Here is a 57671-nt window from a genome sequence, read left to right on the forward strand (position 1 = left end):
ACCCGGAGATTTCCGAATGGGGCAACCCAGCAGTTTCGACTGTTATCATACACTGAACACATAGGTGTATGAAGCGATACCCGCCGAAGTGAAACATCTCAGTAAGCGGAGGAAAAGAAAGAGAATTCGATTCCGTAAGTAGTGGCGAGCGAAAGCGGAACAGGCCAAACCTGGAGGATTTATCCTCTGGGGGTATGGAGCCCGTCGTGGTACTAACAATGTTAGCAGAAGCTTCTGGAAAGCTGCATCATAGAGGGTGACAATCCCGTATGCGAAAACTGCGTTAGACCTAGGGAATTCCTGAGTAGCACCGGACACGTGAAACCCGGTGTGAATGTGTGCAGACCACTGCATAAGCCTAAATACTAGGTATCGACCGATAGTGAACCAGTACCGTGAGGGAAAGGTGAAAAGCACCCCTGTTAGGGGAGTGAAAGAGTACCTGAAACTTATTGCTGACAAGCGGTCGGAGCTCTCTTGTAGAGTGACGGCGTACCTCTTGCATAATGGGTCTGGGAGTTCATGTTCGTAGCAAGCTTAAGTCATTACGTGACGTAGGCGCAGGGAAACCGAGTCTGAATAGGGCGATGAGTTGCGGGCATGATACCCGAAGCGGAGGCGATCTACCCTTGGCCAGGTTGAAGCTTTGGTAACACAAAGTGGAGGACCGAACACACACACCTTGAGAAGTGTGGTGATGAGCTGAGGGTCGGAGTGAAAGGCTAATCAAGCCCCGTGATAGCTGGTTCTCGCCGAAATATATTTAGGTATAGCGTCTCGTGCTGACTCTTGGGGGTAGAGCACTGAAAAGGCTAGGGCCCCATACCGGGGTACCAACCCTTATCAAACTCCGAATACCAAGAGGTGTAACGAGGCAGTCAGACTGCGGGGGATAAGCTCCGTAGTCGAGAGGGAAACAGCCCAGACCGCCGATTAAGGCCCCTAAATAGTAGCTAAGTGGATGGAAGGATGTGAATCTTCACAGACAATAGGGATGTTGGCTTAGAGGCAGCCACCATTTAAACAGTGCGTAATAGCTGACCTATCGAGAGGATTTGCGCCGAAGATGATCGGGACTAAGCTACTTGCCGAAATCGCGGGATCAATATGATCAGTAGGCGAGCGTTCTAACAGCATCGAAGTCATCTGGTAATGGATGGTGGAGCGGTTAGAAGTGAGAATCCAGACATGAGTAACGATAAACACGGTTAGAATCCGTGTCGCCGTAAGGATAAGGTTTCCTGGGCAACGTTCGTCGCCCCAGGGTTAGTCGGCTCCTAACACGAGGCCGTAAGGAGTAGTGGATGGAAAGCAGGTTAATATTCCTGCACCGAGTAGAAAGGACGGATTGGAAAGACCCCCTATCTTATTGAATTGGGAGTTGATAGCTACGGCTTGATACGCAGGGGTTGGACCGGTTCCAAGAAAAGCTTCTACATTTAGGCCGTACCGCAAACCGACACAGGTATCCGGGATGAGTATTCTCAGGCGCGTGGGTTAACCCTCCTTAAGGAACTCGGCAAATTGGCCCCGTATCTTCGGTATAAGGGGTGCCCGCTTCGGCGGGCCGCAGTGAAGAGGTGCAACCAACTGTTTAGCAAAAACACAGCTCTCTGCCAACACGCAAGTGGACGTATAGGGAGTGACACGTGACCAATGCGGAAAGGTGAACACTTGTTGTTAACGCTTCGAGTCTAAGCCCCCGTGAATGTCGGCCGTAACTATAACGGTCCTAAGGTAGCGAAATTCCTTGTCGGGTAAGTTCCGACCTGCACGAATCGTGAAATGAGTTGCACGCTGTCTCAAGGAGGTGCCCAGTGAAATTGTAGTCGCTGTGAAGATGCAGCGTACCCGCAGCAGGACGGAAAGACCCTATGAACCTTAACTGTAAGCAGGTATTGGTATTTGATTTTCGATGCGTAGGATAGGCGGGAGGCTTTGAAGCCGCACTCCAGGGTGTGGTGGAGCCAATGGTGAAATACCGCTCTTCGTTTGTTAGATATCTAACCCCGATCCCGTTAGCCGGGCGGGGAACAGTGCTTGCGGGTCAGTTTGACTGGGGCGGTCTCCTCCTAAAGTGTAACGGAGGATTACGAAGGTCTACTCAGGGCGGTTGGCAATCGCCCATAGAGCACATGGGTATAAGTAGGCTTTACTGTGAGACCTACAAGTCGAGCAGTTGCGAAAGCAGGTCCAAGTGATCCGGCGGTCCAGTGTGGGACGGCCGTCGCTTAAAGGATAAAAGGTACTCTAGGGATAACAGGCTGATTCCACCCAAGCGTTCACAGCGACGGTGGAGTTTGGCACCTCGATGTCGGCTCATCACATCCTGGGGCTGGAGAAGGTCCCAAGGGTTAGGCTGTTCGCCTATTAAAGTGGTACGCGAGCTGGGTTCAGAACGTCGTGAGACAGTTCGGTCCTCTATCCGCTGTGGGCGTTGGAGATTTGAGGGGTTCATTCATCAGTACGAGAGGACCGTGAATGACGTGCCTCTGGTGTTCCGGTTATTGCGTCAGCAGTAGCGCCGGGTAGCTAAGCACGGAACCGATAAGCGCTGAAAGCATCTAAGCGCCAAGCGATTCCCAAGATAAGATCTCCCTAAGGATCCTGGTAGACTACCAGGTTGATAGGTCGGGTGTGTAAGTGCAGTAATGCATTGAGCTAACCGATACTAATGATCCAATTGGTTTAGTCTATCGACTTACCAATCTTTACAACAACTCAAAATGCTGGATCGGGCTTTGGCCCGGGTCCCATATATCAGACTTCACTTTTATAAGTAGTAAAACCAAGCAATCATGCTGGTCACCTATACTACACTAGGAAATACCTAGCCGAATTCCGAGGAATTCAACATGGCTCGCGGTAGACTCCCAGAACTGGTGACCACAGGTGAGGTGAAACACACGTTCCCATCCCGAACACGCTCGTTAAGCCCTCAACCGCCGATGGTAGTGCCGCCCCGATGTGGTGTGAGAGTAGGTTATTGCCAGGTTATGACCCGCTTTTCCGAATAGGAGAAGCGGGTCTTTTTTTGCCCAAATTCCAAGCGGCGGGAGCATTGAGTGGGTCAACTAAACGCCGTTGTAGGATTCAAACAGCTTCAAGTACATACGAGTTGTGAATTTTTTATAATTCTTTTGCCTTTCAGGTATGTCTATTTGCCTTTGATTTACGTTTTAAATAATTCGTTAGTTTGTTTACTGCTCCGCTGATTATCTCTGCTGATTTTCATAAGCTAAAGATTGCCTAACCTTTTAGTTCGCAACATCTTGGCACAGTATATTCATGAAGTCACCCGATGTCACAATCGTTATTCCAACCTTTAATGAGGCGGACAATGTGCGCGCGATGTATGATAAAATCAGCGTCGCTTTAGCAGATTGGAACTGGGAAATTATCTATGTGGATGACGATTCACCTGACAATACGGCAGATTTGGTCGCGAAATTGGCAGAAAATGAGCCACGTGTTCGCTTGATTCGCCGAATTGGCCGGCGTGGATTATCCTCAGCAAGCATTGAAGGTTTCATGGCGAGCACCGCGGAATACATCGGACTGATCGATGCCGATGGCCAGCATGATGAGCGTATTTTGCCTCAAATGCTAAGGACTTTGCGGAGTGAATCGCTGGATTTGGTCATAGGCAGTCGTTATGTTGGTGATGGTAGCGCCGATGGTCTCGCCAATGCCGGGCGTGTTTGGGCCAGTCGATTTGCCACACGACTCAGTTCGCTGGTCATGAAAGAGTCCGTGACCGATCCGATGAGCGGCTATTTTGTCATGAATCGACAGTACTTAGAAAAATCAGTCCGAAATGTGTCCGGTAAAGGCTACAAAATTTTACTCGATTTAATCACCTCCAACTCTGAACCGCTGCGATTCAAAGAGATTCCCTATAATTTTCGCGAACGTATGGCCGGCGACAGTAAACTTGACACCAATGTAGCGGCGGAATACGTGCTTATGCTGCTCGATAAGGCGATTGGAGAGATCATTCCAGCCCGCTTCATCATGTTTATTTTAAGCGGATGTTTGGGGGCAGTCATGCACTTGTGTGTGCTGGGTATTACGCTACTAACTCTTGATTGGCCTTTTGTTTATGGACAATTGTTAGCTTCAGGTATGGCAATGATTCTCAATTTTGGAGTGAATAATAAGTTCACTTACCACGATAAAAAGCTGAAGGGTTCGGCTTTATTTCCTGCCTTAGTTAAATTTATGCTTATCTGTAGTGTAGGCGCTGTCACGAATCTCGCTGTTGCTACAACGATGTTTGATCACAATGTCGTCTGGTGGTTGTCTGGTCTGGTCGGCGCAGGAATTGGTGCGGTCTGGAACTACGCTGTAAGTAGCACCTTGACTTGGAGAGTCCTGAAATGAACGAGCACCAGAAGCGGTCAGTATATACGCTCTGTGCATTGATCTCCGCGTTAGTTGTTTTGCCTGTCTTTGCGATTTACTTCCCAATGTTAGGCCACGATCCGTTGCTTGATGATCCTGTTCAAATTAGATATATACAGGGACTAGATTCTGTCTGGGATTGCTTTAAGCCAGATAGTAATAACTGGTTCCGACCGTTTAAAAATTTTGTTTTTTATCTCACCTACAGCGAGGAGTCAGGTACTAAGTGGACTTCAGCAGCATGCTTGAGCATTTTCGTGTTAAATACCTATCTGGTAGGACTACTGTTGTTTTATATTTTCGATAATCGGAATTGGTCATTGGTGGGCACCGCACTCTTTGCCTACAATCCGACGATGGTTTCTAGTGTTCAGTTTCTGAGTGCTTGTAATAACCAAATCTCGCTGTCGTTCATCTGTGTAACACTGATTTTGAGCCTAGTATATGCCAGAAGCACGATTGATTTAGATTCAAAGCGACCAGCCAGACTCGTCTTTGCCGGCGTTTTACTTTCGCTGATGCTTAGCATGGTTGCATATGAGGCAGCACTGCCTGCCTTGGGAATGGTCGTGGTGATCATTTGGGCAAAGTATGGGGGGCGATACCTCGTTTCCCGAGCCGGAATTCAGTTGTGGGGCGGTGGACTCTTTGTAGTGGCTGCTTATCTGCTTATTCGGATGGATGCCGCCAAAATGGATTTCGTAAGCCCATCCTTGCCGCATGGCGTAACGAGGATCGAGCTAATTTTGCGGGCACCATATTATGCCCTGACCCATTTTCTCTTATGGGTGGAACCCTGGGGGCGTGGTGGAGTGTTTTTGGACGATGACCCGCGCGGTAAGCTGATACTAGGGGTGATCAGTTGGATTATCCTACTGCTTGTTTCAGGAGTACTGTTGCGTTTGCTAAACACGCGTTTCCGCTTTTTGGCGGCTGGTTTATTGATCTTTCTTGGGGGAATGACGACCTTGGCGAATTTCCTGGGGTTGGGGAATGGCCCGATCTGTAATTACTATTTGTTGATTCCCGGAATTGGGTTAGTGATCGCTTATGTCGCTCTGTTTAAAGAGCTTGGGAAATTGACTCATAGCAAATTGAAGGGCGGGCTTTTGCTGGTATTGGGACTTCTACTCATGTGCCTGGCTTGGAATAGCCGCGAGCGAGTCTTGGCATGGCGCAACCAGTTGGCGTTAATTGACTTCACTGTTGAGAATTACCCGGATAATTACCACGGACTTTCACTGCAGGCTGAACGCGCCATAGCTGAAGGTAAATACGATGAGGCTCAGGGATTGCTATTCCGCGCGCGGGATATCGCTCCATGGGCCATGCCTGGATACCTATATTCTGCATACGCGTATCGTTTGGACGGTGAGAACCTTGCCGCACAAGGAGTTTTGGAAAGCTACGAGCAGATGAATGGACGCACGACATGGTCGATCACAGAGCGCTTGGCCGAGCTGGCTTTGCAGCGTCGTGATTGGCAGAATGTGGATTATCTGATGAACAAACTGCTCAGCACTGAGCCGCATCCGTTAGATCATTGTCGCTTCTATGTGCAGGTGGTCATTCCTTATTTCATTGTGCAAGGTCGACTTGAGGAAGCTCGTTATTTGGTTCAGGAATTGGAGGGTATGTGTTCCACTAGCGATTACGATCAATGGGAAAAATTACAGCAGCATCGTGAGTTCCTGAGTCGTCACTGATGCAGTCCGGAACGGAGACTTGACACTCCATTCGAAATCCAGATGGCTATTGGGTTTTTTATGAAGTTGCTCCATCGATTCAAGCAATCGGACTCTGTAGTCGTCGAAGCCAATACCATTGGCTCGATCGATTGGGCAGAAGTATGGAAGTTTCGGGAGCTTTTTTTGTCTCTGGCTTGGCGCGATTTGCTAGTTCGCTATAAGCAAACTTTCATCGGAGTCGTATGGGCAGTGTTGGATCCTTTGCTCAGCATGATTGTGTTGGTGCTGATTTTCGGGGTGATCGCGAAAATGAAGGACAGTACGCCCGTAGTCGTTTTTGCGGGTATGCTTCCTTGGCAGATGTTTGGCCTCAGCCTGAACTCTGCATCTAATTCGCTCATGAATAATGCCTCGATTCTGTCGAAAATTTACTTTCCTCGGATCATTTTGCCGACGAGTTCGGTGGCGGTGAATCTTGTTGATCTTGTTATTAATTACGTGATTTTGGCGATTTTGATGCTGATCTACGGCTACCAGTTCACCTGGAAATTCCTCCTAGTCGTGCCGATTTCGATGATGGGCATCGCGATTGCATTGGGGATTAGCTTTTTTGTGTCGTGCTTGTATGTGAAATACCGCGACTTCAAAATCCTGCTGCCGTTTGTGCTCAAAATTGGTTTGCTGGTGACGCCGGTAGGCTATCAGTTGGCGAACAAGGAAGAGATTATCCAGATCTTACTTTCTCTGAATCCGCTGACCGGCGTGGTGGAGTGCTGTCGTTGGGCGGTGCTCCCCAATTACGACTTTTTCTTACCCAGCCTCTACGTAACCTTCGCGTGCATCCTGTTGTTGTGGTACACGGGTGAACGCTATTTCCGTCGCTCCGAGCAGTGGCTCAACGATGTTATTTAAGCCCCATGAGTGACACGGTCGTCTCCATTGAGAATTTAGGTAAGTGTTATCGCTTGCAGCACCAGGGCACCGGCCTCAATGCCGCTGCGTATAGTCGTATTAATGAAGAGCTTGCGCGGATGGTGCTGAATCCGTTGCGCAAGATTGTGGGTAAAGAGCCAATGGGCTCGCACACGACGACCGAAGAATTTTGGGCCCTGAAAAATGTTTCCTTGGAAATTAAACGTGGCGAGCGATTGGGGCTGATCGGGCGCAATGGCGCTGGCAAATCGACCTTCCTTAAATTGCTTAGCCGGATCATCACGCCAACCACCGGCAGATTTAGTATGGAGGGCAAGATTGCCAGCTTGCTTGAGGTGGGCACGGGCTTTCACCCGGAGCTTACCGGGCGCGAAAATATTTTCCTCAATGGCTCAGTTTTCGGGCTGAAACGCTACCAAATTCAAGAGAAATATGACGAGATTGTCGAGTTCTCAGGCGTGGAGCGCTTTTTGGATACGCCGGTTAAGCGCTACTCCTCGGGCATGCAGGTGCGCTTGGCCTTTTCGGTGGCAGCGCACTTGGATCCAGAGATCATGATCATCGACGAGGTGCTGGCTGTTGGGGATGCGCGTTTCCAGAAAAAGTGCATCGGTAAGATGAACGAAGTCGCGAACACCGCGAACCGCACGATCATTTTCGTCACCCACTCCATGGGTTTTGTGGAGGCACTGTGTAATCGGGCAATCTTGCTGGAAGGTGGTGAAATGACGGCAGACAGCGAGGATGTGCAAATGGTCGTGCACAACTACCTGGAGTCCACAATCGACCAAACCCTGGTGAAAGCCGAGTGGCGTAACCCTGGCGGCCAAGTCGAAAACGAGTTCTTCGACCTGCTCTACATGGGGATGGAGGGCGCGGCGACGCGCTTTGCGAATAATCGACCGATTCGCGTCCAGTTCGAGATCGACTTGAAGAAAACTGACCCGCGGCTCATGCTCGGCATTGCGATTTTCAACGATGAAAATTCGCTGATTGCGGTTTCTTTTTGCACAGATGTGGATCCGGAGTTGCCGTCGCGCATGCAACCGGGATTACAGACGGTGGTGTGTGAAATTCCGCCGCATTTGCTCAATGAGCGTACGCACCGTCTGGAATTCGCCGCCCGGGTGCACCAAGGACCGAATATTACCGAAATTGGCACCTGCCCGGCATCGATAAAGTTCGAGGTGGCTGGCGGGCTTTCGGATTCTCCCTACTGGACAGAGCGTCGCGCAGGTTTCTGTGCTCCTCACCTAAAGTGGGGCGTGCAGTGAAGATTGGCCTGCTAATTTGAGCGTTGCCATGCTCTGAGTAGATGTAGAAGTTTGAGTTTTTTCTAAGAATAACCCCCCTATCTACTATCTATGGTATTACTGCTGGGAGCCACAGGCTACGTCGGGACTGCTTTTTCCCATTTTCTGCGCGTCAAGGGAATTGATTTTGAGGCGGTGTCCCGGGCGGATTGTAACTACTACATCCCCGGTGAGTTAGCCAAGTTGATCAAGCAGAAGAAGCCGGAGTTCCTCATCAACTGTGCCGGTTTTACGGGCAAGCCGAATGTCGATGCTTGTGAGCTGGCGAAGGCGGACACGCTCTTGGGCAATGCCGTTTTGCCGGGTCTCATCGCCAAGGAATGTGCGGAGTCTGGATTGCCTTGGGGGCATGTTTCCAGCGGTTGCATCTACTCTGGCCGGAATGCGGATGGGGAAGGCTTCAAGGAAAGCGACGTGCCGAATTTTTCATTCCGCGATGGGCCTTGCAGCTTTTACAGCGGTACGAAGGCCTTGGGTGAGGAGGCCTTGGGTTGTGTGGAAACCGTCGATGAGTCGGGCAAGCCGTTTTGGGCATTTGAGTCGAACGAGCCGGTGTATATCTGGCGCTTGCGAATTCCGTTCAGCAACGTTGATAGCCCGCGCAACTACCTGACCAAGCTTCAACGCTACGCCTGTTTGCTGGAAGCCGAGAATTCGATTTCGCACCTGGGTGATTTCGTTGCTGGTTGTTTTGCCTGTTGGGAAAAACGTGTTCCCTACGGCGTTTACAACGTGACGAACCCTGGCTCGGTCACCACGCGCGAGGTCGTTGAGATGATCCTTGAAGTAGCCCGCTCTCGTGAAGACTCCGGACTACAAGATCGTGACTATCAATTTTTTGCCAACGAATCCGACTTCATGCAGAAGGCGGCGAAAACCCCTCGTTCCAATTGTGTCATGGACTCCGGTAAGCTGACTTCGGTCGGCATCGAATTGCGACCGGTGCGCGAAGCCGTCCGCGATTGTTTGGAGAATTGGAGCACCGAATGTCTAGTATGAGTGATAATCTTTCCAACGGCCGAACCCCGGCGGCAATCCTGGTTACTGGTGGTTGCGGTTTTATCGGCTCGGCGCTGATCTATCAGCTGTTTCAGGCCTTTCCGGGCGTCCGCGTTGTCAACCTCGACGCGCTGACTTACGCAGGCAACCCCCAGAATCTGGAAGGCTTGCCCGCTGACGCAAACTATTCATTCGTCCAAGGCGATATTGGTGATTCGGTGCTGGTCGCTGATCTGTTGGCCAAGGAGTCCTTTGACTGGGTTTTGAATCTGGCGGCGGAGTCTCACGTGGACCGCTCGATCGATTCGGCCTTGCCGTTTGTCGATGCCAATGTGCGCGGCACGGTGGCATTGCTGGAAGCGGTGCGGAACCATCTGCGCGCGAATCCAGATGCTGTGGCTAATGGCTTTCGCTTTGTGCATATTTCGACGGACGAAGTGTTTGGCACGCTGGATTGGGAGTCGCCTAAATTCTGCGAAACGACGCCTTACGCTCCGAATAGCCCGTACGCCGCTTCCAAGGCCGCGTCGGATATGTTTGTTCGCGCATTCATCGAGACGTTTAAGCTACCGGCGATTATTACAAATTGCTCAAACAATTACGGCCCGCGGCAGTTCCCCGAGAAGCTGATCCCACTCATGCTGCTCAATGCGCTCGAGGGCAAACCACTGCCGGTTTATGGGGATGGTGCGAACATCCGCGATTGGCTTTACGTCGATGACCACGCGCGCGGCATCATTGCGGCGGCCCAAAAGGGTAAGCCGGGCGAAAGCTACTTGTTTGGCGGGCGCAGCGAAAAGCGCAATCTAGAGCTCGTGCACACCATTTGTGATAGCCTCGACCAACTGCGTCCCCGAGCCGATGGCAAATCCTACCGCGAGCAAATCACGTTCGTGAAAGACCGGCCCGGACATGATCTGCGTTACGCGATTGAATGCGCCAAGGCGGAAAAAGAGCTCGGGTGGCGTGCGGAGGTAGATTTCGAGCAAGGCATTCTCTCCACGATGGACTGGTATCTCAACAACCGTAACTGGTGCGATGCGATTTCCAGTGGCAACTACCAGCGCCAGCGTCTGGGCTTGGAAACCATTTAAGCATGAAGCGAAAAGGAATCATTCTAGCCGGCGGCAGCGGCACCCGGCTCTACCCGCTAACGATTTCAGTGAGCAAGCAGCTCATGCCGGTTTACGACAAGCCGATGATTTACTATCCGCTGTCAGTGCTGATGCTGGCGGGGATCCGGGAAGTTCTGATCATCACGACACCGCAGGATCAAGCCGCGTTTCAGAAGCTGCTCGGTGATGGTTCGCAATTTGGCATCGAGCTTCAGTATGCGATTCAGGATGCGCCTCGTGGCTTGGCGGAAGCATTTATTATTGCGGAAGAATTCCTCGAAGGGGGGCCTTCCGCGTTAATCCTCGGCGATAATTTATTCTACGGTCATAGCTTGCCACAGAACTTGCGGCGCGCGTTTGCGCAAGAGTCCGGAGGCACGGTCTTTGGCTACGAAGTCAGTAACCCCGAGGAATACGGCGTCGTAGAATTCGATGCGGACGGCAACGTGGTTTCGATCGAAGAAAAACCGGTGGAGCCGAAGAGCAACTACGCGATACCGGGCATCTACTTCTTTGATGGTCGCGCGTCGGCGTTCGCCCGTGAGCAAGAGCCATCCAGGCGCGGTGAGCTCGAAATAACGGATTTGATTAGCCGCTACCAAACCTTGGGCGAGCTGAAGGTGGAGCTGATGGGCCGCGGCGTTGCGTGGCTCGATACGGGCAACCCCGACGCTCTCTTGGAAGCCGCTCAATTTGTTAAGGTGATTCAAGCCCGTCAGGGTTTGCAGATCGCCTGTTTGGAAGAGATTGCTTTCCGCAGTGGCTGGATCTCGAAAGATCTGCTGGGAGAGCGGGCAAATGCTTTATCAAAGACATCTTACGGACAGTATCTTAGTCGCTTAGCGCAATGAATTTGGACCCAATTTTATTTTTGCAGCCAGCCCGTGTCGTCGATCCGGACTCGTGGGTAGGGCACATTGCTTTTGCTCACTATTTGGTTAAGTTGATTCGGCCGCGTCTTATCGTCGAGCTTGGCGCTCACTCAGGCAATTCCGCTAGCGCCTTTGCCCACGCCCAAACTTATTTGGATATCGAAGGGCAGACGCATGCAATCGATTCCTGGGAAGGTGATTCTCAGGCCACGTTCTACGGCGGGCATATTTACGAAGATTTTCTGGAATTTAGCCGACTTAATTTCAATGGACGCCTGATTTTAAAGAAGGGATATTTTCAGGATAAGTTGGCTGACTATGATGATGAGTCGATCAACCTGGTGCACATTGATGGCTGCCACAGTTACGACAACGTTAAGGCAGATTACGAGAGTTGGCTGCCAAAGTTGGCACCAAATGGCGTCATGCTGTTTCATGATACCACCGTGACGCAGAATGCATTCGGTGTTCATCGATATTGGAGCGAAATTGCCCCCGAATTTCCACATTTTGAACTGCCTGATAGCCACGGGTTGGGCGTGCTCATGCCGAAGGGAGTGGCTAACGCTCAATTGCAGGAGTTCGCCGATAATGGGCTACCCTCAGAGCTGCTATATTTCCTCTCGATGCGTCGAACCGAACTGATGAATTACATTGCCACTAATCGGCAGGCAGAAATTATTTTGAAGAAGTTGGGTCCGGATCTTGAACGTCCTCTTTCCGGGCAAATTGACAAGGCATCTGATCGACTGTTTGACATGATTAAAGCACATGGTGAAAACAAAAATTGGATCCAGAAATTGCTGAAGCTATAGCGCGCCTTGTAGCCAGTTGATGAGACCTTAAAAAAATATAAATGGTGAATCTGTGTTGGTTAGTATTCGGGCTCGTTTCGTTCGCCAGTCTGTTGATATGATGAATAATGGGATTAGTTAGACAGTATTTGAAGGGGCGAAAATACGCCTTTACGTTTAGCGCGGATCGCCGAAGCGTGAGCGTGAAAGGTGCTTTCGAGGAAAATGTTGAAAAGCCATCCCGAATGGTTGTGCGGGTTGGTAATACTCAGCATTACCTGCGTACCCGAGCCGGTACCTCAGGGGTAACTAAGTTTGATGGGGTGTTTCGTATTGGCTTTGGTGTAAAGATACTGCGCTTTGTCGCAATTTCCAGAGATGGCCAAAAGACTGAGGAGACGGTTGCCTTTGTCCTGTTAAGTAATTCAAAGTCCGCGATCACGAAGCAGTCCTCATTCGTACGTAAGCCGATTATCCTGCCCACGCGCATGCAGCCCAAGCCGGATTTGAAGTTTCCTCAAGTGGCTGCGCCTGAGGTCAGCATCATCATTCCTGTTTTCAATCAGCTGAACTACACGATCAAGTGTTTGGAGTCTATTTGGAAGCAAACCGATTTGAGCCGTTGTGAAGTCATCATTGGCGATGATAATTCGGAAGAAGCAAACACGAACGTGCTACGTGGCATTGAAGGCTTAAAAGTTTTTATTAATACCACCGAAGCGGGCTTTATTAATAATTGCAATCAAGCGGCCGCGCAGGCGAAGGGGAAGTTTCTGTTCTTCTTGAACAATGATACCGAGGTCACTGATGACTGGCTGGAGCCTTTGCTTGAGGTATTTCAGAAAAAACCCGACGCTGGTGTTGTTGGCTCGAAATTAGTTTTTCCAGATGGCTCTTTGCAGGAAGCCGGAGGTATTTTATGGAAGGATGGATCGGCTTGGAACTATGGGCGGGATAGCAACCCGATAGATCCCGCATTTAATTACTTCCGCGAAGCCGACTATTGCTCCGGCGCAGCGATGCTTATTCCGCGTGCGTTGTTTGAGGCCTTGAACGGTTTTGATACCCACTACTGCCCGGCATACTGCGAGGATGCGGATTTGGCGTTCCGGGTGCGTCAGGCTGGCAAGAAAGTTTACTATCAGCCTCTATCTGAGGTGGTGCATTATGAAGGAGTTTCCAATGGGCGCGATGTCGCAGGAACGGGCTTGAAGCAATATCAAGTGCGGAATCAGCAGCTGTTTCTTGAGCGTTGGAAAGATGAGCTGACCAAGAACCATTTCGAGAATGGGCAGCACGTTTTACGAGCTTCTGAGCGCAGTGGCGGTCGCAGGGTGATTCTGATCCTGGATCATTATATCCCGGAATGGGATCGCGATGCGGGCTCCCGGACGATGTTTGAATACATCAAACTCTGTTTGGAGGAGGGGGCTGTGGTTAAGTTTTTTGCCGATGACCATAATGTGCAGCGTGAACCGTATGCGGGCATTCTACAGCAAATGGGCGTTGAGCTGGTGGGCTTCCCGCTTGATGGGTGGTTGGCGAAGCATGGCGCAGATTTGGATGCGGTTTGGATTTCCCGCCCGACCGTCGCTACAGCTCACATAGATGACATTAAGGCATTCACTAATTGTCGTGTTTTGTTTTACGGTCATGACTTGCACTTTAAGCGCCTCGAAATGGAGATGGAGCCATCGATGAAAGCTGAGGCTGCAAAGTACCGTGAGTTGGAAACCAGCGTCTGGAAAGATGTGGATGTTATCTACTATCCTGCTAAGGAAGAGTGTGAGTTGGTCAGTGAATTGGAACCGACCAAGATCGTTCGCCCATTTCCCATCTACATGTTTGAGGAGAATCCTCAGGAGCCTGCTCGGCCGAGCCGAGCCGAGACTTCGGGCATTCTCTTTGTTGCTGGCTTTGCCCATCGTCCGAACCGCGATGCGCTGATATGGTTTCTGGAGGAAATATACCCCCATGCTCGTGCTCAAGTGCCTGAGATTCACTTGCGGGTATGTGGATCGTTTATGCCTATGGACCTCAAGGATCGTTTATCGGAAGATGATTCGATTGAGTTCTTTGAGAACTTAAGCAACGAGGATTTGCACGAACAGTATCTCCATGCCAGGGTGGCAGCGGCTCCTCTGCGAGTGGGGGCCGGGGTTAAAGGCAAAGTACTGGATGCCATGTTCAAGCGGTGCCCACTGGTTACGACAACTGTTGGTGCACAGGGTCTGGCCGGGATCGAAGACATCGCCGCAGTTTTTGATGACCCTAAGCAGCAGGCGGCCGCGCTAGTGAAGTTCTACACTGATCCAAATGCTTGGGAACAATATGTTGCCCAATCACGCCAGTTTATTTTGGATAGGTTTTCACGGGAGCATGCGCGCTCTCTCGTTCGCTCAGACTTTCTCGATTACACCAATGCCAATCATCCATAACGACTGTCGTCATTACTTTACTGACCGGCCCTGCAAGCCGCATAAACAGCGTGGGCGACGCTGTGGCGATTGCTCGGAATATGATAAAATACTGCAAGAGATATTAATCGTCAAACTGGATGCGATTGGTGATGTGTTGAGAGCAACCAGTCTGCTACGGCCATTGCGCGAGAAATATCCGCAAGCCCGTGTCACCTGGCTGACTCGGCCGAATGCCACGGATCTGCTGAAGCATAACAGCCTGGTTGATGAGATTTTACCTTTCAATCATGAGGCTCTGTTGGTTTTGCAGACAAAACGATTTGATGTCGTGATCAACCCGGATGCTTCGGAAACAAGCTGTCGCCTGGCTTCACTGGCTAATGGTAAGGAACGCGTAGGTTACTGGATCGATGAAGCCGGTGAGTTCTTCTGTGGTAATGAGGCGGCCGAGCACTGGCGCTACATGGGGCTCGATGATGATCTGAAAAAGGCGAACCAACGTAGCTATCAGGATCTGTTGTTGGATATTTGCGATCTGCCACACGTTCCCAATCCGATCATCTGGACGCTGTCGGAGGACGAAAAACGCTTGGCCAGTGAGTTTGCCCAGCAGCATAATCTCGTGCCCGGAAAAACCCCGATTTTGGGGTTGAATACTGGCGCTGGTAGCCGATGGGTTTGGAAGAAGTGGACACTTGAAGGATTCCGCGCGCTTGTTAAAGGTACTTTGAGCGAGCAGCCGGATACGCGTATCTTACTCTATGGCGGCCCTGAAGAGGTAGAGCGAAACACCATCCTGAAGGCGGATTTTCCGGATGCAGTGGTGGATACCGGCTGCGATAATTCGCTGCGTCAATTTGGGGCTTTGCTCAGTCTCTGTGATGTGTTGGTCACCGGGGATACGATGGGTTTACATTTGGCTTGTGCATTAGAAAAGAGGATTGTGGCCCTGTTCGGCCCCACGAGTCTGCCTGAAATCGAGATCTACGGGCGTGGTGCTAAAATTGCTCCGGAGATGGATTGCCTCGGTTGTTATCTCAGTGACTGTGATGTCCGGCCAGCGTGCATGGAGCGAATTCCGGTTGATACGGTGTTGGAGTCCGTGTTGCGCGAGTTTACTGAACTGGCGTAAGGAATTTTTAAATTCAGTTACGCTTCCATGAGTGCTAAGTTATTCAAGTTTATTGGGGTTTATATCCTTTTCCTGATACTGACGGTTTTCGTTTTTCACCGCGTTGCGCTACAGGGAACTCATAGCTTCTTGAATCACTGGGATGCGACTGCGCAGAGCTATGCTTGGTCGAATCTCAATGCCAAGGCTGCTCAGAATGGGACAGTGGCCCTGTGGGATTTTTCCATGAATTCGGGTGGCAGCCATGCCGGAGAAATGCAACCCGCGCCAATGTATCCCATCAATTGGCTTTGGGCATTCGCTGAGTATCCGCTTGCTCCTTGGCTCATTGATCTGCGTCTACTTTTTCATTTCGCTTTGGCAGGCTTTGGGATGTATTTTTTCCTGCGTGGGAATCAATTGCATGGCGTTGCCTGTTTGGTTGGAGCAACAATCTTTACCTTTGTCGGCTCGGTGGCAATTCGGGCAGGAGCTCAACCCAACATTTACGAAAGCCTGGCCTACATGCCGTTGGTCCTGGCGGTCTATCAAGCGGCATTGAGGCGAGGCGGGCCAGTGTGGCGGAATCATTTACTCTGGTGGTCGGGAATTTTGCTCGGGTTCATGATCATCGCCGGGCACATGCAGCCATACATTCATACTGCTTATGCGCTGGGGATTATTACGCTGGCAATGGGGATTCAGTCGGATCGCATCAGTTTCTTTAAAGCGATTGGCATGTTGTTGATGGCTGGGTTGATCTCCGCCTTGTTTTCGCTGCCGCAAATGCTGCTTAGTATGCAATATTTGGGCGATGCGTTTCGCTGGCTGGGCGGCGATGTCATGACTAAGCCGCCTCACATTGTTCCGTTCGAAGTTTACGCCTACTCTCAGATTCTTGAACCGTGGGAGCTCGGTAGTCTCTTCTTTAATTTAGAGGGCGGGCATGGCGAGGGCACTTTGTTTTTTACTCAGACTGGCTTGGTCCTGGCGGTGCTCTGTCTCCTGCAGCGTCGCAACCGCCTTTTCTGGTTTGGTGCCGGCATGATGATATTCGCCGTGCTGGTTTCGCTCGGCCATTACACGGTGGTTGGTTGGATTAGTTATGTGATGCCGCTGATGGGGCAAGTGCGTGAGCCGGTACGCGCAATGTGCATGTTTACATTAGGTGCGGCAACGATCGCCGCAATGGGCTGTCACTTACTCTTGGTTCGGGAGACGCTGAAACGTTGGCGCTTGGTCATTGCAACTGGCGTGTTTGCACTCGTGCTGTTTGAATCATACATTTTCGAAAACAATCGCACGATGCCTTTGGCTGAGGGCATGCACCCCTCAACGTATTACGCCAAGGAAGGGGTGATCGAAGAATTGGAGTTGCTGACGAATCTCCCAAGCGGCAACCGCTACCGTTACCAGGCTTTTCCCAATGACTTGATTCCACCCAATTCCGGCAATGTTTACGAGCTGATGGGAACGCGCGGGCATCGAGCGACGATGGGGCGTCCGATCTTTAATTACTTCGCTCGCGATTGGGATCCACATTCGGCAAACTACGATGTGTTGGGCTTGCGATATTTGGTTAGCAATGAGCGCATGGAAGGCTTCAAGGAAGTCCGGAAATTTGACGATGTTTACCTGTATGAACGCGAGGGGGCATTGCCGGTTCTCTGGCTGCTGAATGAGCAAGGTGAGAAACTTGCTGCCCCCGTTGAGTCAGTGGACTGGGGAGTCAACAGCGTGCGCATTACCTTGGAAGCAGAGGTGAGTGGCCTTTTGGTGTTCGCTCAGCCGGACTATCCTGGTTGGGTTGTGAGCGTGGATGGCCTGCCTCGCGATATCGAAGTTTGGGATATTTTTCAGGCGGTTATGGTTTCGCCAGGAGATTCAATCGTCGAGTTTGCCTACCGGCCCAAGCGATTTTTCGCGGGTTTGTTGGTTGCGCTGGGGGTGCTCTTGTTCGCTATGTTGCTGTCTTGGCGTAGTTTCAAGGAAGGGCTGAATCATGCCTCCGCAGCATCTTGACGAAAGGCTCGCGCATCGACCTATTCATGTTTATCTAATTTTTTCGCAGCAGTGCCGAAGCTTTCCATCATTGTCCCCACCTACATGTGCCCCGTTGAAACGGGGGCTATGCTCGCGACGCTAGACACCGTGTCCGCGCCGTATGAGCTGATTTTGGTAGACGACAATAGCAATACCGAAACTCTGGAGATGCTGCGCAACTACGTTGCCGCGCATCCCGAAGCTCAGCTGTTTGAAAACGAGATAAACCGCGGTTTTGCGGTTAACTGTAATGCCGGTGCCAAACGAGCAACTGGTGATGTGCTGCTTTTCCTGAACAACGACCTCGTCTTAAAGCCTGGGTGGTTTGAGCCGATGTGGCAGGCAGTGCAATCGGCAGAGGATGTAGGAATTGTTGGTAATGTGCAATTTGGTGTGCGCACTGGGCTGATCGATCATGCGGGCATGTTTTTCCACCTCGACGGCGTGCCGCGGCAAGCGCGCAAGGGCTGTTCCCGGGCACCAGCAGAAGACGTCACGCAATGGCGTTGTGTGAGCGCAGCGTGCATTATGGTGCGTCGCAGTGTGTTCAATGAAGTGGGTGGGTTCGACGAAGGATACCGCAACGGTTGCGAGGATGCAGATTTATGCGTGCGGCTGACGCTGGCTGGCTATCGCCACTTGGTATGCAATCGCAGCGTGATCCAGCACCATGTGAGTGTTTCTCCCGGCAGGCACAAACATAACGACGCAAACCTACAGCGTTTTATTGGTCTGTGGTCGGAGCAAACCAAGCAGTGGGGAGCCGAAGAATGGGCACCGGAGTTTTGGAAAATTTACCAACGCAAGCCTTGGAAAATCCCGCCATCACTTTGGCCTAAGCTGGTTGTCGGTTTATTGAAGGATGGTTAGTGCGCGTCTGGGTTGCGAGGTGTAACTGTATAAACTTCATAGAGTGCCTCATCGCCATCGTGGATGATGTCGATCGTGTAGTCGACGTCGATGGAGTTCAACGCGTCGATGAAGCCACTGCGTGTGGCGCTGAATGATGCGTGCTCCTCGGCGAATAGGATGCCGATAAAGGGGGCCATTTCGTAGATGCGCTGATCGTCTTCTGCACGGATGGCCGCACTCTTTTCCATGCGCATGCTAAACGTAGGCCAGTAGTCTAGCATTTTACGCCGACTTGGCGCACTGACCATGCCGATCAGCTGGGTCGCGAGCCCCCAGTCACCCAGCACAATATTATTATAGCTATTCGTCGCCTCTTTTTCGTTTACCAGATCGCCCAGCTCATAAATAGCTGTGCTCCATTTTGCCTTAAATTTCTCGGTTTGGCTAATTTGCCGTTGGAAGTAAACAGTGGCTTGGGCATCCGCCAGCAGGACGACGACTATGGCAAAGGCTGTCAGTACTACACCTGCATTGCGAACGGGCTTGCTGATTTTTGTTGGCAGGTTGGCCCAACATGCGCAGGCCGCGACTAAAATTAGTTGGGGGTAGGGAAATATCATCATGGCGTGGTGTGGCCCGCCAGCTTGAGGCGTAATGACGATTTCGAGAAAGATGATAGTTCCGACAATGGCGCTGAAAGAGCTCAGTTTGAGTGCCCAGTCGAGAGGGGGGTATTGCGTTATGGTTTTGACTGATAGATTTCTTCGCTGCCAACTGCGCCATATGTTGCAGGCCAGTAATAGCATGCCGGCGACCAGACAGGCAAGGAGGATGAAACTCCAGCGATAATACAACGGAACCTCTTCTTCCAGAAACAGGGCTTGTATTGAATTACCATCAAAGGTCGCATTAATCAGTGTTGTAATCTGATTGAGCCGCGGGAGCATGGTTGCTAGGTCGGGCAATTCGAGAAGTGGCAAAATGAAGATCGCGGCTGCGACACCAAACACTGCTGCAATCGCCAGTGCCTTGCCCGCATGCTTGTTGAGCAATATTCGAAACGCTGAGGGAAAACAAAGGGGCGTAGCCGCAGCAAAAGCTGCGATGTACCAAATGAAGTTTAGCTTGTCGAAGAGGCCTAACGCAAACGTGAGAGTGAGCGCGGCTAGCCACTTCTTACGACCAGATTGAATCCAGCGAACCAAACAGTACAGCGATATCGCTTTGAAAAGCAGCATCAGGGAGTCTGGGCCCCAGTCGTGTCGGGTAACCAGAAAGAAGCCAGGCGATGCAGCGCACAGTCCAGTGAAGATCAGTGCCCAACGGGCACCAAGCGTGCGCCTAACCGTCAAGAAACCGATCCATAGGCCGGCCGCGCCAATGATCAGAGAGGGGAGGCGGATGGTTAATGGCGTTACGCCGAATACTGCAAAAATAGGCGCAAACAACCACGCTTTTAGCGCGCCGATGTAGGGCATGAGTTGGACGGGAGTATCGAACAGCCGGGAGTGCACGAAGAGCCCCGGAACCGCTTCACCCAGTGCGGCATTTACGAAGAGCACTTCATCGTAGTAGAGCCCTGGTTTTTCCAGATCCAAGCTGGCGAAAACCACGTAAGCAAAAATGATACAGAGCGCTGCAATTGCACAGCCCCGAGTAGCCCATTTGCGATTCAGGCTATGCTTTGCCGTTGGTAGCTCATTGTCCGAAGTAACCATCGTGGACAATTAGGTGTTCGCTTCGTTGAATGACAAGGTCCGTTTTTTGTATCTGCAAATGTTAGCGGCACATCGCTGCTCTAGCTGTTCGCAGTGCTCAAAAGAAAATTACACCAGCGGCGGCATCGGGCAGTCGAGGGTTACGGCGACGGCCCGGATTAGCTCACCTTCGTCGGTGGTGACTTCGCCATCGTGGGCCACAGCGGCGGCGCAGGCGGCCAGCATCTGTCGCTTCGTGCCGAAGCGAGCGTCGGCCAGAACGTCGAGCGCTTTGTCCAAATCATTGAAGCTGAGCTGATCGACGGGCAGCAGCTTGACTTGCCCGTGGAACACCGGCGCATGCTGGATGGCTTGGGCGAAGATCTTGTCCGCTTCGGCGATGCTGCTAGGTTCGCCGGCCCAGACCATCGTGCTCAGCAGCATTGCAAAGTGTTCGCGCAGCGGAGCGGTGGAGCTGATGACTTTGGTCTTGGCGTGTGCGCCTTCAAACTTGCGGCCCAGGTGACGTTTGACCAGGCGCATGACAGCGAATTCAAAAAAGGAAACTTCGTCGTCTGCTTCGGACAGTTTGACGATGCGCTTGAGCAGCTTGTCATAGTCGGCACGGGAAATTTGCGCGAGTGCCGGGAGCGTCATTTCGATCAACGGGATGCGCTGCTTGACGCCCTGTGCTTGTGCTTTCGGGTAGTCATCCCTAACCGCTTGGGCGAGCGCTTTGCCGCCATCCTGTTCGAGCCAATCAAGCTGCTTTTGGCGGATGTGACTATCGCGGTCGAGTAGCAGAGCGAGGATCAGGGCATCGGCCTGTTTACTGTCGTGAATTTGCTCGCCGAGCGATTCCTCGGCCTGCGCACGAGATTGCTGGGCGTACGCGAGCTGCGCCGCGCCGATGGCACCAACGCCGGCTACCATTTGAAGTGGGTCGACTTTGTGGCGAGCCGAGGCGGAAGGAATGGGCGGTGGTTTTGGTGCCTCGCGCTTGGGCGCAGTGGGCGCTTTGAATTGACCATCCCAGTTCGGCATAACTCGCTTGATGCGGTCGTCTAGTGGCGGGTGGGTGGCGAAGCCACCACCGAAGCTGCTCTTGAGCGCGTTGGCGAAAAAGAAGTGCGCGGTTTCCGAAGTGTGGTGGTGGTTCACGACGGAGCCTGCGCCGCCGATCTTCATCAACGCACCACCGATACCGTCGGGATTGCGGGTAAACTGCACGGCGGAAGCGTCGGCCAGGTACTCGCGCTGACGGGAAATCGCACTCTGAATCAACCGCCCGAAGAACACGCCGATCCATCCGATGGCCATCATGCCGAGGCCGAACAGCATGATGGCGTTGCCGCCTTTGTCATCCCGGCGACGGCTGGTGACTTCCCCCCAGAAGCCCGCGCGCATGAGACCTTGCCCTATGATGGAGATCAGCAAAATGCCAAAGAGCACGCCCATGAGCTTGATGTTCATGCGCATGTCGCCGTTGAGAATATGGCTGAATTCGTGGGCAATGACGCCTTGAAGCTCGTCGCGGGAAAGGCGTTGCACGCAGCCGCGGGTCACGGCGATGGCGGCGTCGTCCGGCGTGTAGCCAGCGGCAAATCCATTGATGCCGTCTTCGCGGTCGAGGAGGTAAACCTCCGGCACGGGCGTGCCTGAGGCGATGGCCATTTCTTCGACGACGTTCATCAGTTTGCGCTCGTCGGGATCGGCGGTGCCAGGGTCGACTTTACGCCCGCCGACACTCTTGGCTACAATGCCGCCTCCACCTTTAAGCTCGGCAATCTTCGAAAGGCTGGCTCCGCCTACGAGGAGGACGACAAAGCCCGCAACTCCAGCGAGAACAATTGGCTGCCAGATCACCCATTGGACGGGCTGGTTTTCGGGTGTCGTGCCATAGCTGTAAAATACCATGCACAGCGCATAGAGCGCAACGATGATGCACGCGACTGCGAGCACGAAGTAAACGACCAGCAGCTTGGTGCGTGAATGCGCGTCATCCTGGGCGGAAAAGAAATCCATGGGAGAAGAAAAAGTGGGGCGTAGTCTCCAGACAAGCCGTCACGTCAGATTGGTTAACGAATGCTGGAGGCAGCGGCTTGTCTGGAGACTGCGTTCTGCCTTTGGTTAACGCAATTTAGAACGACACTTTGACCGCTTCGCGCTCGGTCGGGTTGGTTACCTCGAAGAGCTCGGCTTGCTGGAAGCCAAATGTGCCAGCAATCATGACGGTGGGAAAGGTCTCGCGCTCGGTGTTGTAGGCGGTAACGCTGTCGTTGTAGGCTTGGCGGGCAAAGGCGATCTTGTTTTCTGTCGAGGTCAGCTCTTCGGTGAGCTGCATCATGTTCTGGTTAGCCTTCAGATCAGGGTAGCTTTCGACGAGGGCAAAGAGCTTGCCCATGGCACCGGTCAATGCCGTTTCGGCACCGATCAGGCCTTGAATTGCATTGGGATTATCTGGGCTGGCGGCAGCTTTGTTGCTGGCAGTTTGCGCGGTGTTGCGCGCGGCGATGACGGCTTCCAGCGTTTCGCGTTCGTGCTTGAGGTAGCCCTTGGCGGTCTCGACCAGATTTGGAATTAGGTCGTAACGACGCTTGAGCTGCACATCGATTTGCGCGAAGGCGTTTTTGAAGCGGTTACGGAGTTTGACGAGCTTGTTGTAGAGCCCGATCACAAAGAAAATCACGCCAATAAAGAGGAGCGCGATGACGCCAAGTGCTATCAAAATTCGCATAATGTGTTGAAGTAGAGGTTCAACGCTAAACCTACCATGCGTGTGCGTGGAATGGAATTATAATCGGCGTGGTGTTTTATAGCCGAAAAATACGCTGCCTGAGAGCTTAGAAGGGGAGTGCGAACAGCGCCAGGATGTCGTTGGTGTGCATGAGCTCGATGGCGTCCACGGCGATGATGATGGCGAAAAACCAAAACACTTCGCGCAGGCCGCGCTCCACCGCGCGGGTAGAAATGGTCATTGTCTGAGCGCCGCTGCGGTAGTCCTGAAACGTCGGGATAAAGCGTGGGGTGCCCAGGCGATAGCTGTCGAAGTCCTCGCCAAAGAGCTCGGCTAGCCGGTCTTCTTCGCCGTGAATTACACTTGCGTAATACACCAGAAACAGAGCGCAGATGATGATGGTGAGGAAGAAGCTTTGCAGCGCAAAGCCCACTCCAATCATACCAATGAAAGAGAATAGGTAGAGCGGGTTACGGCAGAGTGAATAGGGGCCGTCTTTGCAGAGCACTTGATTCTTGCGACCGGCAATGTAAACGAGGCACCAGACGCGCCCCAGACCAGCGAGAATCAGAAACAAGCAGCCAGTAAACTCCATAACCTCACCCCAGTTGCTGTTAAATTCCCGGGGGACCGACGTCAGGGCAACCACGATAAACGCTAGGACAGTTAAAGCTGATACCGGTTTGCGGAGTCTTTCGCTCGTCGAATGAGTTTTCTTTTTCATTTGGGAATTGGACGACAACCGCTGGGGGGGGGGCGTTCAACCCTGAGGCGTTGTAATTTACGGTATTAGCTGCGGTTTTTATGTAAAGCGCCGAGTTCGATGAACTCGGCGCTGAAAGGAAATCCGCGGAAGATTGGTGAGGATCGTGTGACGCCCTGATAAGATCGTTTTAGATCTTCATTGCTTGCGGGATGGCGTCATCCCAAGCCTTGCGCAGCTCGTTGCTGTCCCACTGGATTGGGTTTTCCAGATTTGGGGCTTCGATGTGCAAGATGCCTTCGTCGTTGGCTTCGCCCAAGATGTCCGCATGGATGTCGTAACGCTCTGCATCGTGGACTACGTGGTCTGCCTTGTTGGCGTCGACTGCCAGCAGGATGCGGCCTTGGCTTTCTCCGAAGAAGAGAGTGTCCCAGCGGTCGATCGGCAAGTCTTCTAAATTGAGGTCTGCGCCGAAGGTCTTACTCTTAGTGAAGAGCATTTCACAAAGGGCCACGAGCATGCCGCCTTCGGAGACGTCGTGCGCAGCATGGATGCGGCCCTTTTGAATCTGGATTTGCAGGAAGTCCATCAGCGAGGCTTGCTTCTCAAGGTTCATTGCGGGTGGCTTGCCGGTCTTGAGGTCCTTAATCACGCGCAGATAGGCGCTGCAACCTAGCTCATCGGCGACATCGCCGAGTAGGATAAAGGCTTCGTTGCCCTTCTTGATCAAAGACGGCGTGATGTATTGGCGGCTATCGATGATGCCGACTACGGACACGACCGGCGTTGGGTCGATCTTGGACTCCTGATTTTCGTTGTAGAGGCTGACGTTGCCGCCGACGACTGGGACATCGAAAAATTCGCAGGTTTCAGCGAGACCGCGCACTGCTTCCTTGAGCATGTAGAAGGACTCGGGCTTGTTGGGGTTGCCGAAATTAAGGTTATTCGTCATCGCGAGCGGGCGGGCGCCTGCGCAGGCCAGGTTGCGAATGGCCTCGGCAACTGCAATCTTGCCGCCCTCGTAGGGATCGGCCCAGCAGTAGCGGTTGTTGCAGTCGTTGGAAATGGCAATGTATTTATCTTTGTCCGGGCCGCCGCAGCGCAGGCGGATAACGCCAGCGTCAGATTCGCCTGCGTGCTCTACCGTACTGGTCATCACCATTTGGTCATATTGACGATAGATCCAGCTCTTGTTGGCGATTGTCGGGTCGGACAAAAGCTTGGGCAGGGCTTCGGCAATGCCTGTTTCGGTCAGGTCATCGATTTGCTCAGGGGTCCAAGTTTGGATTTCGTCGAGATAGGCGGGGCGCTTGGCTTCCGGGTCGTTGAGCGGTGCTTCTTCGGTCAGGTCGTAGGCTGGGATGCGGGCAACGACTTGGCCGTGCTGCTTGACGACCATGTCCGTGCCATCGATGACAGCGCCAACCTTGGCCGCGTGGAGGTCCCACTTTTCAAAGATTTTCTCGACTTCTTCTTCTCGGCCAGCCTGCACGATAACGAGCATGCGCTCTTGCGATTCGGAGAGCATGATTTCGTAGGAGTTCATGCCGGTTTCGCGCTGCGGCACGAGGTCGAGCTCGATTTCAACACCGGTGTTGCCGCGGGCTGCGGTTTCGCAAGTGGAGCAGGTGAGGCCTGCGGCACCCATGTCCTGAATGCCAACCACCAGGCCATCGACGGCCATCATTTCGAGGCAGGCTTCCATCAGAAGTTTGCCCATGAAGGGATCACCCTTTTGGACGGCAGGGCGGTCAGCTACTGATTCTTCGGAGAGTTCTTTGGATGCGAAGCTGGCACCGCCGAGGCCGTCGCGACCGGTGGCTGCGCCAACGTAGTAAACCGGGTTGCCAACGCCGGATGCAGCGCCGCGCTTGATTTGATCGTGTTTGAGTACGCCGAGGCAAAGTGCGTTGACCAGCGGGTTGCCTTCATAGCAGTCGTCGAAATAGACATCTCCGCCGATGTTCGGGATGCCCACGCAGTTGCCGTAGTGGCTGATGCCGTGGACGACGCCGCGCATGATGCGACGCGAGTCGGCGGAATCGAGCTTACCAAAGCGCAGGGAGTTAGTGAACAACACTGGGCGGGCGCCCATAGTGAAAATGTCGCGCAGGATGCCGCCTACGCCCGTTGCCGCGCCTTCGAAGGGCTCAACTGCACTGGGGTGGTTGTGCGACTCGATTTTGAAGCAGATCGCAAAGTCGTCACCTACGTCGATGACGCCAGCGTTCTCCTCGCCTGCCTTGACGAGGACCTTGTTGCGCGAGTCTTCGTCAAACTTCTGAGTGGGAAACTGCTTGAGCAGCTTACGGGAGTTGCGGTAGGAGCAATGCTCGGACCACATGACACTGAAGATGCCGAGCTCGGTTAGGTTCGGTTCACGACCCAGGATTTTCTTGATCAACTCGTAGTCGTCAGTGCTCAGGCCGTGTTTCTCCACTAGCTCGGGAGTGATGGGGACGTTTAACGTTGGATCTGGATTGGGCGCAGGTGCTTCGGTGGCCATGGAAACTTAGGAATTTGTCGATTTTCGGATGTCGGTTTTCAATCGTCAGTTGGGGGATTCACTTTTAGAGAATTGAAAACTGACTTGGGTCATTGGTAATTGGCTATGCTTTCTGGCGGGCCATTTGGGACTTGAGGAACGCCTTGATGACGCCGATGCCGTCACGGCTGGGGTGGAGGTCTTCCACTGCGCGTTCGGGGTGCGGCATCATGCCAAATACATTGCCATTCTTATTACGGATGCCAGCAATGTCAGCTTTAGACCCATTTGGATTATTTGCGTAACGGAAGAGGACTTGGTTATTCGCTTCGAGTTCGGTCAAGCCAGCGTCATCGATGCGGTAGTTGCCTTCGCCGTGGGCGATTGGAATGTCAATGGTTTCGCCGAGGCTTTCCTGGTTGAAGTAGTCCATACTGTCTTCGACCTTGAGGGACGCAGTCTCGCAGACGAACTCCATGCCTTCGTTGCGCACGAGGGCTCCTGGTAGTAGGCCAGCTTCGCAGAGGATCTGGAAACCGTTGCAAATACCGATGACTGGGCCGCCGTTATTGGCGAACTCGATGATGGACTTCATGATTGGCGAGAAGCGGGCAATCGCCCCACAGCGCAGGTAGTCGCCATAGGAAAAACCGCCCGGCAGGACCACGCACTCCGCCCCGGCCAGGCTGGGCCGCTTATGCCAAAACAGGCGACTCGGCTGGTTGAATACTCCCGCGAGTGCGTAGTAGGCATCGCGGTCGCAGTTGGATCCGGGAAATTGGATAATTGCGATCTTCATCTGGGCGGGGCTTTCGTTCTAAGCGAGCTCGTAGCGGAAATCTTCGATGACGGGGTTGCAGAGCAAGCCGTCACATATCTGGTCGAGTTGGGCGCGCAGCTCGGGTGTGTCGGAACCATCGATCTCGAATTCCACTGTCTTGCCAACGCGCACATCATTACTGGGGGTGAGTCCCAGATGTTCCATTGCATGGCTGACTGCGGCGCCTTGGGGATCGAGCACTGTTTTCTTTGGAGTTACAAATACCGTGACCTTCATGGCAATAGTTGTGCGGCTCTCTGCGCGCCTGACAAGCGTTATTCGTGCTGTCGGCAGGAATAAAACGCTTTCTTCTGCGAGCTGAGACCCATCATGCTTAAGAAATGGGACATTTGACGGTGGTAGATTGAGAATAACGAAACGTGAATTGCTCCGGGGCGTCGCCCATGTGAGTGGAAGAAGTTGAATTATGAGCACTGCTCTAGCCATTGGGCTGGAGTATCAGTTTTTTCTGAGTAGTATTTTTATGCGCTTCTTGAAGATGGAATGTTCCAGCTGTTGAGCGAATTTCAGGTTTTAATGGCGTTTTAAACGCCCTGGTTTAGAGCATTAAGTATTGGCATCGGCGTAAAGTTCGCCATCCAAACATGGGATGACCCAAGGTCCCACGCTGCAAAGCCTACAGATTTCTCCGGAAGGAGCGCCGCTGCATTGGCGTGTCCTGCTGCCGCCGAATCTGCCGCAATGCGCGCCGAAGGATCGCATTCCCGTGAAGCTGGAGGCCGTCGTCGATGGGGAAATTTACCCGCCGGAGCGTTTGCCCAAGCGCGAGTATTGGCCCGAGCCGCCGCACATCCTCGCCGCCATGCTCATCGAGAGTTGGACCGGCGGCAAGGCGCCCAGCATGATGCAGCTTACGCGCGATCAGCTCAGCCAGCTCTTGCAACCGCTGACCGGTGAGGATGCGGTGTTCTCGTTTCGCAATCCCAAGGCGCCGCTGGCGTGGGTCGATGGCAAGTTGCCGGACGTGCATCCGCATATTCAAGTGGAGGCCAAGGCGCCGCCGCCGAAGCAGGCAACGCCCAAGCCGCAACCGACCTTAACCAAGTCCAAGCGCAGCCGCGAAATGGAGCGCGACCTCTCGCCGATGGAAGTCGATGGGTCGACGAATTACTTGGCCATCACCTTGCCTTCGCGCGAAAGCATCATCTACGAAGAAGCGCTGGAGCTGCTGAAGAGTCACAGCTTCAAGCTCGAGCCCAGCAACCGCAAATGGTGGCTGCGCGACCGCCATAAGACGCTGCAGTTTTTGGCCGAGCACTGGGACCGCCTCAAGCATCACTACCGCGCGAAGTTCACGCCCAATTTTAAGAAATACACCAAGAAGCTGAAGCCGCTCGAAGCGCGGGTGCACTTGCGGAAAGATGGCGATGATTTCATTGCGGACGCCGAGCTCGCGGCGCCGGGCATCGAGTCCGGGCAGATCGCGCAGGCGCTCAACAAGGGGCAGCCTTACTTGGAAACGCACAAGGGCGTGTTCCTGCTCGACCACGGCAAGCTCAACACCATGCAGGAAGCGCAACGTCGCTTGACCGGCAATGCGGACCGCCTCGTGACCCCACGTGTCACGAAGCGCATCTCGCGCGAAGAGGCCGCTGCGGTTAATACACAGCTTGAGGCGTTGGACCTCGCCATCGAAGCGCCCGAAGAGTGGAAACGTCGCAGTGGCGCCCTGAGCGATCTCACCGCCTTGCAAGCGCCGCCGACAAACGAGGCTCTGATGAAGCTGCTGCGTCCTTACCAGGCAATTGGCGCGGCGTGGCTCTGGCATCTGTATTCGAATGAGCTGGGCGGCATCCTCGCGGACGAGATGGGCTTGGGTAAGACGGTCCAGGCCCTGACGCTTCTCTCTGCGATACAAAGTGAAACCGGCAAGCCCTGCCTCGTCGTTTGCCCGGCAGGTCTCGTGGAGAACTGGCGACGCGAAGCGCGCAAATTTGCGCCCGAGATGAAGGTCTTCGCGCACCATCGCAACGAGCGCTTGAACAGCGCCGAGCATGCGAGCGAATTCGGGCTCGTCATTACGTCTTACAACACGTTGGCGCGGGACACGGACCTCTTTCACGCCGCGCCCTTCGCCGTGGTCGTGGGCGATGAAGCCCAGCACGTGAAGAACCGCCAAACGCAAAACGCCAAGGCGCTGCGCGGCCTGCAGGCGCGTCGTCGCTTCTTGCTGACGGGCACGCCGGTGGAGAATTCACTCGATGACCTCGCGGCGTTGTTTGAGTTCGTGTTGCCAGGCTACGTGCAGCCGCCTCCCGCCGGCGCCTCGCGTGAAGAGAAGGAGTGGCATGCCGCGCGCATTCGCGACCGCGCCGCGCCTTACATCCTGCGCCGTTCAAAGAAGGATGTGGCGCCCGAATTGCCGGAGAAAATTGAGCAGGTCTTCTACTGCGAATTCAATGACGCGCAGGAAGCTTTGTATCGCAAAGTTGAAGAGACTGCGCGCCGCGAAGTGTTCGAGCTCGAGATGGCCAACGCGTCCGAGGGCAAGCTCCGCGTGGCGGCGTTTAAGCAACTCTTGCGCATGCGCCAGACGTGTATTGATCCGCGCCTCGTGGACAAGGAAGCCGAAGAGGCAATTGCTTCAACCAAGCTCGACGCCTTCCGCGAAATTCTGGAAGAATCGCTCGATGGCGACCACCGCATGCTGGTGTTCTCGCAGTTTACCGCGGCCCTGGCATTGCTGAAGGAAGAGCTGGAAGCGCAGAAGATTCCGTATCTCTACATTGACGGGCAGACGAAAAACCGCGCCGCGCTGTGTGAGCAGTTTAACGAAGATGATGAGATCCCGGTGTTCCTGATTTCGCTCAAGGCCGGTGGCACTGGTTTGAATCTAACCGGTGCGGACACGGTCGTCCATTACGACCCGTGGTGGAACCCGGCAGTCGAAGCGCAGGCAACGGACCGAGCGCACCGTATTGGCCAGACACGCACGGTGACGAGCTACAAACTCATCGTCTCCAACTCGGTCGAAGAGCGGGTGCTCTCGATGCAGCGTGAAAAGGCAGCGTTGCTTAAGGATCTCTTTGAGGCCAGCGAAGCAGCGAACTCGAAGATCGGCTTTGCGGACATGAAGGCGCTGATGGGCGAAGATTAACTTTGCGACGCAAAGTAACTTTGTAATCTAAAGCAACGGGCTGGCCAGGCGCACGATGTTTTCCAGGACGCGTTCGCCTTTCGGGCGGGCGTCCCAGTCGTGCTGGCAGAGTTCTTCGCTTTGCTCGATGTATTGGCGCTGCTGGTAGCAGAGCTGGTCGCAGATGGCGTGGTTGTAAACAAAGAGCGTGACTTCGTGGTTGAGCCACACGCTGCGCATGTCGAAGTTGACGGAGCCGACGAGGCAGAATTCTTTGTCCACGGAAATGGTCTTGGCGTGCAGCAGGCCTTCTTTGAAGCGCATGATGCGGACGCCGGCGGCGAGGAGGCTGTCGTAGTGCGAGCGCGAGGCGTAGCGGACGAGCCACGAGTCGTTGCGCGCGGGAAGAATGACGGTCACCTTCACGCCGCGGGCGGCGGCGGTGCGCAGCGCGGTGTGGAGCGCGTCATCGGGCACGAAGTAGGGCGTGGTGATGGTCAGCTCTTCGCGGGCGCTGTAGATCGTAGTCAGCAGCAGTTGGTAAATGGCGTCCGGGTAAAAGCCTGGGCCCGAGGGCACGACTTGCACCATGGCCGGCCCCTCGGCAGGCTGGCGCTTGACGCCGGGGTCGTCGTGCAGGTCGACTTCACGGCCTTCGGTTTCGATGTCCCAGTCTGCGAGGAAGGTCGTGGCGAGCACCTCGACGGCGGGGCCTTGCACGCGCACCATGAGGTCCACCCATTGGCCGACGCCGGCATCCTGCTTGAAGTAGCGCGCGTCCACGAGGTTGAGGCTGCCGGTGTAGGCGGTGTGGCCGTCGATGATGACGATCTTGCGGTGCAGGCGCAGGTCCTGGCGGCGGAAGACCGCGCGGAGCACGCCAGCGGGGAGCGCTTCGATAATTTTCACGCCGGCCTTGCGCGCACGTTTGCAATTGGCGGACGCCAGAAATTCTTTGCTGCCCACGGAGTCGAGGAGCAATCGGCAGGTAACGCCGCGCTCCTGGGCCTTGATCACGGCTTCCAGCACCTCGTCGGCCACGCCGCCGTTATGCCAGATGTAGAACTCCATGTAGAGCGATTCTTCGGTGCGCTTGATGTCCTCGATGAGGGCGCGGAGGACGCCTTCGCAGTCGTCGAGCAGCTCCAGACGGTTGCCGGGCAGGGTGGGTGTGCCTTCGGATTTCGCGGCGAGCCGGTCCAGGTATTTCGCGGCGTCGGGCGCGTGCTCCCAATTGACCTGGTAGCCTTCGGACAGCGATTGAATCCACTCTTTGTAGGGGTTAATCAGCTCCTTGATGCGGCGCTCGCGTCGCTTGCCCAGCCGCATTTCCCCGAGGATCAAATACATGCCCACGCCGAAATACGGCAGCAGCAGCATCACGCTGACCCATGCCAGTGTGGCGCCGATGTTGCGCCGCTTCATAATCACCCGAAAGCTGAAGCCCAGCGATAGCGCCCAGTGAAAGAGGATTGGTGAAAACAACCAGAGGCTCTCGGATTCGTCCTGCACGATGCTTTGTTACAGATTGACGGGCGTTGTGGGAAGATAAAACGAAAATCCCTAGTGAGAGTAGGCGCATTAGGGCCGTTTGTCCGTGGTAATGGCTTAGATTAATTTTTCTTCACGAAGGGGCTTGACGCTTTGTTAATGAGACGCACTCTCGCGCTCTTTCCTGCGACCGTAACTCAGTCGCGGAAAACTCAGCCACGACCGCAAGTTATCAAACTCCAAAACGAAACTACCGAACCTGATGCACTCCAAACTGAAACTCTCCACCGTTCTATTGAGCGGCGCGGCTTTTGCCAGCGCGCTTTACGGCCAGTCCGGCGACATGCCGTCGGCCGAGGAAATGTGGAAAATTATCCAGCAGCAGCAAAAGCAGATCGAAGCCCTGCAAGCCAAGCTCGACGAAAATTCCGCCGCCGACGCCTCCACCAAAAGTGATGTGGCCAAGACGCAGAGCGACCTCAAGGAAACCCGCGAGCAGCTCGACATGACGGCCGACGCCGTCGACCGCAGCCTCACGCCGGGTGTTGAAACCGAGGGCAAGGGCTGGTCGCAGCGCACCACGATTGGCGCCTACGGCGAGCTGCACGCCAACTTCTACTCCAACGCGCAGAACAGCATCGATTTCCATCGCTTCGTGCTGATGGTCAATCACGACTTCAACGAGAACATCCACTTGTTCACGGAAGTCGAGCTGGAGCACGCCCTCGCGGGCAGCGGCAAGCCCGGCGAAGTCGAGCTGGAGCAGGCGTTTGTGGAGTTCGACATCGGCGACCAAGCCTACGCCGATGTGGGTCTTTTCCTGATGCCAGTCGTTGGCCTCAACCTCTACCACGAGCCGACCACGTTCTACGGCGTGGAGCGCAATGGCGTGGACAGCCGCATCATCCCGACCACCTGGTGGGAAGCGGGCGGCCAGGGTGGCTACCGTTTTGACAACGGCATCTCGCTGGTGGGCTCCGTGACCTCCGGCCTCGATGTCAACCCCGCCACGGGTAACATCCGCTCCGGTCGCCAAAAGGTCGCCAACGCTGCCTTTGACGATGTCGCCTTCGCGGGCATGGTGACCTACACCGGCACGCCCGGCCTGAACCTCGGTGCTTCCGTTTTCGTGCAGGATGACATGGCTCAGACTTACAACGGCCGCCTCTCCGGCGTGTTGACTGGCCTCTACGGCTCCTACACCTGGGAAGGTTTCACGATCAAGGGTGAATACGCCCGTTGGGACCTCTGGGGCAACAGCGCGCTGCCGTCGACCGCCAAGGAGCAGTGGGGCACCTACATCGAGCCGTCCTACCGCTTCAAGATCGACGATACCTTCGGCGACCTCGGTTTCTTCTACCGTTTCAGCTATTACGAATACCAGTCCAACGCCACGTTCTTCTCGAAGAACACCGTGCAGTCGGTTGGTTTCAACTACTGGCCGATCGACGACGTCGTCCTCAAGGCGGAATACCAATACACGGGTGAAGCCGACGACTTTGCCGGCGACAACGTCATTAGCCTTGGCTTCGGTTTCGTCTTCTAAGACAGTCTCCAGCCTGATTTATGACTTCGCCGCAGCGAATTTTTAACCGCGCGATCCGAGCAGTGTTTTTACTGCTCGGATTTTCGCTTTGTGCCCATTCGCTGCGGGCTGAGGATGTTTACCTGGAGCCCGAGGCCTTTATTGAACGTAGCTTTGAGGGCGAGCCGGAGAAGAAAGCGCTCTGGCAGAAAGACGATCTCAAGGAGGAAATTCAGCGCATTTTTGGCCGCAAATACCCAGGCCTGCGCATCCGCTACTGGCGCGAGGGCAACCGCACGGCGTGGATACTGGAGGAGATTGGCAAGCTGAAGCCGATCACCACGGGTTTCCTGATCGAAGACGGCGTGATGCTTGAGATGCAGGTGCTGATCTACCGCGAAAGTCACGGCTGGGAGGTGCGTTACCCGTTCTTCAGTGATCAATTCAAAGGCCTCACGCTGGAGGGCGACACCGACGAGCTGAGCAAGCACATCGACGGCATTTCCGGCGCGACTTTGTCCGTCAATGCGCTCTCACGGCTGGCCCGCCTGGCGCTTTATCTGGACAAGGAGGTCCGCGCACAATGACTTGGCGTGCCCTTCGTCGCAAGCTGCTCGCGTTCCACCGTTGGCTCGGTGGGCTCTCGGCGCTGTTCCTGATCGTCGTGTCGCTGACCGGCCTCGCGCTCAACCACACCGAGCTGCTCGGCTTGGACAACGTCGCCATCCGCTCGTCTTTTATTTTGAAGCGCTACGGGATGAGCACCGGCGCGGACATCGTTTCGGCACCGCTGAAGTCCGGTGAGTTTATTTCCCGCCTTGGCGGGCGCATCTACCTAGGCACTGAGCCGCTGGCCATTGGCGGGGCGCTGCTCGGTATCCGTGAAGAGGCCGACTACGTGGCCGTCGTGACCGATGCGGACATTCTGTTGCTCACGCCGGATGGCGAGCTCGTCGAGCAGCTGGAGCTTAGCTCCCTGCCAATGGAAACCGTGACCGCCGTTGGCGCGACGTCTGCTGGCGCACCTGTCCTCGTGGAGGCCGACAAGGTGTGGCTCGTCATGGATGACTGGCTGGATTTTGAGCCCTACGCGGGTGACTACTCCGTGGCCGCGCTCAAGACCACGCCGCTGCCGGACGCGCTGCGCGCCGAGCTGCTGAACAGCTTTCAGGGCGATGGCGTTCCGCTCTACCGGGTGGTGCTCGACCTGCATTCTGGCCGACTCTTTGGGTGGCCCGGGCGCACGCTGATGGACCTCTCTGCGGTGGCGGTGATCATCCTCGTCAGCACGGGCCTCGTCACCTGGCTGCGCACCGCGCGTGGCCGTGGCAAGAAAGAGGAGGCCGCGCAATGAAGCGTCGCCGGTTCATCAAAATCATGGCCGCCGGCGTGGCCGGGCTGTCGGCTTCCAGTCTGCTGGCCAAGGTGGGCAGCGGCAGCGCATTACGCGAGTTTAGCTGGAATGGCTACTTGATGGGTGCTGAGGGCGGCTTCCGCCTCTATGGCGACAACGCCGCGCGCGCTGAGGCGGTGATTGAGCGCTGTTTTCAGGAGATCCGCCGTCTGGAGAAAATCTTCAGCCTCTACGACGCCGAGTCGGCGCTTTGTCGGCTGAATCGCGACGGGCGGATGAGCAATCCGCCGGCGGAGCTGGTCGAGGTGTTGCGCGCCTGCCTGCGCGCCCATCGCGATACCGGCGGCGCTTTCGATCCGACGATTCAGCCGCTCTGGAAACTATACGCGGACCACTTTGCCCGCCTGCCGGATTGCCCGCAGGGGCCGTCGCAGGCCGAGCTCGACGCCTGCTTGGCGCGCATTGGCCTGCGGCAAGTCGAGGTCGACGCGGCGGAAATTGCTTTCGCTCATGCGGGCATGGCGCTGACGCTCAATGGCGTTGCTCAGGGCTACATTACCGACCGCGTGGCGGACATCCTGCGGGCCGAAGGCTACACGAACGTCATTGTGGAGCTCGGCGAAACCCGGGCGCTCGGCCCGAAGCCCGACGGCGAAGCCTGGCGTCTTGGCGTGATCGACGCCCGCCAGCGCGACCAGCTTTTTGACGTGGTTGAGCTACAGGAGCGATCCCTCGCCACGAGCGGCGGCTACGGCACGTATCTCGACGCTGCACAGCGCTTCCATCACCTGCTGGACCCGCGCACTGGCAAGCCGGGAATGGGCTGCGCCTCAGTCAGTGTCCTCGCGCCGACAGCTTTGCGCGCCGACGCCTTATCTACGGGCTTTTGCCTGATGCCGCCCGCTGTGGTGGAGTCCCTCGCCCGCCGCGACGCGAGCCTCGACGTGCTGGTGCAGGGGTAGGGTGCTGCTTTTGGCGGTAGATACTCTGTCATCGCGGGTTTTATCTATCTCGAAAAGGTAGGGACGGTTGCCTCAACCGTCCGCCACGCCTGAGTCGCCCATCGGATGGAACCGGACGGTTGAGGGCAACCGTCCCTACCTCGCCAGCGCGACCAGCTGTTTGACGTGGTTGAGTGCAAGAAAGGTCCCTCGCCACGAGCGGCGGCTACGGCACGTATTTCGACGCTGCACAGCGCTTCCATCACCTGCTGGACCCGCGCACTGGCAAGCCGGGAATGGGCTGCGCCTCAGTCAGTGTCCTCGCGCCGACAGCTTTGCGCGCCGACGCTTTATCTACGGGCTTTTGCCTGATGCTGCCCGCGGTGGTGGAGTCCCTCGCCCGCCGCGACGCGAGCCTCGACGTGCTGGTGCAGGGGTAGGGTGCTGCTTTGGGGGCGATACTCTGTCATCGCCGGTTTTATCTATCTCGAAAAGGTAGGGACGGTTGCCTCAACCGTCCGCCACGCCTGAGTCGCCCATCGGATGGAACCGGACGGTTGAGGGCAACCGTCCCTACCCAATTTGATCAATTGGTCGCGGCGAAGCCGAAACAACTCCCTCCAGGGCTTTGCGATTTATCGATTTTGCTGCTTACGTAATTAATCCACGAAGCCGAAGTGGATCGGCTGGTGGCTCTTGACGCGCTCCATGACGAAGCTCGTGCCGCAGCAGGCGCCGTAAACCAAGGCGAGGACGATCATGCAAATCCACGGATACATGATGTGAACCGCAGGGAAGTGGTAGAGCGGGTTGCCAGCGGTTTGCTCGGTGACGACCGACCAGAGCCAGGCGTTGAACGCAAAAGACGTGCCCACAGCCAGGAACGTTGCCTTCCGGGGATTGGTAGGCAGGAGGTAAAGGGCGACGGCGCAGGGCCAAAAAAGGTAAGCTAGAAAGAGAAATTCACGCATGGGGTGCTGGGTATTGGATAAAGAGGGTTTTGTGATACAAGCTATGGGCGCTTCCTGTCAAGCGACATGCACGTGAATTTATCACATTGGGTGCAATTTTTCGGCTTGGGGTAATGGGGTAACCGCGTTCATGGGAAAATGTTACGCTTTTTTAGCCCATCTGCAAACCAAACCAACACTTAGTAGACATGCGAAAAAGCTATATCAACGACTTACAAAACCGTAAGTGCATAAAAGTATTGGTTTGAAATAGCCAAATTTCTTAGGTTGTTGATTGTCTGTGCTTTATATATTTGTCGTGTTCTATGCTGATTTTCCGTTGGAAACATGGGGAAGGCGCTGGTGAGGATGTTGCCTACTAGTAAACTCCGACGACGATTTCCATGGGCAGGCCGACGGCGTCGTAGGGCGGGTCGGCGGGGATGGATCGGAGCTTGGGAGCGGAGCGGGCCATGATGGCCAGCGCCATGGCGTCGAGAATGTCGTCGCGGGCAGCGTCTTTGCGCAAAGTGGCCTCGAGGGCGTAGTTGTAGAGTTCGTGGGCGTGTGGGTAGTGGCGCTGGAGCACCTTGAGTCGGCCCTGGATGCCGGCCTTCTGTTTTTTGGAAACACGGAGGGCCTGTCGGTGGTTCATGCAGGCAAAAGCCAGCTCGGGGTGGGCCTCGCGGATGCGCCCTACGTAGTCGCGGTGGCGGCGCAGCATGGCGTCGAGCTCCTTGATTTTGGGGCCGATGTTGAAGCTTTGCAGGCTGATTTTCTTACCGATGATCGCCTCGCTGACGTTGCAGGCGTCTTCGTAGAAGCTGGTGTCGAGCGCGCGGCGGGCTGGGGGATCAAAGACGCGGCTGGTCATGCCCTTGCCCAGGAGTTTGCGCGCAATGGTGTCGCATTCGCGGACGGGGTGCATGGAATCGGGCAGCCCGATGGGCATGTCGATCAGCATGATGTCGCAGGCCGGGTGGTTGATCAGGGCGCGGTAAACGGTGTCGAATACGCCGACAGCGCCATTGCCATCGTCGTCGATTTCTACGGCGATCCAGCCTCCTTTACAGCCATCTATACCCAATGTGCGCATCCTGAATTGACGAGCGCTGCGCTCGTGCGTTGGATGGGGGCAGGTAAAATAAATTTTCAGAACATGGCAACACCTAGTAACACTACCCCGACAGTCGGCGTCATCATGGGCAGCCAGTCCGACTGGGAAACCATGCGCCACGCGGCGGAAACCCTGGCGGAACTTGGTGTTCCGTTTGAAAAATTAATCGTCAGTGCACACCGCACGCCGGATCGCATGGTCGACTATGCCCGCACGGCGGAAGGCCGCGGGATCCAGGTGATCATCGCTGGCGCTGGCGGCGCAGCCCATCTCCCGGGCATGACTGCCGCCCTGACGCACCTGCCCGTGCTCGGCGTGCCCGTCCAAAGCAAGGCGCTGAGCGGCGTGGACTCTCTTTTGTCGATCGTGCAAATGCCGGCTGGCATTCCAACGCCCACGCTGGCCATCGGCCGCGCCGGGGCGGTCAACGCGGCGCTTTCGGCGGCGGCCATCTTGTCACTGGGCGACAAGGAACTGCGCGATCGCCTGGTGGCTTACCGCGAAGGTTTGAAGGCCAAGGTGGAGGCTATGGAGCTGCCCGACGCGTAGTTTCGGCTCCTAAGCGACAATCAGGTTAAAAACGCGCTTGGCGCGTGGCTGCTTTGTGTTTTGGGTGTGGCGCTTCGATGGAAACAGTCCGCCCGAAAATTAAGGTAGCATTTGTCGATTTCTGGAAGGCGTTTCGCCCGGAAACGGACTTTTTCGTGCGCCAGTTGCAGAAGGTTTGCCAGCTGGAAATATCGGACACGCCGGACTTTATTTTCTACGCCGAAGACAAGGAGCGCCAGCATTTGCAGATGGACGGCGTGCGCATCTTTTTGGCTGTGGAAGACTGCATGCCGAACTACCGCGTGTGTGACTACTCTTTCACGTTTAAAGACCTGCCCGACGAGCGCAACCTGCGTCTGCCGTTCTACGTGTTACGCGGGAATGGCCCTGAGCCGCTGATCCGCCAGGATGCGGCTACCGAGGCTAAGCTGCGCGGCCAGCGTCGGCGTTTTTGCGCCTTTGTGTCCAGTAACGCCAACCCACGGCGCACGGCGCGGCGCATATCCTTTTTTCAGAAGCTGCACGCGCAGCGTCACGTCGACTCCGGAGGCCGCGCGTTTAACAACGTTGGCGGGCCGGTGCCGGACAAGCATGCGTTCATCAAGGGCGCGCGGTTTTGCCTGTCGATGGAGAACTATGCGATGCCGGGCTACACCACGGAGAAGCTTTACGAGTCGATGGCCGCGCGCTGCATCCCGATTTTCTGGGGCAATCCGGACGTCGCCGAGGACTTTAACCCGGCGAGCTTCATCGATATCGCTGACTTCGCCAGCGACACCGAGGCCGTGGATTACATCCTCGAAGTGGACCGCGATGAGCGGCTTCAAGCGCAATACCACGAAGCGCCGTTTTTTCCGAACAACGAGCCCACGAAGTATTTCCGTGATGACTACCTACTGCCGCAGCTCGAGAAAATCCTTTCGACGACGAAGAAGCGCCGCTCGCATTTTTACTTCGGCGACGTCGTTTACGATCTGCGCAAGCGTTGGGGCTTCCACGCGTCGTTTGTCGCGCCCAACGCCGGGCTTGGCCCGCGCTACGCCAACGCGGCGGTGGATTAGGGCGAGAAATGATGAATGACGAATGCAGAATTATGAAAGCCAGCAGGGGTGGGGATCTTGGATGTCCTCGTTCTAGATTTTTCATAATTCATAATTCTGCCTTCATCATTCTAACCCTCACTTTTGCTGGCGCGAAGTTGCAGAATCCAGGATTGCCTTTCTGCGCATGACCTGAGACTGTGATCGCTTGGTTTTCGGGAGGCAGCTCTCGCAGCCGTTCTTTGAGACAGTTGAGGAAAGTCCGGACATCGCAGGGCAGGATTCCCCATGAAAGTGGGGGCAGGCAGCGTTTAAGCGCCGTTTGACGGATAGCGCCACAGAGAATATACCGCCTCTTCGGAGGTAAGGGTGAAAAGGTGGGGTAAGAGCCCACCGCGTCTTGGGTAACCAAGGCGGCACGGCAAGCCCATTCCGGTGCAAGACTATGTAGGGGGCCGGGTTGCCCGCCCGCTAAAGCCCCGGGTAAGTCGCATTTCGCTTCGGCGGAGGCAAGGCTTCGGCCTTACAGATGAATGAGAGCAGCAGTGGGTTTCGGCCTGCTGTGGACAGAATCCGGCTTACGCTTTCCGAAAACCTTCATTTTCACCATTGACACGCCGTACGAAACTCCATTTTTTGAACGGCTTTTCCACATCTAGAATCCTTTACCAGACAATGGCTAACACCAAACAAGCCCAGAAGTACATTCGTAAGACCGTGACTCGCACGGACCGCAATCGCGCCGTACGCAGCCGCCTGCGCACTTTGGCGAAGAAGGTTCGGTCCCTCTCCGAGCAACCGGAAGAGGCGAAGAAGGTAGCAGTTGAGTTCGCATCGGCCCTCGATAAGGCTGCCAAGCGCAACATCATCCACACCAACACCGCCAACCGTCACAAGTCCGCGATTTCGAAGTACATCTTCGAAGCCGCCAAGTAAGGCGCGTCCAATTGATTGGATTATTTGTCCGACTCCCATTGCCATTAGGCGGTGGGGGTTTTCTCGTTTTTTAATTACTGATCACTGCGGCGAAACTCGATTAATAGCACATGCCTGAAACCATCATACTCGACTCTGATGCTGACCTCAAAATCGGCTTCCCGCCGCCCATGCTTGGGCCTGAGCCTGTGCGCTTGCCGGTTGCTCAAGTGGGTGAGGGCTTGCTCGCCATTGCATTGCCGGGTGGGGTTGTGTCGGATGCTCATCCCTTTTACCGCGATGTGCCGTGTGCAGTTGCCTCGTTGCAGGCTCAACTCCGCGAGGAGAAGCCCGAGCTGCAGCGTCTGGGCATGGAGGTCGCGCTGGCGGTGAACTACGTGGAGCCGGAAATCAGCGGCCTGTTGCTGGTGGCGACGAATCGCACGGGTGTTGGGCGCTGGCGCAATGCCTATGGCTCGGGTCAGCTACAGTTTACTTTTGAGTTCGTGGCGGCGGCGAATGCGGCCGTGGCGGATGAGGTGGTCTGCGATTTGCCGGTGGCTCGGCACAAGGCGCGTCACAAGTCCGAACCGCGCATGTTAGTGTCGCACAAGACGGGCAAAAAGAGCCGCACGGAATTTCGTCGCAAGGCGCGTAAGGGCGACTTTGAAATCTGGACTGCGACCACGACTTTGCCGCGCCTGCATCAAATTCGTCTGCATGCGATGGAAATCGGCCTGAAGCTGCCGGGCGATTCGCTCTATGAAGGGTTGCCATTCCTTACCTGGGGCATGCTGAAGGGTAAGAAGGGCCCCGGTGGGGAGTGTCCTATTCTGGAGCGTCCATTGATTCACCTAGCGCGCATTGAGGCTATCGGCGGGCTCGAGGGCTTTGCAGTGGTGGAGTCCCGTCCGGATGGGCGTGTGTCGCAAGTCTGGGCAGAGATTGAGCAGGTACAAGGGGTTTGACAGGATTTTTTCGTGTGGTAATCTTTAACCATGCGATACCTACCCCTTTTTGTCGCGCCGCTGTTGAGTGTTACTGTGCAGGCGGCTGTCTTTAATATTACTGGTAATAGTAATGACCAGCTTGCTCAAAGCAATGGTGTCAGTCCGTGGATTGGGCAACCCGCGGCCCGGGTTGGCGGTTCATCGACGGATATTGATGGTGCTCTGGTGATGTTTTTTCAGTTGCCGGACTTGGGCGGCGAGTCTGTCACGAGCGCCACGCTGTCGATTTATCTCAATTCGATCGCTAATAATGCCACATTTAACGTAGATCTATATGGTATGGGCTACACGGCGACGGCGTCGATTGATGCGGTGAACGACTTCTTTGGAGGGCCTTATGATACTGACCTCAGTGCCGGGGTGACGGCGCTGCAGGACGACTTGCTTGCCTCGGGCACGGGCGTTGCTCAGTATTACACGTCGATCAATATTGCTTCTTACATTACAGAGCAGTATGAGAATGGCGCTGTGGCGGGCGATTTCGTGAAGCTGCGCTTGAGTCCGGATGTGGCTGACTCATCGAATTACCGCTATTATGAGGTTGCGACCGCCAATGACGGTGCCAACCCGCCTATGCTTGATATTGTGACCGGGACGGTGCCGGAGCCTTCGGCTTATGCGCTGTCGGCGGGAGCACTTGTGCTGGGTCTGGCTTTTGTGATGCGGCGTTGGCAATGGTAGGACCTCTGGTGGTCCTCCTATTTGGTTGGAATGGCAATCTTTTCGCGTAATTTGGCCTTTACAAACGTATTTCAGAACGCAAGATAGGCGGTTTTTCCAAATTCCACCTTTGCACCAATCAGTCTAAACAACCTAACTTTACATGGGCAATCTCAAGAAGAAGCGTCGTCTGAAGATGAACAAGCACAAGCGTCGTAAACGCTCGCACGCAAATCGTCACAAGAAGCGCACCTGGTAATCCGGGTTGCAGCCTTGTGCTGTAGACGATGAAACGCTAGCCGACGGATATTTCCCGTCGGCTTTTTGTATGCGGTAGGGCCAGTTGCGCCTGTTTGTTGGTCGAATTGCAGGCTTTTGGTGAGGTTCGGTTTGGAGGTTGCGTCGATTTTCGATGTGTTTGGCGGGTGGCGTGATTTGCCATGTATTTTGACTTTCCTGCCTAGCCTGTTCCTTCTTGGCAGTCTGGGGGGTTGGGTTTATTCGGAATCACCAGATGGTGAAACAAGTGTAAACCGTTCATAGATCGGGACAAAAACGTTGTCACATGCCTTTTTTTTCCTTGTGAAATAAGGGGCTGGCGGGTAGTTCATTTTTCGCTAGCTGGCTATTATGCGACTTGTCTGTCACTCTGATCACTCCAACCTTCCCTGCGGTTTCTGTCACTCCGTCAGAACTGTGGTGGGTGCCTTTTAACGATGTCTAAGGGTAGTTCCAAAGCGTTATTTGTAGAGCTCTCCGAGTTTTCTTTACTCGTGGCGCGTGTCTCCAGTTTGGAGCCACCGATCACGGTCGAAGGCGTGGAGGAGATTCCTTTGTCTGAAGGGGTGGAGGGAGTTCGTTCCACATTGCTGGCGTTGGTTGGCAATCCGAAAATTCAGTATGCGCATGCTGTTTGCGGTATTTATCCGCCTACACGCGTTATTCGCCGAGCGACACTGGATAACCCGGCTAAGACTAAGGACCCTGCATATCTGCCAGAGTTCCTGAAGAATCAGTTTAAAATTGATGTCGGTACCTACGCGGTGTCGGTGCTCAATGCTGCGGGCGGCGGAGAATTCGGGACGGATAAGACTGCGGGTAAGGAATTGGTCTTTTGTGGCGCGCCACGCACGGATCTGGCCGCTGAGCAGCAACGGCTTGTTGACTATGGGATCTTTCCTACGCGAGTGGAGATCGGTTCGGTCGCCACGGTGGGCGCAGTGCTGGACTATCAGCAGATGAAGGGCGAAAAGTCGCCAACCTTGATTCTAGAGATGGGGTATGATGATGCGATGGTGCTCGTCTGCAACGGCAAGTCTCTCGATGTTGCTCGTCCGGTTCCTTACGGTCTCCGCAGTATGTATCCGATCGTGCAGAAGGAGTTGGGGTTGAAGGACGAAGAGTCGGCCAAAAAGCTCTTTGGTTCCAGCACCTTCGATTTTGCCGAGATGGGGCCGACGCTGCTGAAGAAATTGATGAAAGAGCTGCAAGCTTCCACTGGCTTCTATGAAGTTCAGACCGGCCAGACAATTGGTAATATTTTCCTCGGGCTTGCGCCTGATAACCTCGGCTGGATCGCCTCAACGCTATCCAAGACCTTGGGAGTGAATGTGCTCAAGCCAGACTATGAAACCTGGATGGAGCATCAGGGCATTAAGGTGGCGAACGGCGTTGATCTGGGTAATCTGGGTCCGCGTTGGTTTGGTCTTTTCAGTCTGATGGGCAATTACGCACCAAAATCCTAGTAGCACATGGCTGAGAAAAAAAATAAAGACACCAGTGGCTTCGCTCCTAATTGGCGCCCGGATTTTCGGGTCAATGATGTGCTGCCTGACGTTAAGGCGGTGCGTACCAACTTTCTGGTCAATTTCGTGGCGCTCGCCTTGGCGATCATAGTGACGGGGTGGTTCGCTTACCGTGAATTTCAGGGGATGTCGGCCCAGTCTCAGATTGAAACGTTGCAGGATCAGATTCAGGCCAAATCAAAGGAGAATCGTGCTAACTTGAAGCTGAGCAGCGAATTTAAGAAAGCCTCTCCTCAGGCCGAAGATCTCATTACTTTCTACAAGGGCTACGAATACCCGCTGGATGTGATTCTGGCCCTCTCGGAGTCGCGCCCGAAGACGATTGCGCTACAAAGTCTTAGGTTGGGTAGTTACAGTAAGAATGTCGGAACTGCCCGCAAGCCAAAGTTGGTCTACATGCCGCGCTACACGCTGCGAGTTGTGTTGAAGGGTAGTAATGAGGAATCGCTGGAAGAATTGAGCAAATACAAGAGTATCCTCAGCAATTTGGATATTATTAAGGACCGCCTTAACTCAATCGATGAGGATCGCCCGACGTTTAAAGAGGAGCTTGGGCTGTTTGAATTTACCATCGTCATAAACCTGAAGGAGGCGTCATGAATTCGCAGCAACTCATCGCTAAATTAAAGCAATACCCTCTGGCGGTAATCTGCACGTTAGTGGTTTTGGTCATGCTTGGCCTGTCGTTTTTGCGCAGTGGCAATCTGCCTGAATTGAATGCGGAGTACGATGCATTGCAAGAGGAAGCCGAGGTGATCAGCCGTAACAGCAGTAATGCGGTGGACCTAACAGCGAATTTGGAAGAGCTCTCCAAGCTGGTTGAAAGCGTGGATGCGCGTCTCATCGATGCAGACTCGGTCACCGCGAATTACCGCTACTTTCTGGGAATGGGTGAGCGCTCGAATGTCAAATACGTCAATGATCCGCCTGCGGCTACCTACGTAAAGAGCGCTAGGTTCAAGTCGTATGCTCTGGCTGAGTTTCAGAACGTTGCGGTTCAGGGCACTTACCAAAACGTGTTGAACTACCTCTATGAGGTTCGCACTGGTGAATACTTAATGCGAATTGACTCGATTTCCATTACGCCAAAGGCATCTGGCGATAAGGAAGAGGTTGTAGCATCCCTCAAAATAACTGGGTTGGCTAAGAAGCGCCCTGAAACGAAAAAGAAGAAGAAGAAGTAAACGCAGCAATCGCCATGAAACCAATCCATTGCACCATTCTCGCACTGCTGCTGGCTCCTGCCTTCGTTCACGCCAACTTAGTCGTGCCACGCACTAAGCGTATTAATATGCTCAAGGAAGCGCAGGCTTGTCTGTTGAAGGCTGATCCTGAGCTAAAGACGGACATCGCAGACGTACGTTATCCTTTTGAGTTCGAGGCGAAACCCGTTGTCGTTGAGACGAAGGGAGAACCGGTTAAAGAAGTCGTCCAAGAGGAAATTACTAATGAAGAAATCCTCGAAAAGATTTCGCCTAAAATTATGCCCACCGGCGTCCTCTTTAAGGGAGGTAAGGGCGTGCTGATTCTGCCCAGAGGGCAATTGGCGGATGGCAGTGCCATTCGTGTAAACTACGGCGGTAAGCCGTATCTTATTAAGGTTACCGACGTGACCACTGGATCTTTTACCTTGCAGCTTGATGACGCGTCCCTCGTTCGACAGATCGATGCTGGCGCCGGTCGCGGCGTCAAACGTGATTAAAATACTCGTAATTCTCTCTCATTAACTTTCGCCACTGCCTGAACGACAAACTCCTGATCGATATGAAGCACTTGAATCTCTCGCTCCTAGCGCTGCTCGCAATTATTGCCAGCATCGCATCGACGCCCGCGGGCTATGCACAAACCCAAGAACAACTGGACGAGGTTGATGCGAAGACCGCTGCCGATGACCCGTCAGTAGAACCAACCGACGCAAACGCGGAAGATATGATTGGGACGGCGATCCCATCTCCGAATACCACCGTGCCTTATGCGGGCTCTAGCCTCGAAAGTAAGAAGCCTCTGCAATCGGAAGACGGTGCTGGTGGCGCTGAAGGTGGTTCCATGGGGACTGCTCCTGCGTCCAGCGACTCTACTACTACAACTGATGCTGGTGACGCAGTGCCTCCCGCCGCTCCGGTAGAAGCCTATGCGCCCAGTGAATCTGGCATGACGATCCGCGAGGTGAATGAGTCCAAGACGGTGACAGAGCAAGTTATTGGCGCTGACGGAGCTCCAGAAGTGAAGGAGGAGACAGTTGAGAAACCGGCGATGGAAATTGACTTCAGCGGCGGTGGCGGCGCGACGGTCGAATTCCCCACCGAAGAATCTGACATGGAGACGCTCATGGGCGAGGACGACACCATTTCCGTTGATTTTCCTGATGAGGAAGTGCGCACAATCATACGTAATGTGGCGGATCTCTACGACCTTAATGTGGTCATCCCTGATACGCTCCAAGGCAGCACTTCCATCAAGCTGCGCAATGTTACGTGGCGCCAAGTATTTGACGTGGTCCTAGAACCACTTCGTTACACCTACATCGTTGATCGCAATATCATTAAGATTAAGAGCCTCGATGAGCTGACCAATGAGCCGACGGTCACCCGTGTGTTCTTGATCAACTACGCAGTTGCGAACACCTTGCAGGGGTCTTTGGCACCGTTGATCGATTCTGCTAATGGGGGTCGCGTACAGGTTGATAAGCGCACCAATGCGCTCCTCGTCACCGAACGCCCCTCGCGCATGAACGACATCCAGGCTATTATCGAGCGCCTCGACCGCCCGAATCCGCAGGTGATGATTGAATCTAAGTTCATCGAAATCACCGATGACGACCGTTCTGATACGGGTGTGAACTGGGCTTCTCTGCAGAGCTACCAGCTCACTGCCGGGCCGTTCAACCGTGAATACCAACGTGTGGCTGGTCGTGCGGACGACAACTCTGTCCTGAGTGATACGATCGGTGGTTCTTCGACGAGCAGCTCGTATTCAACGACGACGAATGCGACGATTCCGGGGACAGTAAGCACAAATACGGTCTCCACCCTGCAAAACGCAGCTAACACTGCATTTACTAGTTCAGTTCTGGGAGATACCAACTGGATCAACGAAGTCACCCGCACGGACACGGCGGTGTTCTCTGCAGATGCTTTCAATGTCATTCTAAGCTTTCTGGATTCGGATGCAAATGCCAAGCTGGTGAACAATCCGACTCTAGTTACGCTGGATGGTGAAGAAGCACGCTTGGTGATTGGCGAACAGTTCCCGATTCCGAGCTACACTTTTAACGACGAAACCGGGTCTTTTGAGGTCAGTGGTTTCGAATACAAGGACATTGGCACGATCCTTTCGGTAACGCCGAATGTAAACAGTGCTGGCTTTATTCGCTTGAATGTTCGCCCACAGCTTTCTCGTAGCGATGGCACCACAACTTTCGGCGGCTCCGGTGGCGCGACCATCCCGATTATCCAAACCACGGAAACGCAGAGCAACGTCATCCTTAAGGACGGCTTTACCTTGGCAATTGGCGGTCTGATCGAAGAGTTGACTAACGATTCCGACACCAGTGTGCCTTATCTCAGCGAGATTCCGCTGCTCGGCGAGCTCTTCCAATCTTCCACGAAGATTACTTCGCGCCGTAATCTGGTTATCTTCATCACCGCCAAGACGTTGAATCCAGATGGGACCACCTACAAGGATATCATCGATCCGCGTGTGCTTTACCAAATGGGCATCCTCGAGAACGAAATCCCTGGCTACACCCTGCCGGAAGATCAGGCTAATGCATACAAGCAAATCATGGATCTACAGACCAAGTTCTCCAATGACAAGGCCCAGCTCGAATTGCTTGAGCGGGTAAGCACCCTAAGCGATACGGGTGACGAGGATGAGTCTGAATAGGCGCCGGCCCCAGCTTTTCTGAAATCTGTTAAACTCTAGTGAATATGGCATGATAAGAACCGCCCCTAGCGATAGAGCCTTTTCACCAGTAGGTGGTCGTGTTATACACGACTTATATCGGGGCGCGTTGAACCCAAGGAAGAAGTCATGAATTCAGAAACACTATTTTCGCATCAGCATAAAATTCCCAAGATAGCAGCAGCCGTTACGTGCTCGATGCTCGTAACGAGTGTCTTATACGGGGCAGACATTCTCTCGGCAGGTGATCAGTTCGGTGGTTCGATTGACAGCGGGGTTTTGCGTACCTGGGGTCTGAATGACAGCGGTCAGCTCGGGCAGGGGACGCAGACGACCAATCCGACTCCTGAATCTGTCGATTCAAATGAGAATTTCAAGCTGGTGGAGGCGGGGCCGGATTTCATGTTCGGCATTACAGAAGACGGGGACGTCTATGCTTGGGGCGCTAATTCTTTGGGGCAATTAGGCATCGGTAGCACTGACAATGAATCGTCTCCGACTTCGACTACCTTTAGCGTGAAAATCAGTGATGTGTCCGCTGGTATAGACCACGCGCTCGGTATTGATGTAAATGGCTATCTCTACGCTTGGGGTAGTGTCGCTTCCGGTCAACTCGGATTAGGGGTCTTTCAGGATCCAGTGCCGGAAAGCTTCGATGATACGATTGTTGAATCCCCCACCCAGGTTGGGACCAATACGTGGCTCGATATTGCTGCGGGTAGTCAGTTTAGCGTTGCCGTTCGAAGTGACAACACGCTTTGGATTTGGGGTGGTGGTGCAATCAGCATTCTTGGTTTGTCTTCTTCTGATTATCTCTCTCCAGTGCAGGTTCCAGGTAGCACAGCTATCTCGTGGGCTGAGGTAGAAGCGGGTAGTTACCACGTGATTGCCCGTACGACCGATGGGCGCATCTACACGTGGGGCATTAATGCAACTGGTCAGCTTGGCCTGGGTGACACCACTGCGCGGACTTCACCAACTCAAGTTGGCAGCGCCACTGACTGGGTTAGCATTTCGACGGGTGCGAATCAAAGCTATGCCATCAATTCGTCGGGCGCTTTGTATGGCTGGGGACTGAACAGCAGCGAACAGCTTGGTAAGGACGTAACCGTTAGCTCTGGTTCTATTCCCAATAATTATATGCTCACGAGCCCTGTTGTGTTGGCCAGTGGCGTTTTCTCAGTGGTTGATGGCGGCCGAGATGAATCGGGGTCCGGGGGCACTATGCCAGATGGCACTGAACTCACCGGATTTACACTGATGAAGGGTTCGCCCAATGCTGAATCTGAAGGCGTTTACTCTGTTGGCGGAAATCTTTCTGGGCAGCTTGGTACAGGTTCGACTTCCTATTCGACCTCTTACGATCCACAAAGAACCTCAGCCGACGGCGCTGAGATTAGTATTTCTGATCCTACCATCGCCACGACTACGCTGGGGGTGAATTCTGAAATCCAGATATCTGTCGACGTCTCCAATACTGGCACCGTAGATGTTACAGATACCTATACAGTTGAACTATATGTTTCCACCAGTTCGACTTACAGTGAGAACACTGCGACGTATCTTGCTGGCAGGGATATTGAGCAAGACCTGGATGTTAATAATTCTAAGCAAGAAACTTTCAACGTGGAGGTGCCAGTTCGCACTTCTGGAACCTACTACCTTATCAGTCGTGTGTTTTTTGAAAATTCCTCTTCTGAGAATTCTTCAGATACCATGGTTGGTTCTACGGAAATCACTATCGTAAGGCCTGACATTAAAATTGAAAACCTTGATTTTGCTGATGGCACCACCATTGATTTTGGCGAGACTTTCGAAAATATCTCGTTTGAAATGACCAATGGCACGATTGGCATAGTTAATCCAGAGACGGATATTACGATTGAAGCGTACCTGATTACGGACTTGGCTTTTGAGGCAGGAGTAGATACTTTACCTACTACTAATCAGTTAATACCGGAAGCCGATACATCCTACACTGGTGGATTGAATGCATATGATGCTGGTGAGGATGCCGATCCGCCTGTCACGGTGACTATTTCTTTGAATAGTTTGGATCTGCCAGAAACGCAGAGCAGCCGTGAGTATTTTCAAATTGTTTTTGTAGTCAATCGAGAGTCTGGAGTCGGTGAAGAAGATGGTGTTACCGAGAACAACTACCTAACTCAAACTGTTCGAATCAAATCACCGGATTCCGTCGCTGCGGCCATAGGATTTGGAGATATCGAAGGTAATGGCGCTGACATTGGTAAGGTCGGGCAGTGGGCAAGCGTGACTGACCAATACGCCTACAATTTAGATGCGCTCCAGTCGCCAACGTTGGCGCCGGGTGGATCGCAATCCATGTCACTTGAGGTTTACGGGCCAACGACTATTTCTGCTCCTTGGCTAATGAACGCAGGCTCTGACAGCACCCTAACTTACACGCTCAAAGGAGCTGATAACACGAATATCGCATTTGTAGGGAGTGCGCCTTTACTCGATTCTCTTCAGCCAAGCTACCAAGCTGTAGATATCGTCATCGATCAAGATTCTGCTCTGTATTCGAATGCTGTGGGGGTTCCTTACCCATGGACAATCACATGGACTTATACGCAGGGCGCTGCCAGTGAAACTGGCTATGCTCGAGTTGACTTAGAAGTACCTAATTTTGTGCCCGATTCCAATTCCTTTGTTTTCTTGGGGATTGATGATGAAAGTGCGCCTTCTGGAGATGATCGATCGGTTTCAATTGATCTGGATGAAGGTGACTTTGTCGCGGGCCAATCGGCAGCCATGAATTTGGATTATGAGTTTGCGGGTAGTTCCCTGGTAACATTCTGGTGGAGAACAGATGGCGACGAAGACGAAGATACCTTTACCTTTTCGGTTGACGGGGAGGTTCAAACGCTACCGACGCAAATCTACGGTGCGACTTCTTCGAACGCGACGATTAGTGGCTACACCGGATGGCAGAAGGTCGCATTCATTGTCGGAGGTGGCCCTCACACTTTGCGTTGGGTTTTCAGCAAGGGTAGTGATAATTCCGATGCCAACGCATACATTGACGGTCTAGAGGTGCTTTATCCTCTGCCAGAGCAGAATGAGTATAATTTGTCTTCTCCCAATCCCGACCTAGTTGCCAATGTGACTGCAGGAGATTGGAATCTAATAACTGATACTTCGGCTCCAAATCAGCAGGCCTACGAAGTTAACGGTGTAGCACAAGGTGTTTCTAAAACCTTCGTTTATGATTTGGCGAATTTGAACGATCTGATCGTTGATCTGAATGGTCCCACTGTTATTTATGCTCCGTGGCTGATCAGCTCAACGACTGAAGCGAGCGATGCCGATGCTGATACGTTGAGCTACACGCTTAAGGATGCCAATGATAACCAAATTATCGGAGCTGACGGAAATCCTTTTGTGGTCACGTTAAATGGCGGTGTGACGAGCTATAAAGATGTCAATATTGTTATCGACGAGGATTCCCCTCTCTATGATGGCGGTAGTTACACTTATCCTTGGAAGATTGAGTGGACTTACACACAGAATAGTGCGGATGCTGCGGCCTATGCACGATTAGCTCCAACGCCATATAGCTTCGAAAATATCCCAGTGACCAATGTCGATATGGCGATCCAGTCTGTAGTCCTGACTGAGGGCACTTACATTTTGGATGATGCCAACGGCACTGGACGTCTACCCATTTCGGTTTCGATTATCAATCGTGGTGCTGATTTCGATGTCGGCTCCCCAGAAAGTCTTACTGACGATTTTCTCGATCCAACGAATCTGTCCGTCCACTTGTCTACCGATCAGATTTTCGGTAACAGTGATGACGTAAATCTCGGCAACTTTGCCCAGTCAAATATTCTCAATAATGGGAATCAGATTATCTTCCAATCTGAGATCAATCTGCCATTCACGACGCCTGCGGGTAACTATTATGTCCTGCTCCGTTTTGATTCTTCTGAGACTCTAGGCGAATTTACCCTTGCGAATAACTCCTACACTCAAGGGCCGGGATTCGTGATTGTTCGTGCGCCTAATTTGACCATTCAGAACATCGTTGGTTTCTCGCCAACTTATCCTTACCATCCAGAACAAAGTAGCTATATTACCTACGATATCGTGAATACTGGTCTGGGCTCGGTAACTGAAGATGAAGCGTTCTCGGTTACCGTTGGACTATATGCGCGGGATCTGGACAGCGATGAGTACACTACTGCAACCTTGATACGAGAGTATGATGCGGTGGAGCACAGCCTCTTTTTACCTGAAGTCAGCGCGCAATATCCGAATGGTAGTTCCTCAAGCATTGTACATCAACTAGAGCTGCCATCTACGCGTGATGTTCTCGCGGGTATTGGAGCCGTTTCGGCTGATGATCCTGAAGATTCAGCAGAGGTGTATAACGCGCTTTATGATATGGATGACTACTACTTCTATTTTGTCATCACTGTCGATGTTAACGACGATATTCTTGAATCGAGTGAGACGAATTTATTCTTCGATTTTCAGGACTTTGTGATCACTCCGGTAAATTATCGTGCTTACAACTCAAACAGCGAAACTTTTGACATTACATTCGAGAATTTTGGACTCTACACTAGCCATGCGGTTTTCAGCAATTACGTCATTACTAGTGATGGCAGTGAGGTCATGACCAACGTAGCGAATGCTCTGATTCCTGGATATAACGGAATTACAGTTCTCTTAGCATACGCGCTTGGACTGAATCCAACTCCTGGCGTTGATGATTTTGGGAATGAGTATGCGCAGGGTAGTCCTCTGTATCGCCCACAATACGCAAATGGTGTTTTCTCCTATGACATTGAACCCTATGGTGAAGATGATTTCTTAGCCATGACTTTCGACTTCAATGTTCGTGCTTCGGATATTGCAATCGAAGTTCAAGCTAGTAGCGATTTGATCACTTGGGACACTATCCTTGAGCTTACCCCTCCCTATACGGATATTTCTGGGGAGCAGAGTCTCACCGGATTTAACGGTCTCATTTACCAACCAGTGGTCATGGCGCTAGAAGGTAATGTGTCGGACGTGCAGGATGTATACACTGCTCGCATTACAGTGAGAGACTCCGAGCCTTATGATGGGAACAATTCTCGGTTCATGCGCATACATGTTGATACGGGTACCGTAACGACTCCTGTGACTCAGCCTGTATTAACATCCACGCTTTATTACGAGGATGGAAACTTTGAGTCGATTATCCTGAACTGGACTGGTGATCCTGTTTATGAGACTGGCAGTGACACATTGAATGGAGCTTATCACATAGAAAGAGCTGTTGGAGAAGATGATTTTGAGCTGCTGGCAGTTGTGATTACGGCACTCACCAACGGGAACTTCCGTTATGTGGATGAGAGTGCATCCGCTGGGAACACCTACACATACCGAGTTCGTGCTGTATCGATTGATGGCGCAGGCACTTACTCTGATGGTTCCGAGATTTCGGTTCCAACTCAGTAACCTCAAAAAGCCCCCCACAATGATTAGTAACTACCTCGACATGCGTGGCAAAAGTGGTCCTGCCGGATTCCTTGTTTCCTTTTTAGGGGCTGCGGTTATGGCCGTCTTGCTGGACAAGCTGATCTACCAGTGGTTGCATACGAATCACCATTTATCCGGGCTCATTGTCTTTATCTCGATTTTGATCTGCGTCTTTGCGTCTGCCCTCATTCTTACTCAGACGATCCGCCGTCTGAATGATATGGGCTGGCATGGCATGTATTCGTTGTTGCTGGTTTTTCCCTGTGCGGCAGTTGCCCTGCTAGCGCTCTTCGGCGTCGAGCTGAGCGCCTTGATGGTCATTGTGTTGGCCTTGGGTGTGTTGGTCTTGGCCCCACTTTGCTTTATTCAAGGTAACGGTTAGGCATTCTCAGCTTTTTACCTATTCTAAGAGGCACGGCCTTTCATGGATAGTCAGTGGCTGGTTGTCTAAAACTAGTGTTGCTCTGAGTGTTATGGCTGCGCATATTCGGTAGCAACAACGATTGTTGCTATGCGATTATATGCATTTTTCTCTCTTGCTCTGGGTGCGTTGCTTTTGGTTGGTTGTCCGAAGCGCAACGAATTCGCTGAGCCTCCACCTCCCTCTGTCTCGGTATCCATTGTCGAGCCGCAAACAGTGACCGTGTATGATTCTATGCCGGGGCAGACAGCTGCCGCCAATACGGTGGACATCGTTGCCCGCGTTCAGGGCTTTCTGGAAACTCAGGCATTCGATGATGGCGCCTACGTGAAGAAGGACCAGCTACTCTTCACCATCGATCCCGCAGAATACCAGGCGAACTTAAATGCAGCCAAGGGTAAGATGAGCAGTGCGCAGGCATCGGTGGATCTCGCGGAAACCACCTATAAACGGAATAAAGAGCTCTTTGCTACGCAGGCAATTTCGGAGTTGGAGATGCTGCAATCCGAAGCGGATCTGGACTTGGTGAAAGGCCAATTTGAGCAAGCAAAGGCTGAGCTGGCCCGTGCGAAGTTGGACTTGAGTTACACGGAGATCGTTACGCCAATTGATGGAAAGGTGTCGCGCGAATTCGTCAGTCCGGGTAACTTGGTCGGCCCCGGAGTGAGTAATGCTCTGGCGCGCGTAGTGAGCGTTGATCCAATGTATTTCTATTTCAACGTCGATGAGCGCACGCTGTTGGATTATCAGAAAATCGACCGCAGGATGAAGCAGCAGGACAGCACTGCGCGCATGAGAGTTTCGCTGGAGTTGGCGGATGGCAGTATTTACTCGCAACAGGGCGAGGTGGATTATGTGGATAATCAAGTGGATACGATGACCGGCACGATTGAGATTCGCGCAGTATTCCCCAATCCAGATCTTCAGCTGTATCCTGGGCTTTTTGGCAACATTCGTTTTGCTGACAAGCGTGAGGACTCAATTGTAGTGCCTGAAACAGTGATCCAGAAAGACTTGGCGGGCGATTTTGTGCTAGTGGTCAACGACCAGAGCATCGTGGAAATCCGCTACGTTAAGAAAGGTGCGCGGGTTGAGCAGGGCATTATTTTGCTGGAAGGCTTGGAGGCTGGCGAAAAGCTGATCATCAACGGCATCCAACGGGCAAGGCCTGGCGCTCCCGTCAAAATCGATGATCAGGCCACACCGAAACCGGAGTAACGTCGATGTTCAGCCACTTCTTCATTCGACGGCCGATCTTTGCTGCGGTTATTTCAATCGTCATCATGCTATTGGGCGCGTTTGCGCTCATCTCTCTGCCGATCGAGCGCTATCCAGAAATTGCGCCTCCGCAGGTAACCATTTCCGCGGTCTATCCAGGCGCTAATGCACAAACCGTTGCCGAGACGGTTGCCTCGCCGATTGAGCAAGAGGTCAACGGCGTTGAGAACATGATCTACATGTCGAGTGTGTCGGCCAACGATGGCACGATGAGTCTTACCGTGACTTTCGAGTCCGGCGTGGACCAGGATATGTCCAACGTGCTCACGCAGAACCGCGTGTCGAAGGCTCAATCCCAATTGCCACAGGAAGTGCAGCGTATGGGCGTGACGGTGAAGAAAAAGTCCTCCGTTGCAAATATGTATGTCGCGCTCACTTCACCCGATGGAACCTACGATGACGTATTTCTCTCGAATTATTTGGAATTGCGCATCAAGGACGAAGTGGCCCGTGTCAATGGTGTTGGCGAGGTCCAGACTTTTGGCGTCGGTAAATACGCCATGCGCATTTGGCTCGATCCACAAAAGATGACTGCCCGGAAAGTTTCTGTCGACGAAATCGTGGCCGCAGTACAGCAGCAGAATGTGCAGGTGGCGGCAGGTTCGATTGGTGAGCCGCCGGCGCCGCCCGGTCAGCCGTTTCAGTTGACTGTAAATGTGCAAGGCCGCTTGGTCGACCCGGACCAGTTTGCCGAAATAATAATCCGCTCTACCGCAGAGGGGGGAGCGCTGCGTATTAAAGATGTTGCTCGGGTTGAGGTGGGGGCGGAATCTTATCGCCTCGGCTCAACATTTAATGGGCAGGATTGTGCCGCCTTCGCGATTTATCAGATACCCGGCGCTAATGCCATTCAGGTTGTCGATGGCGTTAAAGCTAAGCTGGGTGAGTTGGCAAAGAACTTTCCGAAGGGGCTTACTTATGACATTGTTTATGACGACACTGTAGCTATTCGCGCATCGATTAAGGAGGTGGTGACCACCCTGTTCATCACTTTGGCATTGGTGGTGTTTACGGTTTTTGTCTTCCTACAGAATTTCCGTGCGACTCTTATCCCGTCTCTCACGATTCCTGTCTCGCTGATTGGCACGTTTGCCGTGATGTCGGTCATGGGTTTTTCGATTAACACGCTGACGCTCTTTGGCCTTGTCCTCGTTATTGGCATCGTGGTGGACGACGCCATTGTGGTTGTGGAAAACTGCACGCTGAACATTGAGGAGCATGGCATGAGCCCTAAGGACGCCGCGATGAAAACCATGACTGAGGTTTCCGGTCCGGTCATCGCAACGACGTTGGTATTGCTTGCGGTGTTCATTCCGACCGCCTTCATGAGTGGCATTTCTGGCACCCTGTTCCGCCAGTTTGCGCTAACCATCGCGATCGCTACGGTGTTCAGCTCGATTAACGCCCTTACATTGAGCCCCGCGCTTTGTGGTGTGTTGCTCAAGAAATCCAGTGGCAAGGTTCCCTGGTTTTTCCGACTCTTTAATCAGGGAATGGATGGCACGACGAAGCGCTATCACGGAGTGGTCCGCTTTGCGCTGCGGAAGGCAGCGATCGGTTTAGTGATCTTTGTTGGGCTGGTCGTGTTTGCTGGGTGGGGCTTTGTGAATCTGCCAGGTGGTTTCGTGCCGCAGGAAGACGAAGGTTATTGCATCACCAGCGTCCAGCTTCCGGAAGCGGCAGCGCTTGATCGGACACAAGCAGTCATGCGGCAGGTTGATTCTGTGGCTGAGGGGGTTCCCGGAGTCGCCCGTTATCTTTCGGTTTCAGGATTCTCACTGATTGATGGCGCGGTGGCTTCAAATACCGGTTTTGCAGTGGTGGTGTTTAAAGACTGGTCGGAGCGTCCGCCGGATGAACACCAGAATAGGATTATAATGGGGCTGAATCGACGTCTCAGCCAATTGCAGGATTGCCTCGCATTCAGCTTCCCCACGCCCTCTCTGCCAGGTTTGGGCTTGAGTGGCGGTTTCACCTTTATGTTGGAAGACCGGGAAGGGGTAGGCCTTCAGCAGCTACAGCAGACTGCGGATTATGTCATCCAGGCTGGCAATGCGCAGACTGCGTTGACGGGTATGTATACTCCATTTCGCGCCAATGTGCCTCAGCTGTTTGTCGATGTAAATCGTGAGCAGGTCATGAATCGCGGCATTCCGTTGGGGAGCATTTGGGGGACGCTGCAAACTTACCTTGGTTCCAATTATATCAATGACTACACGGATTTTGGCCGCGTATTCAAAGTCTATGCGCAAGCTGGTAGCGACTACCGCGCGCAGCCCGATGACATCGGGAAGCTGGAGATTCAAACGCCCAATGGAGAGATGGCGCCGCTGGCCAACTTTATCGAAGTTGAAGAGACGCTTGGCCCGCAAACCATTACGCGCTTCAACATGTATCCTTCGGTGAAGATCATGGGGAGTCCAGCGCCAGGCTTTAGTTCCGGCGCTGCGATGGAAGTGATCGAGAATATGGCGGCTACGAGTCTGCCGGCTGCTTTCGGCTATGATTGGACTGAGTTGTCTTATCAGGAGAAAATTGCGCAGGGCGGCACGACGATCATTTTCGCGTTGGCCATCATCTTGGTTTATCTCGTGCTCGCCGCGCAATATGAGAGTTGGTCTTTGCCGATCTCGGTTTGTCTAGCCGTGCCGACTGCGCTCTTGGGGGCGGTATCGGCCTTGATGATTCGTGGATACGATAGCAATGTTTATACAAAGATTGGCATCGTTCTTCTCATCGGTTTGTCGACCAAGAGCGCGATCCTCATTGTTGAATTTGCTAAGGCTCAAAGGGATGATGGATTGTCGGTCTTTGATGCGGCCTTGTCGGCCGCGCGTTTGCGATTTCGCGCGGTGCTCATGACGGCCTTCTCTTTCATCCTCGGTGTCATTCCGTTACTGATTGCGACAGGCGCTGGCGCGGAGAGTCGCAAGGCTATTGGCACTGCGGTGTTCGGCGGCATGGTGGTCGCCACGGTCGTCAGCGTGATCGTTGTGCCGATGTTGTATTACATTGTTCAAAACATTTCTGAAAAGTTCGGGCGTGCATCCAAGCCAACCGAGCACAAATCCTGATACGTCATGCCGTTGAAGAATCAGTTCTCTAAGCTCCTGCAAATATTGGGGCTTACATT

Annotated in this window: 43 protein-coding genes, 2 rRNA genes and 1 other RNA gene (2 of these 46 cut by a window edge); 36 read left to right on the top strand and 10 right to left on the bottom strand. The window is 53.7% G+C overall.

Annotation, left to right across the window (positions count from 1 at the left end):
• The 14 genes from RBB62_RS01165 to RBB62_RS01230 form a co-directional block, all read left to right on the top strand.
• Positions 1-2696: ribosomal RNA gene (locus RBB62_RS01165) — 23S ribosomal RNA — on the top strand; it begins 101 nt to the left of the window's first position.
• A gap of 182 nt (positions 2697-2878) precedes the next feature.
• A 5S ribosomal RNA gene (gene rrf / locus RBB62_RS01170) occupies positions 2879-2995 on the top strand.
• 293 nt (positions 2996-3288) lie between these two features.
• Positions 3289-4383 carry a glycosyltransferase gene (locus tag RBB62_RS01175; RefSeq protein WP_309396188.1) on the top strand — a complete coding sequence of 365 codons (1095 nt, stop codon included), beginning with the start codon at positions 3289-3291 and terminating at the stop codon, positions 4381-4383.
• Entirely contained in the window at positions 4380-6110 is a 1731-nt protein-coding gene (locus RBB62_RS01180) for a tetratricopeptide repeat protein (protein ID WP_309396190.1), read from the top strand. Before RBB62_RS01175 ends, RBB62_RS01180 begins: the two co-directional genes overlap by 4 nt.
• Before the next feature lie 60 nt (positions 6111-6170).
• Positions 6171-7004 (top strand): ABC transporter permease, encoded by an 834-nt coding sequence (locus RBB62_RS01185; RefSeq protein WP_309396192.1) that lies wholly within the window; start codon positions 6171-6173, stop codon positions 7002-7004.
• 5 nt (positions 7005-7009) lie between these two features.
• Positions 7010-8299, top strand: a complete 1290-nt coding sequence (locus RBB62_RS01190) for an ABC transporter ATP-binding protein (RefSeq protein WP_309396194.1) — start codon at positions 7010-7012, stop codon at positions 8297-8299.
• Between the two features lie 90 nt (positions 8300-8389).
• The gene (locus tag RBB62_RS01195; RefSeq protein ID WP_309396196.1) at positions 8390-9337 is read left to right on the top strand and encodes an SDR family oxidoreductase; all 948 of its coding nucleotides are present in this window, start codon (positions 8390-8392) and stop codon (positions 9335-9337) included.
• On the top strand, positions 9334-10431 hold the full coding sequence (gene rfbB / locus RBB62_RS01200; RefSeq protein ID WP_309396198.1) for a dTDP-glucose 4,6-dehydratase: 1098 nt from the start codon (positions 9334-9336) through the stop codon (positions 10429-10431). The genes RBB62_RS01195 and rfbB overlap by 4 nt, the downstream gene beginning before the upstream one ends.
• A gap of 2 nt (positions 10432-10433) precedes the next feature.
• A complete protein-coding gene (gene rfbA, locus RBB62_RS01205; protein ID WP_309396200.1) occupies positions 10434-11303 on the top strand; it encodes a glucose-1-phosphate thymidylyltransferase RfbA in 870 nt (289 codons plus the stop codon).
• A complete protein-coding gene (locus tag RBB62_RS01210) occupies positions 11300-12139 on the top strand; it encodes a class I SAM-dependent methyltransferase (protein WP_309396202.1) in 840 nt (279 codons plus the stop codon). Before rfbA ends, RBB62_RS01210 begins: the two co-directional genes overlap by 4 nt.
• A gap of 182 nt (positions 12140-12321) precedes the next feature.
• Complete coding sequence (locus RBB62_RS01215) at positions 12322-14556, top strand: glycosyltransferase (RefSeq protein ID WP_309396204.1); 2235 nt, start codon at positions 12322-12324, stop codon at positions 14554-14556.
• Positions 14540-15670 (top strand): glycosyltransferase family 9 protein, encoded by a 1131-nt coding sequence (locus RBB62_RS01220; RefSeq protein WP_309396206.1) that lies wholly within the window; start codon positions 14540-14542, stop codon positions 15668-15670. The genes RBB62_RS01215 and RBB62_RS01220 overlap by 17 nt, the downstream gene beginning before the upstream one ends.
• 27 nt (positions 15671-15697) lie before the next feature.
• The gene (locus RBB62_RS01225) at positions 15698-17671 is read left to right on the top strand and encodes a hypothetical protein (protein WP_309396208.1); all 1974 of its coding nucleotides are present in this window, start codon (positions 15698-15700) and stop codon (positions 17669-17671) included.
• A 51-nt stretch (positions 17672-17722) separates the two neighbouring features.
• Entirely contained in the window at positions 17723-18562 is an 840-nt protein-coding gene (locus RBB62_RS01230) for a glycosyltransferase family 2 protein (protein ID WP_309396210.1), read from the top strand.
• On the opposite strand, the gene RBB62_RS01235 is transcribed toward RBB62_RS01230, so the two are convergent.
• From RBB62_RS01235 to purS, 7 genes are all read right to left on the bottom strand, one after another.
• Positions 18559-20142, bottom strand: a complete 1584-nt coding sequence (locus RBB62_RS01235; protein WP_309396212.1) for a glycosyltransferase family 39 protein — start codon at positions 20140-20142, stop codon at positions 18559-18561. The genes RBB62_RS01230 and RBB62_RS01235 overlap by 4 nt on opposite strands.
• 228 nt (positions 20143-20370) lie before the next feature.
• Positions 20371-22266 carry a M48 family metallopeptidase gene (locus RBB62_RS01240; RefSeq protein WP_309396214.1) on the bottom strand — a complete coding sequence of 632 codons (1896 nt, stop codon included), beginning with the start codon at positions 22264-22266 and terminating at the stop codon, positions 20371-20373.
• Positions 22267-22381: 115 nt separating this feature from the next.
• Positions 22382-22978: a LemA family protein gene (locus RBB62_RS01245; protein WP_309396216.1), complete on the bottom strand. Its 597-nt coding sequence runs from the start codon at positions 22976-22978 to the stop codon at positions 22382-22384.
• A 106-nt stretch (positions 22979-23084) separates the two neighbouring features.
• Complete coding sequence (locus RBB62_RS01250; RefSeq protein WP_309396217.1) at positions 23085-23702, bottom strand: methyltransferase family protein; 618 nt, start codon at positions 23700-23702, stop codon at positions 23085-23087.
• Positions 23703-23871: 169 nt separating this feature from the next.
• Positions 23872-26187 (bottom strand): phosphoribosylformylglycinamidine synthase subunit PurL, encoded by a 2316-nt coding sequence (purL, locus tag RBB62_RS01255; RefSeq protein ID WP_309396218.1) that lies wholly within the window; start codon positions 26185-26187, stop codon positions 23872-23874.
• Between the two features lie 103 nt (positions 26188-26290).
• Positions 26291-26965: a phosphoribosylformylglycinamidine synthase subunit PurQ gene (gene purQ, locus RBB62_RS01260; protein ID WP_309396220.1), complete on the bottom strand. Its 675-nt coding sequence runs from the start codon at positions 26963-26965 to the stop codon at positions 26291-26293.
• 18 nt (positions 26966-26983) lie between these two features.
• The gene (purS, locus tag RBB62_RS01265; RefSeq protein ID WP_309396222.1) at positions 26984-27223 is read right to left on the bottom strand and encodes a phosphoribosylformylglycinamidine synthase subunit PurS; all 240 of its coding nucleotides are present in this window, start codon (positions 27221-27223) and stop codon (positions 26984-26986) included.
• Positions 27224-27596: 373 nt separating this feature from the next.
• Here purS and RBB62_RS01270 point away from each other — a divergent pair, with 373 nt between their 5' ends.
• The gene (locus tag RBB62_RS01270) at positions 27597-30104 is read left to right on the top strand and encodes a DEAD/DEAH box helicase (protein ID WP_309396224.1); all 2508 of its coding nucleotides are present in this window, start codon (positions 27597-27599) and stop codon (positions 30102-30104) included.
• Between the two features lie 27 nt (positions 30105-30131).
• On the opposite strand, the gene cls is transcribed toward RBB62_RS01270, so the two are convergent.
• Positions 30132-31595 (bottom strand): cardiolipin synthase, encoded by a 1464-nt coding sequence (cls, locus tag RBB62_RS01275; RefSeq protein ID WP_309396226.1) that lies wholly within the window; start codon positions 31593-31595, stop codon positions 30132-30134.
• 241 nt (positions 31596-31836) lie between these two features.
• Between cls and RBB62_RS01280 the strand changes: the two genes are divergently transcribed.
• The 5 genes from RBB62_RS01280 to RBB62_RS01300 all read left to right on the top strand — a co-directional run bounded on the left by RBB62_RS01280 (position 31837) and on the right by RBB62_RS01300 (position 35834).
• Entirely contained in the window at positions 31837-33120 is a 1284-nt protein-coding gene (locus RBB62_RS01280; protein WP_309396228.1) for a hypothetical protein, read from the top strand.
• Between the two features lie 62 nt (positions 33121-33182).
• Entirely contained in the window at positions 33183-33686 is a 504-nt protein-coding gene (locus RBB62_RS01285; protein WP_309396230.1) for an FMN-binding protein, read from the top strand.
• On the top strand, positions 33683-34453 hold the full coding sequence (locus RBB62_RS01290) for a PepSY domain-containing protein (protein ID WP_309396232.1): 771 nt from the start codon (positions 33683-33685) through the stop codon (positions 34451-34453). Before RBB62_RS01285 ends, RBB62_RS01290 begins: the two co-directional genes overlap by 4 nt.
• Positions 34450-35415 carry an FAD:protein FMN transferase gene (locus RBB62_RS01295; protein ID WP_309396234.1) on the top strand — a complete coding sequence of 322 codons (966 nt, stop codon included), beginning with the start codon at positions 34450-34452 and terminating at the stop codon, positions 35413-35415. Before RBB62_RS01290 ends, RBB62_RS01295 begins: the two co-directional genes overlap by 4 nt.
• Before the next feature lie 173 nt (positions 35416-35588).
• Entirely contained in the window at positions 35589-35834 is a 246-nt protein-coding gene (locus tag RBB62_RS01300; protein WP_309396236.1) for an FAD:protein FMN transferase, read from the top strand.
• A 219-nt stretch (positions 35835-36053) separates the two neighbouring features.
• Here the strand turns inward: RBB62_RS01300 and RBB62_RS01305 are convergent, their stop codons facing one another.
• Together RBB62_RS01305 and RBB62_RS01310 are read right to left on the bottom strand one after the other, a co-directional pair.
• A complete protein-coding gene (locus RBB62_RS01305; RefSeq protein ID WP_309396238.1) occupies positions 36054-36365 on the bottom strand; it encodes a hypothetical protein in 312 nt (103 codons plus the stop codon).
• Between the two features lie 358 nt (positions 36366-36723).
• Positions 36724-37440, bottom strand: coding sequence for a DUF429 domain-containing protein (locus RBB62_RS01310; protein ID WP_309396240.1), 717 nt, complete (start codon positions 37438-37440; stop codon positions 36724-36726).
• Between the two features lie 63 nt (positions 37441-37503).
• Between RBB62_RS01310 and purE the strand changes: the two genes are divergently transcribed.
• From purE to RBB62_RS01390, 16 genes are all read left to right on the top strand, one after another.
• The gene (purE, locus tag RBB62_RS01315; protein ID WP_309396242.1) at positions 37504-38010 is read left to right on the top strand and encodes a 5-(carboxyamino)imidazole ribonucleotide mutase; all 507 of its coding nucleotides are present in this window, start codon (positions 37504-37506) and stop codon (positions 38008-38010) included.
• Between the two features lie 77 nt (positions 38011-38087).
• Positions 38088-39071, top strand: coding sequence for a glycosyltransferase family 10 domain-containing protein (locus RBB62_RS01320; protein ID WP_309396244.1), 984 nt, complete (start codon positions 38088-38090; stop codon positions 39069-39071).
• A gap of 192 nt (positions 39072-39263) precedes the next feature.
• Positions 39264-39647, top strand: an RNA gene (gene rnpB / locus RBB62_RS01325) — RNase P RNA component class A.
• A 78-nt stretch (positions 39648-39725) separates the two neighbouring features.
• On the top strand, positions 39726-39986 hold the full coding sequence (rpsT, locus tag RBB62_RS01330; RefSeq protein ID WP_309396246.1) for a 30S ribosomal protein S20: 261 nt from the start codon (positions 39726-39728) through the stop codon (positions 39984-39986).
• A 110-nt stretch (positions 39987-40096) separates the two neighbouring features.
• Positions 40097-40933 (top strand): pseudouridine synthase family protein, encoded by an 837-nt coding sequence (locus RBB62_RS01335; protein ID WP_309396248.1) that lies wholly within the window; start codon positions 40097-40099, stop codon positions 40931-40933.
• Positions 40934-40963: 30 nt separating this feature from the next.
• The gene (locus RBB62_RS01340; RefSeq protein WP_309396250.1) at positions 40964-41656 is read left to right on the top strand and encodes a hypothetical protein; all 693 of its coding nucleotides are present in this window, start codon (positions 40964-40966) and stop codon (positions 41654-41656) included.
• 695 nt (positions 41657-42351) lie between these two features.
• Entirely contained in the window at positions 42352-43380 is a 1029-nt protein-coding gene (locus RBB62_RS01345) for a hypothetical protein (protein ID WP_309396252.1), read from the top strand.
• Between the two features lie 6 nt (positions 43381-43386).
• Positions 43387-44040: a hypothetical protein gene (locus tag RBB62_RS01350; protein ID WP_309396254.1), complete on the top strand. Its 654-nt coding sequence runs from the start codon at positions 43387-43389 to the stop codon at positions 44038-44040.
• Positions 44037-44624, top strand: coding sequence for a hypothetical protein (locus RBB62_RS01355; protein ID WP_309396256.1), 588 nt, complete (start codon positions 44037-44039; stop codon positions 44622-44624). Before RBB62_RS01350 ends, RBB62_RS01355 begins: the two co-directional genes overlap by 4 nt.
• 14 nt (positions 44625-44638) lie before the next feature.
• Positions 44639-45142 (top strand): hypothetical protein, encoded by a 504-nt coding sequence (locus RBB62_RS01360; protein ID WP_309396258.1) that lies wholly within the window; start codon positions 44639-44641, stop codon positions 45140-45142.
• A 62-nt stretch (positions 45143-45204) separates the two neighbouring features.
• Entirely contained in the window at positions 45205-47325 is a 2121-nt protein-coding gene (locus RBB62_RS01365; protein ID WP_309396260.1) for a type II secretion system protein GspD, read from the top strand.
• Between the two features lie 147 nt (positions 47326-47472).
• A complete protein-coding gene (locus tag RBB62_RS01370) occupies positions 47473-52818 on the top strand; it encodes an RCC1 domain-containing protein (protein WP_309396261.1) in 5346 nt (1781 codons plus the stop codon).
• Between the two features lie 19 nt (positions 52819-52837).
• Positions 52838-53221, top strand: coding sequence for a DUF805 domain-containing protein (locus RBB62_RS01375; protein WP_309396263.1), 384 nt, complete (start codon positions 52838-52840; stop codon positions 53219-53221).
• 129 nt (positions 53222-53350) lie between these two features.
• Complete coding sequence (locus RBB62_RS01380) at positions 53351-54478, top strand: efflux RND transporter periplasmic adaptor subunit (protein WP_309396265.1); 1128 nt, start codon at positions 53351-53353, stop codon at positions 54476-54478.
• Between the two features lie 5 nt (positions 54479-54483).
• Positions 54484-57612 carry an efflux RND transporter permease subunit gene (locus RBB62_RS01385; protein ID WP_309396267.1) on the top strand — a complete coding sequence of 1043 codons (3129 nt, stop codon included), beginning with the start codon at positions 54484-54486 and terminating at the stop codon, positions 57610-57612.
• Between the two features lie 6 nt (positions 57613-57618).
• Positions 57619-57671, top strand: partial view of a TolC family protein gene (locus tag RBB62_RS01390; protein WP_309396269.1) — the 5' portion only. 2386 nt of this gene lie beyond the right edge of the window; only the first 53 of its 2439 coding nucleotides appear in the window; it begins with the start codon at positions 57619-57621; its stop codon lies beyond the right edge, outside the window.

This window comes from Cerasicoccus maritimus, from assembly GCA_031296935.1.
GTDB lineage: Bacteria > Verrucomicrobiota > Verrucomicrobiia > Opitutales > Cerasicoccaceae > Cerasicoccus > Cerasicoccus maritimus.

Coding starts and splice junctions, on each gene's coding strand:
- RBB62_RS01175 (WP_309396188.1), top strand. CDS start 3,289: ATGAAGTCACCCGATGTCACAATCGTTATTCCAACCTTTAATGAGGCG.
- RBB62_RS01180 (WP_309396190.1), top strand. CDS start 4,380: ATGAACGAGCACCAGAAGCGGTCAGTATATACGCTCTGTGCATTGATC.
- RBB62_RS01185 (WP_309396192.1), top strand. CDS start 6,171: ATGAAGTTGCTCCATCGATTCAAGCAATCGGACTCTGTAGTCGTCGAA.
- RBB62_RS01190 (WP_309396194.1), top strand. CDS start 7,010: ATGAGTGACACGGTCGTCTCCATTGAGAATTTAGGTAAGTGTTATCGC.
- RBB62_RS01195 (WP_309396196.1), top strand. CDS start 8,390: ATGGTATTACTGCTGGGAGCCACAGGCTACGTCGGGACTGCTTTTTCC.
- rfbB (WP_309396198.1), top strand. CDS start 9,334: ATGAGTGATAATCTTTCCAACGGCCGAACCCCGGCGGCAATCCTGGTT.
- rfbA (WP_309396200.1), top strand. CDS start 10,434: ATGAAGCGAAAAGGAATCATTCTAGCCGGCGGCAGCGGCACCCGGCTC.
- RBB62_RS01210 (WP_309396202.1), top strand. CDS start 11,300: ATGAATTTGGACCCAATTTTATTTTTGCAGCCAGCCCGTGTCGTCGAT.
- RBB62_RS01220 (WP_309396206.1), top strand. CDS start 14,540: ATGCCAATCATCCATAACGACTGTCGTCATTACTTTACTGACCGGCCC.
- RBB62_RS01225 (WP_309396208.1), top strand. CDS start 15,698: ATGAGTGCTAAGTTATTCAAGTTTATTGGGGTTTATATCCTTTTCCTG.
- RBB62_RS01240 (WP_309396214.1), bottom strand. CDS start 22,266: ATGGATTTCTTTTCCGCCCAGGATGACGCGCATTCACGCACCAAGCTG.
- RBB62_RS01245 (WP_309396216.1), bottom strand. CDS start 22,978: ATGCGAATTTTGATAGCACTTGGCGTCATCGCGCTCCTCTTTATTGGC.
- RBB62_RS01250 (WP_309396217.1), bottom strand. CDS start 23,702: ATGAAAAAGAAAACTCATTCGACGAGCGAAAGACTCCGCAAACCGGTA.
- purL (WP_309396218.1), bottom strand. CDS start 26,187: ATGGCCACCGAAGCACCTGCGCCCAATCCAGATCCAACGTTAAACGTC.
- purQ (WP_309396220.1), bottom strand. CDS start 26,965: ATGAAGATCGCAATTATCCAATTTCCCGGATCCAACTGCGACCGCGAT.
- purS (WP_309396222.1), bottom strand. CDS start 27,223: ATGAAGGTCACGGTATTTGTAACTCCAAAGAAAACAGTGCTCGATCCC.
- RBB62_RS01270 (WP_309396224.1), top strand. CDS start 27,597: ATGACCCAAGGTCCCACGCTGCAAAGCCTACAGATTTCTCCGGAAGGA.
- RBB62_RS01280 (WP_309396228.1), top strand. CDS start 31,837: ATGCACTCCAAACTGAAACTCTCCACCGTTCTATTGAGCGGCGCGGCT.
- RBB62_RS01290 (WP_309396232.1), top strand. CDS start 33,683: ATGACTTGGCGTGCCCTTCGTCGCAAGCTGCTCGCGTTCCACCGTTGG.
- RBB62_RS01295 (WP_309396234.1), top strand. CDS start 34,450: ATGAAGCGTCGCCGGTTCATCAAAATCATGGCCGCCGGCGTGGCCGGG.
- RBB62_RS01305 (WP_309396238.1), bottom strand. CDS start 36,365: ATGCGTGAATTTCTCTTTCTAGCTTACCTTTTTTGGCCCTGCGCCGTC.
- RBB62_RS01310 (WP_309396240.1), bottom strand. CDS start 37,440: ATGCGCACATTGGGTATAGATGGCTGTAAAGGAGGCTGGATCGCCGTA.
- purE (WP_309396242.1), top strand. CDS start 37,504: ATGGCAACACCTAGTAACACTACCCCGACAGTCGGCGTCATCATGGGC.
- RBB62_RS01320 (WP_309396244.1), top strand. CDS start 38,088: ATGGAAACAGTCCGCCCGAAAATTAAGGTAGCATTTGTCGATTTCTGG.
- rpsT (WP_309396246.1), top strand. CDS start 39,726: ATGGCTAACACCAAACAAGCCCAGAAGTACATTCGTAAGACCGTGACT.
- RBB62_RS01335 (WP_309396248.1), top strand. CDS start 40,097: ATGCCTGAAACCATCATACTCGACTCTGATGCTGACCTCAAAATCGGC.
- RBB62_RS01340 (WP_309396250.1), top strand. CDS start 40,964: ATGCGATACCTACCCCTTTTTGTCGCGCCGCTGTTGAGTGTTACTGTG.
- RBB62_RS01345 (WP_309396252.1), top strand. CDS start 42,352: ATGTCTAAGGGTAGTTCCAAAGCGTTATTTGTAGAGCTCTCCGAGTTT.
- RBB62_RS01350 (WP_309396254.1), top strand. CDS start 43,387: ATGGCTGAGAAAAAAAATAAAGACACCAGTGGCTTCGCTCCTAATTGG.
- RBB62_RS01355 (WP_309396256.1), top strand. CDS start 44,037: ATGAATTCGCAGCAACTCATCGCTAAATTAAAGCAATACCCTCTGGCG.
- RBB62_RS01360 (WP_309396258.1), top strand. CDS start 44,639: ATGAAACCAATCCATTGCACCATTCTCGCACTGCTGCTGGCTCCTGCC.
- RBB62_RS01365 (WP_309396260.1), top strand. CDS start 45,205: ATGAAGCACTTGAATCTCTCGCTCCTAGCGCTGCTCGCAATTATTGCC.
- RBB62_RS01370 (WP_309396261.1), top strand. CDS start 47,473: ATGAATTCAGAAACACTATTTTCGCATCAGCATAAAATTCCCAAGATA.
- RBB62_RS01375 (WP_309396263.1), top strand. CDS start 52,838: ATGATTAGTAACTACCTCGACATGCGTGGCAAAAGTGGTCCTGCCGGA.
- RBB62_RS01380 (WP_309396265.1), top strand. CDS start 53,351: ATGCGATTATATGCATTTTTCTCTCTTGCTCTGGGTGCGTTGCTTTTG.
- RBB62_RS01385 (WP_309396267.1), top strand. CDS start 54,484: ATGTTCAGCCACTTCTTCATTCGACGGCCGATCTTTGCTGCGGTTATT.